The sequence below is a fragment of the Algoriphagus sp. SE2 genome, assembly GCF_039563885.1.
Lineage (GTDB): Bacteria > Bacteroidota > Bacteroidia > Cytophagales > Cyclobacteriaceae > Algoriphagus.
Genome location: NZ_JBCLWJ010000011.1, coordinates 1 through 57,671, shown reverse-complemented (window position 1 = coordinate 57,671; position 57,671 = coordinate 1). Strand labels below are relative to the sequence as shown.

At 36.5% G+C, this 57,671-nt stretch carries 46 protein-coding genes; 29 read left to right on the top strand and 17 right to left on the bottom strand.

Translation table 11 applies throughout. The features are described 5' to 3' along the window. The first annotated feature begins 10 nt into the window (after positions 1-10). Positions 11-691 (top strand): helix-hairpin-helix domain-containing protein, encoded by a 681-nt coding sequence (locus AAGF08_RS13600; protein WP_343511774.1) that lies wholly within the window; start codon positions 11-13, stop codon positions 689-691. On the opposite strand, the gene AAGF08_RS13595 is transcribed toward AAGF08_RS13600, so the two are convergent. Then, positions 676-2,358, bottom strand: a complete 1,683-nt coding sequence (locus tag AAGF08_RS13595) for an amidohydrolase (protein ID WP_343511773.1) — start codon at positions 2,356-2,358, stop codon at positions 676-678. The genes AAGF08_RS13600 and AAGF08_RS13595 overlap by 16 nt on opposite strands. Positions 2,359-2,439: 81 nt before the next feature. On the opposite strand from AAGF08_RS13595, the gene AAGF08_RS13590 reads away from it, so the two are divergent. The 18 genes from AAGF08_RS13590 (at position 2,440) to AAGF08_RS13505 (ending at position 23,889) form a co-directional block, all read left to right on the top strand. Next, positions 2,440-2,841, top strand: coding sequence for a type I restriction enzyme HsdR N-terminal domain-containing protein (locus tag AAGF08_RS13590; RefSeq protein WP_343511772.1), 402 nt, complete (start codon positions 2,440-2,442; stop codon positions 2,839-2,841). A 61-nt stretch (positions 2,842-2,902) separates the two neighbouring features. Then, positions 2,903-3,616 carry a Crp/Fnr family transcriptional regulator gene (locus AAGF08_RS13585; protein WP_343511771.1) on the top strand — a complete coding sequence of 238 codons (714 nt, stop codon included), beginning with the start codon at positions 2,903-2,905 and terminating at the stop codon, positions 3,614-3,616. A gap of 36 nt (positions 3,617-3,652) precedes the next feature. Continuing rightward, positions 3,653-4,168 (top strand): rhodanese-like domain-containing protein, encoded by a 516-nt coding sequence (locus tag AAGF08_RS13580; protein WP_343511770.1) that lies wholly within the window; start codon positions 3,653-3,655, stop codon positions 4,166-4,168. 86 nt (positions 4,169-4,254) lie between these two features. Next, positions 4,255-5,055, top strand: a complete 801-nt coding sequence (locus AAGF08_RS13575) for a DUF547 domain-containing protein (protein WP_343511769.1) — start codon at positions 4,255-4,257, stop codon at positions 5,053-5,055. A 24-nt stretch (positions 5,056-5,079) separates the two neighbouring features. Then, the gene (locus AAGF08_RS13570) at positions 5,080-6,435 is read left to right on the top strand and encodes an FAD/NAD(P)-binding oxidoreductase (protein WP_343511768.1); all 1,356 of its coding nucleotides are present in this window, start codon (positions 5,080-5,082) and stop codon (positions 6,433-6,435) included. After that, on the top strand, positions 6,432-7,976 hold the full coding sequence (locus AAGF08_RS13565) for a 4Fe-4S binding protein (RefSeq protein ID WP_343511767.1): 1,545 nt from the start codon (positions 6,432-6,434) through the stop codon (positions 7,974-7,976). Before AAGF08_RS13570 ends, AAGF08_RS13565 begins: the two co-directional genes overlap by 4 nt. After that, a complete protein-coding gene (locus AAGF08_RS13560; RefSeq protein ID WP_343511766.1) occupies positions 7,977-9,446 on the top strand; it encodes a cellulose synthase family protein in 1,470 nt (489 codons plus the stop codon). Then, complete coding sequence (locus AAGF08_RS13555) at positions 9,436-10,146, top strand: glycosyltransferase family 2 protein (RefSeq protein ID WP_343511765.1); 711 nt, start codon at positions 9,436-9,438, stop codon at positions 10,144-10,146. Before AAGF08_RS13560 ends, AAGF08_RS13555 begins: the two co-directional genes overlap by 11 nt. An 11-nt stretch (positions 10,147-10,157) precedes the next feature. Continuing rightward, entirely contained in the window at positions 10,158-11,033 is an 876-nt protein-coding gene (locus tag AAGF08_RS13550) for a hypothetical protein (RefSeq protein WP_343511764.1), read from the top strand. Positions 11,034-11,164: 131 nt separating this feature from the next. Next, positions 11,165-12,385, top strand: a complete 1,221-nt coding sequence (locus AAGF08_RS13545; RefSeq protein WP_343511763.1) for a glycosyltransferase 87 family protein — start codon at positions 11,165-11,167, stop codon at positions 12,383-12,385. After that, the gene (locus AAGF08_RS13540) at positions 12,375-13,118 is read left to right on the top strand and encodes a hypothetical protein (protein ID WP_343511762.1); all 744 of its coding nucleotides are present in this window, start codon (positions 12,375-12,377) and stop codon (positions 13,116-13,118) included. Before AAGF08_RS13545 ends, AAGF08_RS13540 begins: the two co-directional genes overlap by 11 nt. A gap of 25 nt (positions 13,119-13,143) precedes the next feature. Beyond that, positions 13,144-13,893, top strand: coding sequence for a DUF6503 family protein (locus AAGF08_RS13535; protein ID WP_343511761.1), 750 nt, complete (start codon positions 13,144-13,146; stop codon positions 13,891-13,893). A gap of 6 nt (positions 13,894-13,899) precedes the next feature. Further along, entirely contained in the window at positions 13,900-15,123 is a 1,224-nt protein-coding gene (locus AAGF08_RS13530) for an alpha/beta fold hydrolase (RefSeq protein ID WP_343511760.1), read from the top strand. Beyond that, positions 15,120-16,157, top strand: a complete 1,038-nt coding sequence (locus AAGF08_RS13525; RefSeq protein WP_343511759.1) for a hypothetical protein — start codon at positions 15,120-15,122, stop codon at positions 16,155-16,157. The genes AAGF08_RS13530 and AAGF08_RS13525 overlap by 4 nt, the downstream gene beginning before the upstream one ends. 156 nt (positions 16,158-16,313) lie before the next feature. Next, positions 16,314-18,992 carry a hypothetical protein gene (locus AAGF08_RS13520; protein ID WP_343511758.1) on the top strand — a complete coding sequence of 893 codons (2,679 nt, stop codon included), beginning with the start codon at positions 16,314-16,316 and terminating at the stop codon, positions 18,990-18,992. Between the two features lie 433 nt (positions 18,993-19,425). Next, a complete protein-coding gene (locus tag AAGF08_RS13515; RefSeq protein WP_343511757.1) occupies positions 19,426-19,986 on the top strand; it encodes a glycoside hydrolase family 19 protein in 561 nt (186 codons plus the stop codon). A 203-nt stretch (positions 19,987-20,189) separates the two neighbouring features. Continuing rightward, a complete protein-coding gene (locus tag AAGF08_RS13510) occupies positions 20,190-21,875 on the top strand; it encodes a hypothetical protein (RefSeq protein ID WP_343511756.1) in 1,686 nt (561 codons plus the stop codon). Positions 21,876-21,909: 34 nt separating this feature from the next. Continuing rightward, complete coding sequence (locus AAGF08_RS13505) at positions 21,910-23,889, top strand: ATP-binding protein (protein WP_343511755.1); 1,980 nt, start codon at positions 21,910-21,912, stop codon at positions 23,887-23,889. Between the two features lie 3 nt (positions 23,890-23,892). Here AAGF08_RS13505 and AAGF08_RS13500 read toward each other — a convergent pair whose 3' ends face one another. Together AAGF08_RS13500 and AAGF08_RS13495 are read right to left on the bottom strand one after the other, a co-directional pair. Then, positions 23,893-26,418 (bottom strand): hypothetical protein, encoded by a 2,526-nt coding sequence (locus AAGF08_RS13500; protein WP_343511754.1) that lies wholly within the window; start codon positions 26,416-26,418, stop codon positions 23,893-23,895. 195 nt (positions 26,419-26,613) lie between these two features. Continuing rightward, positions 26,614-28,197 (bottom strand): hypothetical protein, encoded by a 1,584-nt coding sequence (locus AAGF08_RS13495; protein ID WP_343511753.1) that lies wholly within the window; start codon positions 28,195-28,197, stop codon positions 26,614-26,616. Between the two features lie 266 nt (positions 28,198-28,463). Here AAGF08_RS13495 and AAGF08_RS13490 point away from each other — a divergent pair, with 266 nt between their 5' ends. Together AAGF08_RS13490 and AAGF08_RS13485 are read left to right on the top strand one after the other, a co-directional pair. After that, a complete protein-coding gene (locus AAGF08_RS13490) occupies positions 28,464-28,667 on the top strand; it encodes a DUF2892 domain-containing protein (protein WP_343511752.1) in 204 nt (67 codons plus the stop codon). Between the two features lie 148 nt (positions 28,668-28,815). Further along, the gene (locus AAGF08_RS13485) at positions 28,816-30,201 is read left to right on the top strand and encodes a Gfo/Idh/MocA family oxidoreductase (RefSeq protein WP_343511751.1); all 1,386 of its coding nucleotides are present in this window, start codon (positions 28,816-28,818) and stop codon (positions 30,199-30,201) included. 50 nt (positions 30,202-30,251) lie between these two features. Here the strand turns inward: AAGF08_RS13485 and AAGF08_RS13480 are convergent, their stop codons facing one another. The 3 genes from AAGF08_RS13480 to AAGF08_RS13470 are packed head-to-tail and all read right to left on the bottom strand — an operon-like array spanning position 30,252 to position 33,183. Continuing rightward, positions 30,252-31,457, bottom strand: a complete 1,206-nt coding sequence (locus tag AAGF08_RS13480) for a DUF2264 domain-containing protein (RefSeq protein ID WP_343511750.1) — start codon at positions 31,455-31,457, stop codon at positions 30,252-30,254. 54 nt (positions 31,458-31,511) lie between these two features. After that, entirely contained in the window at positions 31,512-32,378 is an 867-nt protein-coding gene (locus tag AAGF08_RS13475) for a DUF1080 domain-containing protein (protein WP_343511749.1), read from the bottom strand. A gap of 1 nt (position 32,379) precedes the next feature. Then, the gene (locus AAGF08_RS13470) at positions 32,380-33,183 is read right to left on the bottom strand and encodes an endonuclease/exonuclease/phosphatase family protein (protein ID WP_343511748.1); all 804 of its coding nucleotides are present in this window, start codon (positions 33,181-33,183) and stop codon (positions 32,380-32,382) included. A gap of 188 nt (positions 33,184-33,371) precedes the next feature. Here AAGF08_RS13470 and AAGF08_RS13465 point away from each other — a divergent pair, with 188 nt between their 5' ends. Next, a complete protein-coding gene (locus AAGF08_RS13465) occupies positions 33,372-34,979 on the top strand; it encodes a DUF748 domain-containing protein (protein ID WP_343511747.1) in 1,608 nt (535 codons plus the stop codon). Between the two features lie 194 nt (positions 34,980-35,173). Here the strand turns inward: AAGF08_RS13465 and AAGF08_RS13460 are convergent, their stop codons facing one another. Continuing rightward, positions 35,174-35,785, bottom strand: a complete 612-nt coding sequence (locus AAGF08_RS13460) for an FMN-binding negative transcriptional regulator (RefSeq protein WP_343511746.1) — start codon at positions 35,783-35,785, stop codon at positions 35,174-35,176. A 99-nt stretch (positions 35,786-35,884) separates the two neighbouring features. Here AAGF08_RS13460 and AAGF08_RS13455 point away from each other — a divergent pair, with 99 nt between their 5' ends. After that, entirely contained in the window at positions 35,885-38,146 is a 2,262-nt protein-coding gene (locus tag AAGF08_RS13455) for a helix-turn-helix domain-containing protein (RefSeq protein WP_343511745.1), read from the top strand. A 55-nt stretch (positions 38,147-38,201) separates the two neighbouring features. Here the strand turns inward: AAGF08_RS13455 and AAGF08_RS13450 are convergent, their stop codons facing one another. Beyond that, positions 38,202-39,842: a carboxylesterase family protein gene (locus AAGF08_RS13450; protein ID WP_343511744.1), complete on the bottom strand. Its 1,641-nt coding sequence runs from the start codon at positions 39,840-39,842 to the stop codon at positions 38,202-38,204. 90 nt (positions 39,843-39,932) lie between these two features. Between AAGF08_RS13450 and AAGF08_RS13445 the strand changes: the two genes are divergently transcribed. Then, positions 39,933-40,631: an NUDIX domain-containing protein gene (locus tag AAGF08_RS13445; RefSeq protein WP_343511743.1), complete on the top strand. Its 699-nt coding sequence runs from the start codon at positions 39,933-39,935 to the stop codon at positions 40,629-40,631. 1 nt (position 40,632) lies between these two features. Here the strand turns inward: AAGF08_RS13445 and AAGF08_RS13440 are convergent, their stop codons facing one another. Both AAGF08_RS13440 and AAGF08_RS13435 read right to left on the bottom strand, forming a co-directional pair. Then, positions 40,633-41,802: a DUF4421 family protein gene (locus AAGF08_RS13440; protein WP_343511742.1), complete on the bottom strand. Its 1,170-nt coding sequence runs from the start codon at positions 41,800-41,802 to the stop codon at positions 40,633-40,635. Positions 41,803-41,873: 71 nt separating this feature from the next. Continuing rightward, positions 41,874-43,409 carry a M20/M25/M40 family metallo-hydrolase gene (locus tag AAGF08_RS13435; RefSeq protein WP_343511741.1) on the bottom strand — a complete coding sequence of 512 codons (1,536 nt, stop codon included), beginning with the start codon at positions 43,407-43,409 and terminating at the stop codon, positions 41,874-41,876. A 199-nt stretch (positions 43,410-43,608) separates the two neighbouring features. On the opposite strand from AAGF08_RS13435, the gene AAGF08_RS13430 reads away from it, so the two are divergent. Together AAGF08_RS13430 and AAGF08_RS13425 are read left to right on the top strand one after the other, a co-directional pair. Next, positions 43,609-44,148, top strand: coding sequence for an ECF-type sigma factor (locus tag AAGF08_RS13430; RefSeq protein ID WP_343511740.1), 540 nt, complete (start codon positions 43,609-43,611; stop codon positions 44,146-44,148). A gap of 12 nt (positions 44,149-44,160) precedes the next feature. Further along, on the top strand, positions 44,161-46,752 hold the full coding sequence (locus tag AAGF08_RS13425; RefSeq protein ID WP_343511738.1) for a serine/threonine-protein kinase: 2,592 nt from the start codon (positions 44,161-44,163) through the stop codon (positions 46,750-46,752). Positions 46,753-46,767: 15 nt separating this feature from the next. On the opposite strand, the gene AAGF08_RS13420 is transcribed toward AAGF08_RS13425, so the two are convergent. After that, the gene (locus AAGF08_RS13420; protein ID WP_343511737.1) at positions 46,768-48,303 is read right to left on the bottom strand and encodes a thiol-activated cytolysin family protein; all 1,536 of its coding nucleotides are present in this window, start codon (positions 48,301-48,303) and stop codon (positions 46,768-46,770) included. Between the two features lie 131 nt (positions 48,304-48,434). Then, positions 48,435-49,163, bottom strand: a complete 729-nt coding sequence (locus tag AAGF08_RS13415; RefSeq protein WP_343511736.1) for a class I SAM-dependent methyltransferase — start codon at positions 49,161-49,163, stop codon at positions 48,435-48,437. Between the two features lie 354 nt (positions 49,164-49,517). Between AAGF08_RS13415 and AAGF08_RS13410 the strand changes: the two genes are divergently transcribed. Further along, positions 49,518-50,198 (top strand): twin-arginine translocation signal domain-containing protein, encoded by a 681-nt coding sequence (locus tag AAGF08_RS13410; RefSeq protein ID WP_343511735.1) that lies wholly within the window; start codon positions 49,518-49,520, stop codon positions 50,196-50,198. A gap of 58 nt (positions 50,199-50,256) precedes the next feature. On the opposite strand, the gene AAGF08_RS13405 is transcribed toward AAGF08_RS13410, so the two are convergent. After that, positions 50,257-51,018: a toll/interleukin-1 receptor domain-containing protein gene (locus AAGF08_RS13405; protein ID WP_343511734.1), complete on the bottom strand. Its 762-nt coding sequence runs from the start codon at positions 51,016-51,018 to the stop codon at positions 50,257-50,259. Continuing rightward, entirely contained in the window at positions 51,019-51,804 is a 786-nt protein-coding gene (locus AAGF08_RS13400; RefSeq protein WP_343511733.1) for an NYN domain-containing protein, read from the bottom strand. Between the two features lie 144 nt (positions 51,805-51,948). Between AAGF08_RS13400 and AAGF08_RS13395 the strand changes: the two genes are divergently transcribed. Beyond that, the gene (locus tag AAGF08_RS13395; RefSeq protein WP_343511732.1) at positions 51,949-54,123 is read left to right on the top strand and encodes a radical SAM protein; all 2,175 of its coding nucleotides are present in this window, start codon (positions 51,949-51,951) and stop codon (positions 54,121-54,123) included. Positions 54,124-54,217: 94 nt separating this feature from the next. After that, positions 54,218-54,787 carry a Pycsar system effector family protein gene (locus tag AAGF08_RS13390; RefSeq protein ID WP_343511731.1) on the top strand — a complete coding sequence of 190 codons (570 nt, stop codon included), beginning with the start codon at positions 54,218-54,220 and terminating at the stop codon, positions 54,785-54,787. Between the two features lie 51 nt (positions 54,788-54,838). Here the strand turns inward: AAGF08_RS13390 and AAGF08_RS13385 are convergent, their stop codons facing one another. The 3 genes from AAGF08_RS13385 to AAGF08_RS13375 all read right to left on the bottom strand — a co-directional run. Beyond that, positions 54,839-55,729, bottom strand: a complete 891-nt coding sequence (locus tag AAGF08_RS13385) for a dienelactone hydrolase family protein (protein WP_343511730.1) — start codon at positions 55,727-55,729, stop codon at positions 54,839-54,841. 155 nt (positions 55,730-55,884) lie between these two features. Further along, the gene (locus tag AAGF08_RS13380) at positions 55,885-56,562 is read right to left on the bottom strand and encodes a hypothetical protein (RefSeq protein ID WP_343511729.1); all 678 of its coding nucleotides are present in this window, start codon (positions 56,560-56,562) and stop codon (positions 55,885-55,887) included. 37 nt (positions 56,563-56,599) lie between these two features. After that, positions 56,600-57,671, bottom strand: a 1,072-nt coding sequence (locus AAGF08_RS13375) for a polysaccharide deacetylase family protein (RefSeq protein ID WP_343511728.1), incomplete at its 5' end; no start/stop codon positions are given.

Sequence of the window (57,671 nt, the reverse complement as noted above, 5' to 3'; positions counted from 1 at the left end):
TAAATTTTTTATGAAAAGAAATATATTTTTCTGGCTCAAAACATACCTTGGTTTCTCAAATAAAGAATCAAGAGGATTTTTATTTATAATACCTTTTCTCTCATTAATGATCTTTTTCCCCTCAATTTTCCATTTTATAAAATTAAGACAGGCAGAAGAATACCATCTGACTTATTTGGAGAAATTGGACTCAATCAGAAATTCCGGAGTAGAGCTTATAGCATCTCCAAATTTGACTTACAATCCTGATGATACGGTCAGAATAAAATCTGACATCAAAAAGTTCGAAAACCTGAAAAGAATTTCCTTTTCTGAGGCAGATTCTGTAATTCTTCAAATTGTTCCCGGGATCGGGCCAAGTTTAGCTGGAAGAATTATAAAATATAAAAATCAGTTGGGTGGATTTCATGAATCCGATCAGCTATTGGAAGTATTTGGTCTCAAACCTGAAACTGTAGATGCTATTTGGGAATATTTCGATTTTGAAGCATCGATTTTTAGAACAATTGAAATAAACAATATCGAGATGTCGGAATTGGCAAAGCATCCTTATTTTTCATACGCTGAAGCTAAAGTGATTTTAGCCTACAGAAATCAACATGGAGCTTATAGAAACGTTGAAGATTTAAAAGAGATAATTATTTTTAAACCTGAATGGATTGAAAAGATATCACCTTATTTGTCCTTTTGATATACCGACTTACCTCCTATAATAGTAGCCCAAATCGGTAATTCTCGAAGATTTTCAGCATCTTCAACCATGATGTCCTTTTCCATGATGACTAAATCTGCCAGCTTTCCCGGTTCAATACTTCCTTTTAGATTTTCTTCGAAATTTGAATATGCAGCCCAAATAGTCATTCCTTTTAAAGCTTCCTCTCTGGTCAATTTATTCTCAATTTGAAAGCCCTCATCTGGCCAATTGTTTTTGTCTTTTCTAGCTACTGCGGCATGAAAACCATAGAGTGGGTTAATAAACTCAACAGGAAAATCACTTCCTAAAGCAATCATTCCATTTTGATCTAATAATTCCTTGAATGTGTATGCATGTTTGATTCGTTCTGGCCCAAGCCTTTGTTCTGCCCAATACATATCTGAAGTAGCATGAGTTGGCTGAACGGAAGGAATTATGCTAAAATCAGCGAATTTTTTAATATCAGCTGGGTTTACGACTTGGGCATGTTCAATTCGCCATCTTAAATCGTTTTTACCTTTTAAGACATCTGCATAAATATTCAATAAAGTTCTATTGGCCGAATCTCCAATACAATGCGTGTTCATTTGGAATCCATGTTCGTACATTTTTGAAGCTAGGATTTTAAAATCATCTTCAGTACTTAAAAGAAAACCTGTTTCATCCGGCTTATCGGAATAAGGTTTAAGCAGTGCCGCTCCGCGAGATCCCAAAGCTCCATCTCCATAGATCTTGAAACTTCTAATTGTAAGATTATCGTTTTGGAATGGTCCTCTTTCAAAGTAATAATCCATGTTTTCTTTGGTAGGGGTTACCATTGCATAGATTCTCATCTTTAAAGAAGAGTCTTGATACATTTTCTCAAATAACTCAATAACTTCTCGATCCAGTCCTGCCTCGGCTACTGAAGTCAATCCTACTTCAAAACAATTTTCTTGAGCCGCTAATAGTGATTTTCTGGCTTGCTGTTCTGTGGTTTTAGGGATTTTTGCGCTAACTAAATCGATCGCATTATCGATTAAGATCCCAGTCGTTTTCCCATTTTCAACCAAAACAGATCCACCAAGTAGTTTGGTCGAGGCGTTTACTCCCCCAAGAGATAATGCTTTTTGATTAACCAAGGCTGCATGACCATCTATCCTTGTCAGTAAAACAGGCTTATTTGGAAATAACTCATCTAATTTTTCTCGAGAAGGAAATTCCTGACCTTCCCAAAGGTTTTGATCCCAGCCACCTCCTAAAATCCATGGTTCTTCTGGATTAGCATCAGCATAGTTCTTGACTTTTTTAATCAGTTCTTCAAAACTCTTCGTTCCCACCAAATCAATGACTCTTAATCCTTCACCATATCGGAAAAAATGGGTGTGGGCGTCAATGAAGCCAGGATAAACAGTCTTACCTTCTAGATCGATAACATTATTTGATTCGTAGTTGGATAAGATTTCACTTTCAGATCCTACTGCCACAAATTTCCCTTCATGTATGGCTACAGCATCACTTATTTCGAATTCTTGATTAACCGTGTATATGGTAGCTCCATGGTATATTAAATCAACTTGAGTTTTAGGTTCCTGGCAAGCAACAGAAATGAACAAAACCGATATGATAACTAGTGAGATCAATTTTGTGAAATTCTTAAATTTCAACTGCGTAATAATGTACATATTTGTAGTATGAATGGGAGTTCAGATAGAATTCAGTTGCCAAACCTAAATCTTCCTGCTTTTGAACCGAAGCTTCAGGAAATGGATGGGAAATTAGGTATTTTTGACAGTCTCAGAAAGAAGTATTTGATATTAACTCCAGAAGAGTGGGTAAGACAGCATATGATTAATCTTTTGATTAATCATATGGAATATCCTAAGGGTTTAGTAGCTTTAGAAAAAGGACTCATTTACAATAAACTTCAGAAAAGAACTGATTTGGTTGTATGGAACAATGAAGGGCATCCATATTTATTGGTGGAGTGTAAAGCACCAGGTATTAAACTAACACAAAAAACGATGGAGCAAGCATGTTTATATCACCAAAAGGTTAAATCCAAATATTTAGTTATTTCTAATGGAATGAAACATTTAAGCCTTGAGTGGAGTGAGGATACAAATAAGTTTTTGCAAATTAACTCTTTTCCAGATCCTCCTAAATAGGCATATTTCTTATGATATATGTCAGTCTTTTTTTAAATTTCGTCCAAATAATTATACGATTATGAGTGTTCATTCCGGAAATACACCTTGTGAGCTATGTGCGAGTAGAAAATTTTCACTTTTCGCTGATTTACCTGAACAACACATTTGCACTATTTCTGATAATAAAAATCTGATTTCACATAGAAAAGGTCAGATTTTATTTTATGAGGGAACAAAGCCTCTTGGTATTTTTTGTATTAACTCGGGAGTTGTTAAAGTGTATAAGACTGCTTCAAATGGAAAAGAGCAAATTCTTCATTTATCAAAAAAAGGTGATTTCCTAGGTTATTCAGCTTTATTAGGTGAGGAGAATTACTCAAATTCAGCCATGATTGTGGAGGATGCAAAAATCTGCTTTATCCCAAAAGAAGCATTTTTTTCTACGCTGTTCAATAACACACCATTTTTTAAAAGAATCACAAAAGCTTTGAGTCACGAACTCGGAGTGATGGAAGAAAAGCTGACAGATGCTACACAGAAAAGTATTCGTGAAAGATTAGCTTTTGTCCTTATTCAGCTAGGTAATTCTTATGGAGTAGAAGGTGGAGAAAATCAGAAGATTGATCTTATTCTTAGCAGGGAAGAAATTGCTGGGATGGTAGGTACTGCCACTGAATCAGTAATTAGGTTATTATCAGAGTTTAAAAAAGATAATTTGATTGAGCTGGAAGGTAAGCGAATAATCATCAAAGACAGAAGAGGATTGGCTCGCCTATCAGATTTTTACGCTTAATTTGAACCCTTGTTCGATAAGCTAAGTTTCTTTCGTATGAAAGTTCAAATCCCAAGTTCTCCTAAATTTCTTAAGGTTATATTTTTAACCATATTTACGGCGGGGTCTTTTTTTTCAAATGCTCAATCTCTTGCTTATAAAACGCTTTTAAGCACCCTTTACGAAAAAGATTTCCCTTTTATTAAGCCAGAACAAATTAAAGATCTTTCAGAATACCAAGTTCTTGATACGAGGGAAAAAGAAGAATTTGAAGTTTCACATCTTGAAAATGCCCGTTGGGTGGGATATGATACATTTGATCTCAAATACCTTGACGATTTAGATAAAGAAAAACCGGTCATTGTCTATTGTACAGTGGGGGCCAGATCCCAGGATATTGGTAAAAAACTAAAAGAAGAAGGTTTTACCAATGTATATAATTTATATGGCGGAATTATCCAATGGTCTAATGAGGGAATGCCACTTTTTAAAGAGAATAAACCTACTGATAAAGTACATACCTTTTCGAAAAGTTGGGGTATCTGGTTGAATAGAGGAGAAAAAGTTTATTGATAAATAATATTGTCAGGGACACGACATATTTCCATTTCAATATATCTTTCCAATTTTATATCACGTAAGTGGTGAAAAGAATTATTATGAAGTTCATTAAATATTTTCTGTTAATAAGTATTGCCTTTTTTTCATTATCCAGCCAAAGCTCTACTTCTAGGAGCTTTGGGGACTATATTTTTAAAAAATCAGAAGGGTTAACAATTCAGGTTCCAAACCATCAAGTTTGGGATGAACTCTTAAAAAAACATGTGGATACTAAGGGGATGGTAGATTATGAAGGCTTCATTAAGGATAAAGCTAAGCTTGATTCTTATTTGAGTACGCTTAGCAATAATCCTCCTAATAAAAGTGTCTGGTCTGAAAAGGAGCAATTGGCCTATTGGATTAATGCATACAATGCATTTACGGTAAAGCTCATTGTTGATAATTATCCAACAGAGAGCATCCGTGATTTAGGACCTAATTTCAAAATCCCGCTCGTAAGAGATGTTTGGCATTATAATTTTTTTACGATTGGGGGAGAAGAGTTTAATTTAGATCAGATTGAGCATGGTATCCTAAGAAAGGAATTTAATGAACCTAGGATCCATTTTGCAGTAAATTGTGCATCTTTTTCTTGCCCACCTCTCTTGAATGAGGCATTTGTTGTTTCAAGGCTAGATGAGCAATTTGAAAAACAAGCGGTGAATTTCATTAATGATGGAATTAGAAATAAAGTCAAAAAAGATGCTATCCAGATTTCTTCAATTTTCTCCTGGTTTTCTGGAGATTTCACCAAAAATGGGACTTTGATCGATTTTTTAAATAAGTATAGCAAAGTAAAAATTGATAAGAATGCAAAAATCAGTTATTTGGATTACGATTGGAATCTTAATAAACAATAGAGCATTTTTAAAATCCTGAATTAAATGAAAGATACGCGCCACGTTGTCATAATTGGCAATGGTATTTCCGGAGTTACTTGTGCCCGTCAGCTTAGGAAACTGAATGCAGCAGTAAGTATTACTCTGATATCGGGAGAATCAAAATATTTCTTTTCCAGAACTGCTTTGATGTATGTTTTTATGGGACATATGAAATTTGAGCATACTCAACCATATGAACCTTGGTTTTGGAAAAAAAATCGAATTGAATTGATTCAAGATTGGGTAAGGGATGTTGATTTTGAAGCGAATAAAGTGTTTTTTCAATCAGGAGAAAGTTTGACTTATGATGAACTCGTGATGGCTACAGGGTCAAAACCAAATAAATTTGGATGGCCAGGTCAGGATTTGCAAGGAGTTCAAGGTTTGTATTCCAAACAGGATTTGGAAACTATGGAGGAGCAAACCAAAACTGGTGTAAAAAGAGCTGTTATTGTAGGAGGAGGATTAATAGGGATCGAAATGGCAGAGATGCTGGCTTATAAAAAAATCCCTGTTACTTTTCTGGTAAGAGAAGAGAGTTTTTGGAATAATATTTTACCAAAAGAGGAATCTGAGTTGGTAGGAAGACATATTAAGGAGCACCATATTGAATTAAAGCTGGGCACGGAGCTGAAAGAAATTATTTCTGATCAGAACGGGCATGTTAAAGCGGTGATAACTTCTGATGGCGACGAAATTTTGTGTCAATTTGTAGGACTAACTGCTGGTGTTACTCCAAACATTGATTTTCTCAGAGAAACTGAATTAGAAGTAAATCGAGGTGTTAAAGTTGACTTTTATTTCAAGACTAACATCCCGAATGTTTATGCAATTGGAGATTGTGCGGAATTTCATGAGGCTCCTGCGGAAGATAGACGCACAATTGAACAAGTTTGGTATACAGGAAGGATGCATGGTGAAACATTAGCCTACACATTAAATGGAAATCCAACTTCTTACCAACCTGGGGTTTGGTTCAATTCAGCGAAATTTTTGGATATAGAATATCAGACATATGGGACTGTTCCACCGCAATGGAAAAAGGAATTTATCACTTCATTTTACTGGGAGCATAAATCCGGGAAGGTTTCATTCAGAATGCTTATGAACAAAGCCGGAGAGATTTTAGGAGTAAACAACTTTGGTTTCAGGTTGAAACATGAGTTTTTTGATCAGGTAATAAGGGAAAAGTGGAAGGGAGAAAAAGTGATTTCTAAACTGGAGGAGGCTAATTTTGATCCAGAATTCTTTTCGCCATTTTATATTGAAATCCAAAAGGCATATAATTCTCAATTCGGAACTGAAATCAGGGTTGCGAAAAAATCATTTATCCAAAAACTATTCGGAGCAAGCGCATGAAACTAATCCAAAAAATAGGAGTTCTCTTGTTTCTAATAGGAATAGCAACTTTCACGGTGATTCCTTTTGTTGGGAAATATTCCCTTCAAAAAACACAAGTTTTAGAGAAAACAAAAGAAATTCATCAAGAAAAAATGGTTGAAATTCTTGCTCCCTTGTATGGGAAAGAATACAGTTCAAACTTTTCTTTTTTAGGTGAATTCAACTCTAATTTCAACAACTACAATGATAAGTTAAAGTCTGAATCGTTGTGGGATCAGGTAATTTGGGATGATTATAGTTTTCCTTTGGCGAAAGTAAGCCTATCAAGTCCTGTGAAAGATAACCCCTGGCTGTTTTTTATTCTTTCCATCGGTTTGGCGATGTTAGGAGGCTTACTATATAATCTTCCGAGCTATAAAGATGAGCCGGCTGGAATCAAGAATAATGGTATTTTCCATTCCTCTATGAAAAATAGAGGATGGATGGGAATGATTACTGGCGCCTATCTGATCCTATTTTATATCGTTCTCTACTGGTTCCCAGCCTATATTGTGAATTTGGTTGCTATGGTGGATCCAATCAGTTTGATGCTGAGTGGAAATCCGGCAAGTCAGTGGTTTTTATATGGTTTGATCTATACCATAGCGATCCTCGTGATGGGAATTCGAATGTTTCGAAAATATAGAGGCAATAAGTACCAACAGCTCAGAACTGCTTCTGTCATGTTTTTCCAAACTGCTTTTGCTTTTTTGATTCCTGAGATTCTGGTTTTATTCAATCAGCCTTATTTTGACTTCAAAAATATTTGGCCTTTGGACTACGATTTTTTCTATGATTATCAAATTGATACCTTCCTCAGTGGTGGAGGTGTAGGAATGTTTATGTTGATTTGGGGAATCTTGTTAATCATTATTGGAGTTCCTGTCTTCACATATTTCTTTGGAAAGCGTTGGTATTGTTCCTGGGTTTGTGGTTGTGGAGGTTTAGCTGAAACAGTTGGAGATCCTTACAGACAACTTTCTGATAAGAGTTTAAAAGCCTGGAAATATGAACGGGTGATCATTCATGGAGTTTTGGTTCTTGCTGTAGTCATGACTGCATTGACAATCGTTAATTACTTTTCAGGATTTGGTCTTTTGGGAAATGTGACGAACCAGTTACATTCGTTCTATGGTTTCGCTATAGGGTCAGCTTTTGCTGGAGTAGTCGGTACTGGGTTTTATCCATTTATGGGTAATCGGGTGTGGTGTAGATTTGGTTGTCCTCTTGCAGCCTATTTAGGGATCGTACAACGCTTCAAGTCAAGATTTAGAATTACAACAAATGGCGGACAATGTATTTCATGCGGAAATTGTTCGACTTATTGCGAGATGGGGATTGATGTTAGATGGTATGCCCAGAGAGGTCAAAATATCGTGAGATCGAGTTGTGTTGGCTGTGGGGTTTGTTCTTCCGTTTGTCCAAGAGGTGTTTTGAAATTGGAGAATGATTCAGAAGAAGGCAGAATCAATGACTTGCCCATTATAATTGGAAATGATTCCATAAAGTTAAATGCCTAAATGATCTTTCTTTACCTATTAATAGGAATATATATTCTGGGAATGCTGTTCATTTTTGTATACAGCTTGGCCCAAGGAAATCTCCTTTGGAATTTTTGGAAGGCAAGGAAGGAGCTTTCAAAAATTCCTATTAAAACTATGGACCATTGGCCCAAGGTTACAGTTCAACTTCCAGTGTTCAACGAGCTTTACGTAGTAGAGCGTTTGATTGAAGCCGCCGCCAAAATCAATTATCCCAAAGAATGCTTGCAGATTCAATTGCTGGATGACAGTACTGATGGAACTGTAGAATTGATTCAAAAGAAGCTTAAGGAGTATCCGGAAATCAATTTTCAATATATCCATAGAGTGAATAGAGTCGGTTTTAAAGCTGGAGCTTTAAAATATGGATTAGAAAAAGCAGAGGGGGAATTCATAGCAATTTTTGATGCTGATTTTGTCCCGGATCCAAATTTCTTATTAAAGACTTTACCGTTCTTTTCTTCGGAGAAAATAGGAATGGTTCAAACGCGTTGGACTCATTTGAATAGAAATTATTCTTTGCTTACTCGCTTACAAGCTTTTGCTTTGGACGCACACTTTCTTATCGAGCAGATGGGAAGAAATATTCAGCAAGCGTTTATCAATTTTAATGGTACCGGAGGGATTTGGAGGAAAAGCTGTATTCTCGATGCAGGAAATTGGCATGATGACACCTTGACTGAGGATTTGGATTTGAGTTACAGAGCGCAAAGAAAGGGGTGGGAATTTGTATATAGGCCAGAAATCGAATCTCCGGCAGAATTACCTCCCATTATGTCTGCCGTAAAATCTCAACAATTCCGATGGACAAAAGGAGGTGCAGAGTGTGCGATTAAACACATTAAGGGAGTGCTGACTCAAGATCTTCCATTTAGAGTGAAGTTTCATGCATTGGCCCATTTGTTTAATAGCAGCATTTTTATTGCAATTCTGTTAGTAAGCTTCAGTAGTATCGGAGTTTGGTGGGCAGGTGTCACTGGTTTGATTCCTGAAAACCTCTTTAAATTGGCTGGTGTATTTATGATTGGTTTTGTGATCATAGCAGGAGTTTATTTAGTCTCTTACTTTTATGCCAGAAGGTCGTTTATCAAGAGTTTGGGACAGGTTTTTTGGCAATTACCTTTATTTCTTTCTGTATCAATGGGATTAGCTCTCCATAATGCTCAGGCAGTTTGGGAAGGGTTAACTGGTAAAAAATCACCTTTTATTAGAACTCCTAAATTCAATTTAGAGAGTGGAAAGCAAGGTTTGAAAACCAATAATTACATCAATTTTAAAATCCCAATCACCACCTATTTTGAAGGTCTTTTTGCTTTGATATTTTGGGGAATGGTCTTTCTTCACATCCAATGGGGAACTTTTGAAATGCTTCCTTTTCACCTGATGTTGGCTTTAGGATATAGTCTTGTTTTTATCACCTCATTCAAAGCATATAGCCTTGGCAAATAAAAATAGTTCATTGAGCAATTCCATCATTGATGTCATCATCCCGGCATATAATGAGGAAAAATCAATTCCTTTAGTGATTCGGGAGATCCCTGATTTTGTTAGAAACGTAATTGTTGCCAACAATAATTCTACGGATGGAACCAAAGCTGCAGCGGAAAGGGAAGGAGCAATTGTGGTTTTTGAACCACAAAAAGGGTATGGAAAAGCATGCCTGACTGCCATGGATTGGATTGATAAGCAAAAAATACAACCAGATATTGTAGTGTTTTTGGATGGGGATTACAGCGATTATCCAGAAGAAATGGCTGATTTGGTCCAGCCAATTTTGAATGGGGAGGCTGATATGGTTATAGGCTCTAGGGCTAAAGGACAAAAAGAAGCTGGTTCAATGACATTTCCTCAAATATTCGGAAATTGGCTTGCTACGACCCTCATGAGATATATTCAGAAAGCGGATTATTCGGATTTAGGCCCTTTTCGTGCTATTTTATGGGAAAGACTCAAAGATTTGAATATGGTAGATCAAAATTTCGGATGGACCATTGAAATGCAGATCAAGGCCCATAAGAAAGGACTTCGCTACACAGAAAGACCTGTAAATTATAGAAAGAGAATAGGTGTTTCTAAAGTTAGCGGAACTGTAAAAGGAGTCTTTGGAGCAGGATATAAAATTATTTTGACCATTTTTAAATATTGGTAAACTGGTTTATAATGAGATGTTTAGGAATCGTTTGTGCGAGTTTGATATTATTAGGATGTGGAGGAAACCCAAGAACTGGAGTGGATGAAGATCAATTTTCTAGCTATTGGTATCAGGGAAAAGCGGAGATTAATGTTTTTGACTTGGAGCAATATCGATATGGAGCAAAACGTGAAGGAACGGCAGTAATGATCTTTGTAACAGAGGATTTCTCCAAAAGGAAGCAGGTGAAATTAGATAATCCAGAAGCTGCAGGAGCGGATGCGAGGAAGGTAATTAAAATGAATATGACTCGTGAATTTGTAACCGGAGTCTATCCTTACAATACGATGCTATCTGTTTTCACACCAGTCTATGATGAAGAAAATGCTTTCAAGATTACAGCTTCTGTTACAGAGTGGTGTGGCCAAGCTTTTATTCAAATGAATTGGAAAAATGGTTCTTACCGTGCAAAACTATTTTCATACTTTGAGTCTGAGGGGGATCAAGAAGTAAAACTTGAAGGTCCTAGTGAAGATGAAATTTTTAATACCATTCGCTTAAACCCGTCCATTGTACCTGAAGGAAATGTTCGGTTGATTCCTTCTTTGACCTTTCAGCGGTTTTCTCACATTCCTCTTAAAGTGGAGAGGGCTTCAATAAGTAAAAGAAAAATTAGCGGTAATCAGGAGGAGTTGAGCCTTGAATACAAAACAATCAACCGAAAGCTTGTTGTTCGATATCAGCAGTTTTTCCCATATGAAATATTGAGTTGGGAAGAAATTCAAACTAAGCCTGATGGAAGTTTAGAAAGGACAATCGGAACAAGGAGGAATATGGAAAAATTGGATTATTGGAACAGAAATAGTCTACAGGATAAAGAGCTGAGAAGGGCTCTAGGACTTTGAAATTCAATTTTAAGCTGGTTTTTCAAGTTGCCATTTGGTTTTGTCTGTGTCTAGGTCTTTTTTTATTGAGCTCGGTTCCAAGACAACAATTCCTTTCTTCATTCCTGATATTCTCAAGTTGCTTTGGCTTGATGCTCATTTTCTACAAAGCAGTCTCTATTGCTAATGGGAAGTTTTGGTGGTGGTTTTTAGGTGGTCTTGCATTACGATTGATTTTACTTTTTTCCATGCCGAACTGGTCAGAGGATTATGCCCGGTTTTTATGGGATGGGGAGATGATCCGCCTGGAGCAAAACCCTTATTTAGAGCATCCAAAAGAATGGAATGCGTCCCATCTAGAAATGGAAACTACATATTTGAAGGGATTATTGAATTCGATGAATTCACCTGAATACTATTCTGTCTATCCTCCATCTAATCAGGCGGTTTTTTGGCTAGGATCCTTAGGTGCTAGCCAGAACCTTAAACCAGGAATTATTACGCTTCGAATTCTTTTGCTTTTTGGTGAATTAGCAGTTTTTTGGCTGCTTTTGAGTCTTTTGAAGCAAAATCAAAAGAACATCAAATTGGTGATTTTATACTGGTTTAATCCGTTGGTGATTATGGAAATAACCGGAAATCTCCATTTTGAAGGGTTGGTCTTGATGGCTTTGCTTTTCTCTTTATGGTTTTTTTCACAAGAAAAACTAGGAGTATCGGGAGGGTTTTGGTCTTTGGCAATTGGTTTAAAAATTTTACCTCTGATGTTGTTTCCATCTTTTTTGGCTAATGAAAAAATCAGAAAATCGGTAAATTTTTGGGTTGTAGCCGGCCTTGTGTTTTTCCTGGCTTTTGTTCCTTTGCTTTATCAATCCTCCTGGAGAAATCTTTTTGAAAGTCTCCGTTTATATCAAGGTAAATTTGAGTTTAACGCCTCAATCTATTACTTGTTCAGAGAGGTAGGGTTCTGGATTCAAGGATATAACACGATAGCATCTTTGACAAAGCTTTTGAGCACAATGACCTTTTTTGGTATCCTTTTTATCGTTTGGAAGAAAAAGCCAAAGAGTGCATTTCAAATGGCCGAAGTATGGACAATGAGTTATCTAATCTATTTGATACTTCAGCCAGTAATCCATCCCTGGTATATTATCCCTGCTTTTGGATTAAGTTTATTGACTAAGATTAATTCCCTGACTGTTTGGACATTTACAGCAATATTTTCCTATCAAGCTTATAGTAATCTTGAAAACTATGAAAAACCTTCGTTATTGTTCCTTGAATATGGAGTGATTGCATTTGCGATTTTTTGGGATTATAAAGTGGGAAATTTTAATTTTAAATCAGGTAAAACACAGAGTTATGAGTCATAAAATTGGGGTATTATTGATGTTATTGCTTAGTTTTTCGATGCTCTGTTGCGCACCTAATTCTGAAAAGTTGGCTAAAGAGGTTCTTGAAAAGTCCATTGAAGCCCATGGAGGCCGGGAAGCCTGGGATAATTTAGAAATACTGAAATTCAGAAAGCATACGAAATTACTATTTGAGGATAGTTCTATTGAAAGCGAAACTGACCAATGGATTGAGTTTAGGATGAAACCTTATTTAGAAGGAAGTATTTCCTGGACAAGTGATAGTGTTGAGCATGTTTCTACCTTCGATGGAACTCAGATGAAATATTCTATGGGAGGTAATTCTATCCAAAACCCCGATTTTTTAAAAGCCAAGAAGAATGATTTTGATGCGACCTTTTATGTTATTGCCCAGCCCTGGCAACTATTACAAGATGAAAATGCTACTTTGACCTATGAAGGACAGAAAAAACTGGATTCTGAAAAACTTGCCGAGACAATAAGAGTAAACTATGGGCCAGATGATGACACTTGGTGGTTTTATTTTGATCCCATTTCATTTGAAATGTTAGGAAATGAAGTTCAATTGAAAGATCACAGAAGTTATATTGAGAATAACTCTATGGTGACTGCAGGTCCTTTTTTGTTTTATGGGAACCGAACAAGTTATAGAATTGATGAAAATGGAAAGAAATTATATGTTCGTGCGGTTTATGAATACTCTGACTTCGAAATAATAAATAAGAATAATTAATCAAATTAAAGAATCGGTTTATAGTATGATCAAATATTTTATCCCCTCAATACTCCTTTTGTTAGTTGCGTTTTCTTCCTGTGATTCAAGGACTGAAGCAGAGAAAATTGTAGATAAAGCAATAAAGGCCCATGGAGGAAAAGCTTACGAAAACTCAATAATTGAATTTGATTTCAGGGATATTCATTATACCATCTACAAAACCCCGGAATCTTTTGAATACATCAGGGAGTTTGACCACGAGTCGGGTCAAGTCAGGGATGTATTGAATAATGAAGGCTTTATCAGGACTGTAAATGGGGTTGAATTAGATACTCTGAATGCTGAATGGATTGGAAAATATACTCGTTCTGTAAATTCAGTAGCCTATTTTGCTTTTCTACCTTATGGTTTAAATGACGCAGCAGCGATTAAGACTGATTTGGGCTTAACTGAAATTAAAGGTGAAGAATACCATTTGATTAAAGTGACTTTCAAACAAGATGGAGGAGGAGAAGATTTTGAGGATGAGTTTCTTTACTGGTTTGGTAAAGATGATTACCTGATGGATTATATGGCTTACTATTACCTGACCGATGGTGGAGGTGTGCGAATGAGGTCAGTGACCGATGTGATAGAGGTGGGTGGTATTCGCTTTCAGAATTATTTAAACCTCAAACCAGAGATTGAGAAAACTCCCGTGGGAAAGATGCAGGAATTATATCTTGAAGGAAAGCTAGAAGTCCTTTCCGAGATCAATATGGAAAATATCAAAGTTGAAAAACTTCAAAAGTAAACCTTAATGAATCCAGTAAAGCTGACATTTAAGAATCGAAAAGGTTTGGATCTAGCGGCACATTTATATATGCCTCTTGATCAAAATCCAAGATTCTATGCAGTGTTTGCTCATTGTTTTACATGTTCCCAAAATTTTTCTGCTGTAAAAAGAATCAGCACATCTCTTTCCCAGCAGGGAATAGCTGTTCTAAGTTTTGACTTTACCGGCTTGGGATGGAGTGATGGAGAATTTGTGGATAGTACATTTTCATCTAACATTTCTGATTTGCTTGATGCATCAGATTTTTTGGAAAAGGAATATGAAGTCCCAAAGATGTTAGTTGGACATTCCTTGGGAGGTGCAGCTGTTTTGTATTCAAGTTTTGAATTAGCGTCAGTAGAGGCAGTGGTTACGATTGGAGCACCTGCTTTTCCAGGACATGTGAAGAATCTCTTTAAAGATGGTATCTCAAAAATTAAGGAAAAGGGAAGCGCGGAGGTAAGTATTGGAGGAAGGCCTTTTCGTGTTTCGAAGCAGTTTTTAGAGGATCTTGAACAAAAGCCCTTAGAAAAAATGCTAAAGAATTTGAAAAAGTCTATTCTGATAATGCATTCACCTCAGGATGAAATTGTAGGTATTCAGAATGCTGCTGAGATTTATAATGCTGCAAGACATCCAAAAAGCTTTATTTCTCTTAATGGTGCTGATCACATGGTTTCTAAGAAATCAGATAGTGAGTATGCGGGTGAAGTAATAGCTAGTTGGAGCAAAAGATACGTTTCTTTGGATAAAACTGATGAAAATCTATATGATACGGAAGGCAATCAGGTGAAGGTGAGGCTCTCTGGGCCCGGATTTACTACAGAAATTAAAACACCGCATCATCACATGATAGCAGATGAACCCATTGAGGTTGGTGGAGATAATTTGGGGCCCAACCCCTATGATTTTTTGATGGCTTCTCTAGGGAGTTGTACCGCAATGACGCTAAAGATGTATGCTGAACGGAAACAATGGAAATTAAATGAGGTAACTGTTTTTCTAAATCATGATAAAGTCCATTTGAAAGATAGTAAGAACCCTTCCGAAAAAGAATCCAAAGTGAGTCGATTTACCAGATTAATCAGTTTAGAAGGTGAGCTTGATGAAGAACAGAGACAAAGACTTCTTGAAATTTCGAATCGTTGTCCTGTTCATCGTACATTAGAGGAAGATATTGTAATTCAGACACTTCTTAAAAAAGAATGAAACCTTGGTATACCAGATATTTATTGAGTTCGATAGCAGTATTCATTGCTTTCGCGATGGTTTGGTGGATGATACCAGAAGAAGAGATTTTAGTAGCTGTAGAAAAATGGAAAGGCGTATGTTGGGTTGGAAGCAGGTCACCATTGGATGGTACAGAACTTAGAAATTTAAAGTCTACAGGGGCTAATGCTTTATCACAAACACCTTTCGGTTGGCAGAGTGAAGTCAATAAACCTGAAATCAGATGGGAAGTAAATGCCGAACGACAATGGTGGGGAGAATCTGCAAGAGGGATTCAAGCGACACATGATTCTTCTCAGGTCTTAGGTATTATGAATATGCTAAAACCTCACCTTTGGGTTAGGGGAAGTTGGCCAGGCGATATAGAAATGCTGAATGAGGGAGATTGGGATCTATGGTTTGATAATTATAAGGGCTTTATTCTAGACTATGCAAAGCTTGCCGAAGAGCTTAAAATACCCATGCTGTGTATTGGAACTGAGTTGGAAAAGACTTCTGAGAGAGAGGAAGAATGGAGAAAGATTATTTCTGAGATCAGAAAGGTCTATTCAGGTAAATTGGTCTATGCAGCAAATTTCACCGAATTTGAAAAAATAAAATTCTGGGATAAACTGGACTATATTGGTGTACAAGCTTATTTTCCTCTTACCGATAAACATAATCCTGATTTAGATGAACTTAAATCCGGTTGGGAGAAACAGCTGCCAAAAATTGAAAAGGTAGTCAGGAAATATAAGAAGCCGGTATTGTTTACAGAGATCGGTTATTGCAACACGATTGATGCAGCAATTGAACCTTGGGTTTGGCCTAATGAGAGAAAAGAAATAGAGTTTTCAGAAGAAGCTCAAGCCTTATGTTATGAAGCTTTTTTTGAAACTGCCTGGAAAAAAACTTGGATGGCAGGGGTGTTTTTTTGGAAATGGTATCCAAAAAGACATGAGCGAGAACCTGATTTTACGCCACAAGGAAAAGCTGCTGAGGCAGTTATGGCTAGGTATTTTTTGGATGATTAAATAAAATCAATAGGTTATTATATTCGATTTGCTTGTGGTCAACTACCCAATAAAAATTAAGTAGCAGCTCATTCTATCATTTAAGTTTTTTTCACTTGTCATATTATAACTAATTAGTTTTATTAGTAAGCTTTTAAGAAACAAACCAACTTCCACATGTCAAAGCAACTTTTATTGCTGACTATTTTTTTGATTAGTGCCAATTCGATTTCTCTTTATGGTCAAGAGTCTTTGCCTCAAAATATTCAGAGTTATTTTGATACCTACCAGAAAGAATATCCGGTAGAAAAGGCATATCTGCACTTAGATAAAAATACCTACACCCTTGGTGAAGATCTTTGGTTTAGTGCCTATTTGACAGCGGGAAGTAGTCAAATTCCATCCCCTTTGAGCGCTACCCTATACGTAGATTTATTCGACGGTGATGGATTACTCTTAGAGCAGAAAACTATCCGCTTAGAAAAAGGTAGAGGAAAAGGAGATTTTGTATTACCGGCTTTTGGCAAACCTGGTATATATCAGCTTAAAGCGTATACTTCTTGGATGCGGAATTTTGGAGACGAATACTTTTTTACTTCCCATATTAATGTGGTCGATGGAGCAGGAGGCTCATTTCTTCCAAAAATCGCTTTTACAAGCATAACTGCAACTGCTGGAAAAGTAACTTATAAGACAGATCTGATTGTGATAGATAGCAAGGGTAATCCACTTGCTGGGAAAACGATCGAAATCAAGGCAAAAGCAGCGGACGAAGAATTGTATAAACAGGAACTGCAGGTAAACTCTCAAGGACAGGTAAGTTTTACTTTTGCAATACCAGAGAAAGCTAATCCATCACAGCATTTGGAATTTACTTTCATGGAAAATGAAGATTATTTCGTTACCCAAAAACTTCGTTTGCCCTATAGTTTAACTCTTGCAGATATTCAGTTTTTGCCTGAAGGTGGCTACTCCGTAATTGGGAAGAAGTCCAACTTTGGTTTTCGTGCGATCTATCCTGATGGTATGCCTGCCCAAATTCAAGGGTCAATCGAAGGAAGCGACATTACTTTTGAAAGCAATTTTGCCGGTTTGGGAAAGTTTGAATTCACTCCTACCCGATCAAGCTATCCAGTGAGAGTCACTGATAAAACCACTGCACAGGAAGTCAGTGTAAGTCTTTCTAATATTGATTCAAAAGGATTGGTAATGCAAGTGGTCAATAATCCAGCAGCTAGCTATTTGACAGCATTTGTACAGGGAGAATCTGATGCAAATTCGCTATTGCTGGTTTCTCAAACTCGGGGTATCATCAATTATATGATCCAAGGTACTTTGGCAAATGGTGTTTGGGGAGTACGTATTCCTAAAGAGAATTTGATATCAGGCATCAATCAAATCACGGTGATGAAGGAGGATGGAAAACCACTTTTAGAGCGATTGGTATTTATCCAAAAAGACGATCAATTACAATTAGACATTACAAAAACAGGAAATATTTCCCCTCGAGAAAAAATTAGTCTGAATCTAAAATCAACCTTCGCGGGAACTTCTAATTCAGGAAGTTTCTCAGTAGCCGTGCTAGACGCTGCACAGGTGGATGAAAGTGAACTCGAAGCCGGAGATATTTTTTCTACTCTTCTTTTGACCTCAGATTTATCTGCAGAAATATACCAACCAGGAAGGTATTTTAAAGACAACTCACCACAGACGCTAGAAGCTTTGGATTTGGTGATGATGACACATGGGTGGAGAAGATTTGAGTGGTCTGATGTGCTTGCTGGTAATTTGCCAAAGATAGAGCAGTTTATCGAGCGAGGAATTAATATCGAGGGTCAGGTAACTGATGCCGAGCAAACTAAAAAAGGCCTTGCAGGTGGAAAAGTAACAGCTTTGGTAGGAGAGGGAATTGAAATTATTTCTTCTGAATACGGGCCTAATGGTCGCTTCATTTTAAGAGATTTGGAATATTTGGATTCCGCCTCAGTAACGATAACGGCCGAGGATACTCGACTCAAAAATTTTGTTGAAGTATCTGTTATTCAACCAGAACCTGTTTTTAATTCGATCGAAGGAAATTATTCTCAGGAAGTAATTTGGCCTGAAGGGCTTGTGGCTACTTATCGAGAGCGAACGATGATGCAACGACTCAATGCAGAAAAGGATATTATCGATCTGGAGGGAGTGACGGTTGAAGGGAAGACTATTGAACGTGAGGAAGATGAAATTAAAAAAATCTATGGACCTGGTGATGTTACACTTGATCCGGAAAAAATTCCATCCTCTGTTGGTTTTACCAATGTCTTTCAATTGATCCAAGGAAGAGTATCTGGCGTACAAGTCTTTATATCCGGTATTGATGTCAGTGTTACCATTCGGGGTGTAGGTTCCCTGGGTGGTTCAGGTACTCAACCACTATATCTGTTGGATAATATGCCTGTTCAAGCCTCGACTTTGCTAACTATTAGCCCGAGAATTGTTGCTAATGTAGATGTATTCAAAGACCCTGCAAAGACTGCTATTTTTGGTGCACAAGGTGCAAACGGTGTAATAGCAGTTTATACCAAAAGTGGTGCTGGCATTGGAAAAAGTGTTGGCGGTACACTGGTAACACGGTATGGTGGATATGCTGTTCCTAGGGAATTTTACCTACCAAAATACGATACGAAAACGGTCGAAAATGCGATTAAGGATGCTCGTGCGACCATTTATTGGAATCCGATTGTGGAAACTGGAGAAAATGGCGAATCGAGTCTGGAATTTTACAATAGTGATGTTGCAACAAAGCAATTAATCATTGTCGAAGGAATTGATTCTGAGGGTAGATTGGGCCGTTTGGTTCGAATTTTAAACTAAGTATTTAAATTTTGCCAAAATTTCCTGAGTTTATATCAAATTAAATAGGAAGAAATGAATAAGGCTTTGGTTGAATAGTTTTAGAGCAGATATAAGTATCAATATTTCTTTGTAGATCAATTGCTATTATGCAAAGCTATATCAGTAACATTTACAAATGTAGGCACATCTAGAAATTTCAAATCTGAACTTGAGTTTGGAAACGAATCTGAAACTATTCTAACTTTCATAGGGCAGTATTTGTATAGGTATTTTTATGAGCCTTGAAAAGGCTTAAGATATGGGGATATATGTGATCTAAGCTTAAGTAATAAAATTATTTCGGTATATTATTTTTCTAAAATCAAATGATGCTACTATGATATTACTTGAACAAATAAAGCCCATTATACCCGATATGAACTGATCCAAGGCGGATTCTTATCTGCCTTATTTGAATACGGTTTTACCGGATTTTGAGATTAATACACCACTTCGGAAATCTCATTTTTTGGCACAGCTAGCGCATGAAAGTGGGGGGCTTAAGTATGTAGAAGAAAACTTAAATTATTCAGCTCAAGGATTAAGAAGCGTTTTTGGTAAATATTTCAAGACCATGGAGATAGCGGAAGAATATGCGCGAAAGCCGGAAAAAATAGCAAATCGAGTGTATGCCAACCGAATGGGGAATGGTGATGAGCAAAGTGGAGATGGGTGGCGATATCGAGGGAGAGGATTAATTCAACTAACAGGTAAGTCTAATTATCAGCGATTTTCAGAGGACTATTCAATTGATTGTGTTAATAATCCAGACTTGCTTCTAGATCCAAAAATAGCTCTTATTTCAGCATGTTGGTTTTGGAAAAAGAACAAAATAAATACTTACGCAGATGCAGATGATATTCATTTGGTCACTAAGCGTATTAACGGAGGAAATAATGGAATTCTCCACAGACAACATTACCTTGAATCCTTTAAGAGGGTATATGATCTACTAGGTAAAACCTCTGCTTGATCCAATTTTGAGTTAAAGTGTTTTGGACCAATTTTAATTTTATTCACTTAAAGAATATTTATCAATAAGTATTCTTTTTTTACTTTAGATATCTTTAGTCGATGCTATTTTGATACTGTAGCAAATATCATTTGAAGTACTACTTGGCTTATCAAAAAAGTTTAAATTGAAAATTACATAATTGTTTGACAGGAGATTAAACTATGAAAACGATCAGGATTTTTATTGCTTCTTCCTCGGAATTGAAAGAGGATCGAGATCAATTTAGACTTTTTATCAGTAGGGAAAATGATCGATTGCACAAAAAGGGGCTTTACCTGGAACTTATACAATGGGAGTATTTTCTTGATGCGATCTCAGATTCCCGACTTCAAAGTGAGTACAATAAAGCGATTGAAAGTTGTGATATCGTTGTTTGTCTTTTTTTTACAAAAGTCGGGAAGTACACTGCAGAAGAGTTTGACACTGCCTATCAAGTTTTTAAGAATAAGGGAAAACCTAAAATATGGACCTATTTTAAGAATGCTCAAATAAATACAGGTTCCATAACAGATGAAATAAATACCCTTTTGGCCTTCAAAAAGAAAATTGGAGACTTGGGGCACTTTTATACAGAATACACCAACATTGATAACCTGATAAATCAATATAGGAGTCAATTGGATAAGTTTTTAGCTGATTTTGAGGAAGAAACTAAATTACCTTCTGATCCAAAATCTAAAGAGCCAAAGGAAATAAAAAACACGTTCAATGATTTACTAACTCCTAATTTATTAAAGGCAATAGCAAAATATAATAGGAAAGCGGGGGATTTTTTGTCAGCTAATAGTGATTGGGAAGAAAATAAACATTTGGTTCAAACAGCGAAAAGGATCATCATCAATGGATATGTAGGGGTAATTGGAGTCCAAATTCGGAAATTGATGTCCATTGGAGAAGAAGAATATTCAGAGAGCAAGATGAAGCGTTATCTGGAAAATTGTCATATGACTGCAAAGAGAGGATTGCAGTTAATCTGTTATGCCTTAATTTCTTCTCTTTGGGATCATAAAGTAAAGAATGAAGTAAATTTTTCAGGACCACAGCAAGACGCCTTGGTTAAATTCTTCAGGAATGCCGCAGAAGAAGATATGCTTGCTTTTTCAGAATTATTAAAAAATTTACTTGAGATTTATTCAGCTAACAAATTGGAGTTTCTTATTTCAGAAGCAATGGATTTACTTCCCTTACTTAACGAAGGAAGCAAATTCCAATCAGCCTGTGAATATCTAAATCAATTGCCGAAATTAATTCAGAATTCTTCTTTCAAATTGAGTGATTGCTTAGAATCAGAAAAGAATCTTTCTGTTGTTTTGGAACATTTGGGGTTCTTAGCTGAATACAGAATGATTTCTATCAATGAAATTGACTTTAATCAGCAAAGAAATGATGAAGAGGGATTATACCTTCATAATTATACTTTTCTCGACGGTGAGATCCAGGCCAATAATGACCAAAACAAGGTGCGAAGGGAGTCTTCACCTGTTATTTCCCATGCAGTAATTTTATTCAAAGATAATTATAGAAAGAATATCAATTTGGATCCATTTATTATCGACTACAACGGTTTGGCCTTGACGGGTGGATCTAAGATTTGTTTTTATTCATTTTGTAATACCTACGACGACCTTAATTTAAACTTTAATTTTATTGAAGATAATAGTAGAGTGGTCATCAAAAAATCAAATAATCCAAAGCCAAGTGATTCTGATTTAAACGCGCTTAATAGGTGGCTTTCAAGTAAAGAGAATCGAAAGGATATGAATTTTGATAAGGTGTACAGCTTGTTTTATCACGCCAAAAAATCCCTGACCGGAATTGAGGAAGAAACTACTGAAGACTTATTTTAATTTTTTCTCCATTCTTTATTAATCGTTGAATACCATGAAAAAATATCCCTTTAAGTTTCTAGATTCTTATGATAAGGAAGACAGAAATGTTTTTTTTGGAAGAGATGAGGAAATCGATGCGTTGTATGAAATGGTATTCCAATCATCGATTGTTCTTATATATGGGGCCTCCGGAACAGGAAAAACAAGTTTGATCAATTGCGGACTTGCAGGAAAGTTTCAGCCACATGATTGGCTTGCATTGATGATTAGAAGAGGGAGCGATATCAATAAATCCTTAGAGGAAGCTTTAAATAATTCGGGGGGAAAAATTGATCTAGACTCAAAAGAAACCAAATGGTTTGATGAGTGGGGTGATGAATCAGGAAAATCAAACGAGGAATTATCCGCTATTGGCAAATCTATCAGAGCAGTCTATCAGAATTCTTTCAGACCTATTTATCTGATATTTGACCAGTTTGAAGAACTTTTTATTCTTGGAACAGTAGCAGAGCAACAGCTCTTTATTGAAAATGTGAAGGGAATTCTTCAATCAAGTCAGCCAGTTAAATTGATTTTTTCGATTCGGGAAGAGTATTTGGGTTACTTATTTGAATTTGAAAGGGCTATCCCTCAATTAATGCAAAAGAAGCTGAGGGTAGAACCTATGACACTCGAAAAAGTGAAACAGGTAATTGTCGGAGCGGCATCTTTTGAAGGTTCGAATATTACAATAAAAGCGGGAGAAGAAGATTCAGTCGCCGAGGCAATTTTTCAAAAAGTTAAAGGAGGCAAGAAGTCACTTACTATTCAATTACCATTTTTACAGGTTTTCCTTGATAAGCTTTACCTGAATATTACTGGGGATGAAAGCAGACAAACTCCTGCAGAATTCACTTTTGCCAGGGTAAATGAAATGGGAGAGATAGGAGATGTTTTAATCGATTTTCTTGAAGATCAAGTTTTGAATATTTCCAAAACACTAAAATCAAAATATAAGGATTTAAACATTGAATTAACCTGGAAGATTTTATCTCCTTTTGCCACCTTGGAGGGAACAAAAGAACCGATCAATAAAAAAGAGCTAATTGATCGTCTCCCTGAATTATCAAAATCTATGGTTGATGATGTTGTGGCGGCTTTTATCAATGGTAGAATACTTCGACACGATGAAAACTCGGATACGTATGAAATTGCCCACGATGCTCTAGCTAAACCTATTGCCGAAAAGAGGAGTGTGGAGGAAACTGCCCTACTTGAGATTAAAAGGTTAATTAAAAGCCAGGTAGGAGTTAAAGAGGAGGCTAGAGAATATTTCACAGAAAAGCAATTAGCGTTTATTGAACCCTATTTATCAAAATTCCAACCGAGTAAGGAGGAGCGGGAATGGGTCGATAAGAGTCAAAAGTTTATCCAAGAACAAAAGGAATTAGCGACGAAGAAAAAGCTTCAGGAAATTACAAAGAAGAAGAGGGAGAGAAGGAAATGGTTTGCTATTGTTTTTGCAATAGTTGTGATAAGTCTTGGCTTTATTGTAGTAAGAGAGATTCAGGATAGAAAATCTCAAATAGAGGAATTACAAAAGGATCTTGAAAGGCAAATGAGACTTGATCGGACACAGGAATTGTTAAGTCTTGTAATGAAAGGCAGAGGGGAAAAATATGAAAATTTAAGTGACTCAGTGCTCGACCAGATTCTTTTAAAAGAAAGAACCTATCCTCTTGATAGTTTAATCGAGATAAAGGCATCCGTTAGCCCATCTAATGCCGGTGGGGAAAATAAGAATTATACCATGTGGCTAGATGTTCCATCCTTTAGAAAAGATGAAATCAAAGAAGTCCAATATAATTTCTGTAGAGGATTTACAGATCGACTAAGGGTTTCAAAAGATCCGACTTCTTCATTTGCCATTGGATATCTCGGCTGGGGTTATTGCCCAACGATGAGAATTGATGTTATTCTGGAGTCTGGAGATACGATTCAGCGAAATTTTTCTTTTGAAAGGTACTTTGAGGAAAACCCTCCAATAGATTAGAGGTCACTGAATAATTTTGCTTATGCCTGCATTCTTAAGGTGGTCTTGAACCGACCATTTGCCAGATAAGTCCAATTCGACGGTACCTCCAATGTCATTCTGGTGAAAATGGTAGACGAAAATAGAAAGGGCTTTTTGCGGAAGAGTTTTGTCTTTTAAATCTGGCGGAAGTTTATTATAACTGTTTTCGATAAGCTCTTCAGCAAAACTTGGCGTCATTCCATTTTTACTCATGGATTGAGCTCTTGAAGCTACAGTAAAAGCGAAAAATCGAAATTCAGATTCAATTTCAAAGAAAATGGATTTGAATATTTCGTAATAAGATAGCTTGCCATTTTCTCCAAAAGAGTTGATGAATCTTTTTTCCTTGGGTACGGCAGTTCCGTCCAAGTTGAATTTTTCAATGCTGGTCGTTATTGCAAAACCGTCCAATGTGTAATAGTAATGCAGTTCATTTTCATATCCTGCAGAAATAAATTCTCTTCGTAAAAAGTCGTCGACCTTTCCCAACGTCTTTAATTCTGGTTTGAAGTTAGCTTTAGTGAAACGTGCAGAAGCTAAAGGAGCTAGTTCAGGAAAGAAAAACGGCGGTTCTCTTTCCAAAAAGTCTACAATCCCGTCGCCATCGGAATCTTTTGAGGCTGCTTTCCCACTTTCCATCTTGGTGGTAGTTATTTCAAATTCGAATGGGAATTTACTTTGAAGTTCCTGGAATAGATGGTCAATCACTTGTTCATTCAGTTCCCTTTGAATAAAGGAATCTTCTTCTGTTTCCAAGTCATTAATGAAATCATTGTAGGAATTGTAAAGCTGTTCTATACTGAATTCGTCAGATTGATTGGTGAACTGATCAGAGGCAAGGTATTTGAATTGCAGGAATCTTGAAATAAGATCGAGTTTTAATAAAATTTCATATTCCTGGCTGATCTCATAGGAAGATCCAAATTGGATTATCTCCTCTTTATTTTCCAAGACAGAAAAGTCTAGCTTAATATTGAATATTCCTGCAATAGCTTTTAGACTTTCAAAATCATAAACTTGTTGGTTTTTTGCCTGATAAAAAAGCTTTTGAAAATCCGGGTAGATATCCTCATTGAAATAAGGTGTGTACTGGTTTTTAAGATAATTAATATTTGAATCCAATGATTCAATATCTTCAGAAGTGAACTTTAGAAGATCGTAAAAATTAAAATCAGTTTCAGATATCTCCTCTTCTTGGGAAAGATTGAAATAGATAATAGATTTTTCTAAGGTTTTTTTCCAATCCAAGAGGGTTTTGCGGAGGATGTCCCTCCTGGATTCGTATAATAAGCGAGAGGTATTTTCGAATAAAAGAGAATAGGTGAAATAATAGATTTCAGCATTTTGTTTTATAAAAGTGCTGTCTTCGATTTCTCTTAATTCTATTTCCTGTTGATTGAGCGTGGAGGTCAAAAAGTCATAATTTAACTTTTCGAAATTATTTTGAACTAGACTTAGATTAATATAAGCTTGGCCCACGACATACGTTGGGTAGGAGTGGTTTTTTCTTAAATCAAGGAAAAGAGCATCCAGTTCTTTTTGATCAATCTCTTTTCTTAAAAAAGTATTCTCTTTTTCCGTGATTTTGGAAAAGAAATTTTGATTTAAAATATCAGTTTTAAAAGTAAAATAGGAATTGAAAATCAGATAGTTATGAAGGGGATTTCTGGAGCTATTGGTTGAATCATTTGCCAAATATTTTAGCTGAACATATCGATTGATGAGTTCAAGTTTTGGGTCTAACAAATAGGTGTTACTAATCGGAAAAGAGTCGGGGAAATATCCATAATCTCTTTCAATGTGGTTGTATTCAGATTTAAGAGGTAAGGTGTTTGGACCGTAATCAAAGTTTTCTTTTTCGTAGGTGTTTTCAAGGATCGAAGTGTCGTATTCTAGTTGGTAAATTCCCGTAAAATAGGAAAGAGAGTCTATGTCAAAAGATTCCGAGTTCTTTGCTTTTATTAGAATACGTTTGAAATCTGGATAGATGTCCTCATTGAAATAAGGAGTCAATAAGCTTTTTAAATCATAGAGTTCCTTATGTAATTGGGAATAGGATTCTTCACTATAGTTGATCAGTTCAAAAAAAGGATTGTCTTGGATCCAAGCTGAATTCTCTTTGGATAAATTGAAATAGTCTATGGACTTCGTTAATGATTCTTTCCATCCGACCAAAGTTTGGCGGTATCTGTCTTTTTGAGTTCTAAAAAGAAATTTAGTCTTGATGTAATTGTGCAAAGAATGGGTAAAGAAATATAAAGCGGCATTTGTCTGAATAAAAGTGCTATCTGAAATTGATTTAAGTTCAGCTTCTTCAAATGGAAGTATTTTAGAGATTCGCTCTACACTGATCCCGTCAAAATATTCTTTGGTTAATGTCAAATTAATATAAGCCTGAGCTAGGGTAATAGAATCATTCTTACTAGGAGTAGAGCTTTGTTGGGCAATGGCCTTCCCCATTGAAAAAAATAAGGTAAGAAGTAGTAAAATCCTAAATAGGGATTTCATTTAGTAGAAAGTAATTGGCGTTAAATATTTAAAATCAAGATGAAATCTACGTTTAATATCTGATTTAAAACCAAATTTACCAACCATAAAATCTTTTTTAAAGGACTGGAAATTCAATCGAATAAAAAGTAGAAATTCATTTTAGATCTTTTATTTCAAAAAGTTCAAGAGGTTAATACCAATAAGCTCTTTTATTTATTGGACAAATTCAGTGATCCCAGCATTTTTTAGATGGTCCTTTACACTCAAGCTACCACCTAAATCTAATTCTGGGACTTGCCCAATGTCATTTTGATGGAAGTGGTAGACAAATATTGATAAGGTTTTATTGTTCAGAACTCGATCTTTTAGAACCTTAGGAAGCGAATCATAGCTGTTTTTTATGAGATCCTCTGCAAAATTCACGGTCATTACTTGATTATTCATACTCGCAGCCTTCGATGCAACGATAAAAGCAAACATTCTATATTCGGACTCAACGTCAAAAAAGATGGATTTGAAAATCTCAAAATATGAAAATTTGCCCTCGCCTCCGATATTCTTAGTAAACCGCTTGTCAGATGGCAATGAAGCCCCATTTATATTAAATTTTTCCAGACTTGTGGTTAATGCAAATCCATCTAAATCATAATAGTAATGGAGTTGATTTTTAAAACCCGCGTTCTCCAGATCTGATTTAAGGAGTAAATCCACTTGATTTAGTGTCCTTAATTCAGGTTTGAAATCTTCCCGAATTAGGCTAGCGGAGGCCAAGGGAGCAGGATTTGGAAAAAAATAAATAGGTTCTTTTTCTGTTGAAGGGGAGCCTATAAAGGCTATTGGTTCATCTAAACCTTTTTCTTCCCCTTCTCTAGGGTATTTGCTTTCTAATTGACTAAGAAGCAAAGCACATACTTTTGGATTGAGTTCCTTTTTGATAAACTCATCTTCTTCAAATTGAAGTCGATCCATAAAATCATCATAGCCCTGATAAAGAATAGCAGTATTAAAGTTTCTTGGACTCCTGGTTTTTTTGATTGCCAAGGATTTAAGCTGCATGTATCTTGAGATTAGTTCCAATCTGTTATCTGCTACATATTGAGGAGAAATATGATTTGAATTAAAAGAGATAAACTTGAAGTTAGATTCATTTTCTAGAATTGCCATACTCAAAGGCATACCATAGAGTTTTGTAAAATAGGTTAGAGAATCAAAATCAAATTGATTATTCCGTTTTGATCTATTAAATATTCTCTTAAAATCCGGGTAAATATCCTCATTGAATTTAGAATTCAACTCATTTTTCAGCTTCCATATTTCTTGTTTTAATTCATTGTTAGCCCCTTCATCAAAACTTATCATTTCATACAGGGCACTTTTTTGTTTTGTAAAAGTCTCAAAATCCTCTATCTCCGCATTATTATATGCTTCAATAGATTGTTCAAAAATACTTTTAATCCTTCTTAATAGATTTCTTTCAAATTCCTTTCTTTCTTGGGTTATGCGTTTGGTTTGGAGATAATAAAATATTGATTGGGTGAAATTGTATAAGGTATTGTTACTGGAGATAAATGATCTGTTTTTTATCTTTCCGAGTTCATCTTTTTCGAAAGCAAGAATTTTAGAAATTCTATCCCGATCAAGGGTATCGTAAAAAGTTTCAGTCAAATAAAGATTCATATAAGCCTGAGCTAAAATGATTGTGTCATTGGTGATGGGCTGAGGTTTGACTTGCGCATTTATCGAATCAACCAAACATGTTCCTAATGAAAACAGGAGTATAAATTTGAATAACTTCATTTCAACAGAATTGATATATCGTTAGCATTCAATAGTTTAAAGAAAGATCATCATAGATTTTTGAAGATTAGTTTAATATACAGTTAAAAAATGATTTAAGCTTGTGGTATAAACCTGATTTTCAATATTATAAAATCAATTGTCTGATTTAAAATCAACTACTTAAGTGACCAAAATCATGAAATAATTTATGAAAAATATTTAAGTTTGCTCAATTGAAAAAAGCATTTCAACTTCAACCAATTATAAAGAAAACCTTAAGAATCATGAAAAAGAATATGGGAAATTCGGATCGCGTATTTAGAATTATTGTAGCTGCGATTTTGGTTGGGCTTTACTTTTCGGAAGTACTAACCGGGACAATTGGAATTATCGCTCTAGTGGTAGCGGGAATATTTGCTTTAACTAGCCTTGTCAGCTTTTGTCCTTTATACACCTTATTTGGAATCAAAACTAAAGCAAAAACTTAATTTCATAAATTATTAGTTTATAAGAATTCAAAGCCAGAATAATTAGTTCTGGTTTTTTTTGATGGAAATTTTACCGTCTAACCCAATATTGATATTGAATTTTTTAAAATTCAAGTAGTTTTAAGCCGCGAATCCAAATAATACCAAAATGAAGAATAACAAAAGAAGGGAGTTTTTAAAAGCGTCAGGTTTAGCAGGGCTTGGTCTCATGGGGGCTGGGTCAGTTTTTGCAAATGAAGTAAACCAGCTTCCCGATCAGTTAAAAAAATATGCAGAAAGAGCCCAAACGTTTAATATGTCGGGTTATGCTGCTCCGAAAATTGAAACTGTTAGGATTGGCATTGTAGGGTTAGGAATGAGAGGCCCAGGTGCGGTAGATCGATTGAGTAAAATTGATGGAGTCGAAATCAAAGCTCTTTGCGATCTAATGCCTGATCGAGTTGAAAAAGCTAAAGAACAATTAAAAGGAACCTCTCATAATCCTGAGGGATATTCTGGCAAGGTGTATTCCTGGAAAGAAATGTTCGATAGACCAGACCTTGACTTGATTTATATTGCAACCCCTTGGGAATGGCACACACCGATGGCAGTTTATGCCATGGAGGCCGGTAAGCATGCTGCCTGCGAAGTGCCAATTGCAAGAACTCTTGATGAATGCTGGCAATTAGTAGAGACTTCCGAGCGCACCAAGAAACATTGTATGCAACTCGAAAACTGCTGCTATGATTTCTTTGAGTTGATGACTTTGAAAATGGCTAGAGAAGGCTATTTCGGGGAAGTAGTTCATGTGGAGGGAGCTTATATACATGATTTGCTAGCACTTAATTTTGATAAAAATGGATATCAGGGAATGTGGCGTTTAAAGGAGAACTACCGAGATGGCAACCTCTATCCAACTCATGGCTTAGGTCCTATCTGTCAAATTCTGAATATCAACAGAGGAGATCAAATGGATTATCTGACATCTGTCTCTTCTAACGATTTCATGATGAAAGCAAAGGCTCAAGAACTTGCTGAAAATGATATGTTCTTCTCTGATTTTGCAGCTAAAAATTATAGAGGAAACATGAACACGACAGTTGTGAAAACAAAACATGGTAAGACGATCATGATTCAGCACGATGTGACAAGTCCACGGCCTTATTCCAGACTCCATGTAGTTAGTGGAACAGAAGGTTATGCACAAAAATACCCAACTCCTAAAGTCGCCAAAGGTCATGGCTGGTTGAAGGAGGAAGAGTTTAAGGACCTAGAGACAAAATATACTCCGGAGATTGTTCAAAAAGTTGGTGAGTTGGCTAAGCAAGTTGGGGGTCATGGAGGAATGGACTTCATGATGGACTGGAGATTAATTGATTGCCTGAGAAATGGTCTTCCTTTGGATCAGGATGTTTATGATGGTGCACTTTGGAGCTGTATTTCTCCATTGAGTGAGTGGTCTGTTGCCAATAGATCCAATTCGATTGACGTTCCTGATTTTACTGGCGGAAGCTGGAAAACAAATAAGCCTGTTCCAATTACTTTGAGAGGGTAATCAAGAAAGGTAAAAAGAAGCCCGCTGAATATTAATCCAGCGGGCTTTTCTTATTTCAAAGCTTCATCTCTTTTCATGCTTTCACCAGACCAGATTTTTTTACTCGTCCAGTCTTCCGCAGGATCAGTCCAAAAAGGGTGGCTAGCCGGAAGTCCTAATGGTAAGAAGCCCGATGAGCATAAATAAAGGCTTCCAGTACTGATATAAGGTTCTGCTAATCCGGGTTGATGACCTGCCAATCCTAATTGTAACCAACCATTTTGGTCAAAGGTATCTTTAGCAGAGAAAATTCGGGTGTAAACTGTCGTTAAGGCAGCTCTTACTTGACCATTACTGATTTCCTCAGGAAGCATTTCCTTCCAAGCCACTTCTGCCAAAGGCTGGAAAGCTCCCGAACGATAGCAAATAGATCTTCCTAAAACAGTGTAGGTACCCTCCGGTGAAATCATCAACTCCAATTGTCGGGAATAGCGTACCATTCTCTTTTTTGCAAGCTCAAGATCTGCCTTATAAACATTTTGTTTTTGCGCAGCTATTTCCAAAACCTGAATTAACATAGGCTGGATCACATAAGAATTATAGTAATCCAAGTGGAATTCTGGGCCATCTCCGTACCATCCATCTCCTAGATACCATTCCATATGTTTTTTAATAGCAAAATCCATTCGCATCAAATCTCCCTGCTCACCAATGGAAAAAAGGAAAGCATCGATCATGGCACCAAATAAAATCCAGTTGTTATAATAAGGTTTGATTGCAAGCTTTTGAGCATGTAGTTCCTTAATTAATCTTGCTTTAGTTTCCTCTTCTAGCGGCTCCCAAAGTTGTTTGGGTGCTCGCATAATCCCATGCACTAAAAATGCGCCATACACTAAAGGCTGAGCTCCCTCGGTCCAATTGATATAATCCGGAGAATTAGGATCTACCGCATGTTTAATACTTAATAGAGCTTTTTCCCGTAATTCTTTTTGGATATCTTTTTCTTCTACACTGACCTCCTCTAATTCCAACCAAGGGGCCAGTCCTGCTAATAATCTACCAATTGCCTCCAAATAGGTCACTGTGTCTCGGTCACCGTAAGCCCCCACTGGGACTTCTACTGGCATAAGAGTAGTCAGTTTGCCTTGAGGCATAGCATCTAATACAGGATGTGAGATTTTATAAAGAAGTTCTAACCAAGTTTTTCGATCATCAGTGAAAACTTTGTCTGCTTCAACACTAAATGCAGGCTTGGTTAAACCTATAGTCGCACCCAAAGCAGGAACTGCTTTAATAAAGTCCTTCGGTTTAAAGTCATGCTTGACTATTTATTATTTACTAGCTTCAGATTTTAAAAGAGATAAAACTGCCTCATTTAATTTTTCGTCCTGCCCGATTAAGTCATCTAATTCCACGATCGCGACTTTTCGGAAATCTATTGGATGACTTTCACTTTGTAAAGAGATATAGCCACCTTTCAAGAGCTGCCCATCGATTTTAACTGCAGGATCAAATGGAGATACACTACCACCACCTATTTGGGGTTTATTATAGCTAAAGACTGTGTCCAAACCTACCATGTGATGAATAACAGAATCACCTAAAACGATGAAATTTGCTGTTACCCATTGATCGCCTGCATAGGTTTCAGAGGAAGAATTGATACAATGAGGCGTAAAAAGCGTATCTGCTAGAACCACATTGGTTCCGGGAGTACAAAGATTGCAGGTGCTTCTTTTGTCTGTTCCGTTTCCACCTAAAAACTGAGCTTCCACAGAAATAGGGAAGTTTTGATCCACTAACATTGTTTTAGGATCCTGCCCATGAAGCATTGCCCCACTGTTTCTCCAAGCCCATCCTTCACCACCATTCGCTTGCTCTCCAACGAACCTATATTGAACTTGAAGTACATAATTAGAGAAGTATTCATTAAAAAATATATGTCCGTATTGCTGATCAAATTGATCATAACCCTCATACCTAACTTGCATCATTCCGTCTTCCACCCGAAAGGTATTGGCGAAATTATCATTTAATTCATGTTTGCTGATTTTAATAGACCAATCATTCAGGTCTTTTCCATTAAATAAATCTCTCCATTCCAATTGGGTTTTTTCTTCCTCTTTTGAGGTTTCGCTGTTGGGGCTACAGGCAAAAAGTGCCAAACAACTGAGGGCAATGCTGATAGACTTTTTCATATTATTTTAATTGTAAAGTGACAAAAACAGGATAGTGATCTGAATAGGTGACATTCAATACTTGGTAATCGATCAGTTTGAATTTATTCGAATCATACCAAACATAGTCAATTCGAGCTCCATCTTCCATTGATCCATATGTCGGAGAATAGGGGGTAGGTAATGTCCCAGCATCTTTCCATGATCCTTTGATACTTTTATACACCTCTGATTCAGGTCTGAAATTTAAATCTCCAACCCAGATGGTTGGTAATTTTTCTTTTTTGGCACGTAAACTTACAGCTTCCACTTGTGCAATTCTATTCTCTTCAAATTGGTGACATAAGTGAGTTCCGGCAAAAGCAATATTTTTTCCAGAGGGAAGTTCATAAGTTACCCAAGCTGCAGCCCTAGGTTCGCCTCCGGCAGGTAATGGTAGATTTTGGGTTTCCGTTATTCCATTTCCTTTGATTAAAACTCCCTCCCCATATCCACCTTCAGCATAATCCATCGCTTTGGCAAAGTAGCCAGAATACCCGGTCAATTTGGCCAATTTCTGAATCAAATCAACTTTAGCACCATAGACCCTTGCAGTTCGTGTGGTCATACTATCTACCTCTTGCAAGGCGACTAAATCAGGTTTAAGCTCACTAATTAAAGCCGCAATTTGATCAATGTTTCCTTCTCCAGCATGAAATGGGTTTTCTCCGTGATAAATATTGTAGCTCAAAACTTTGATTATTTCTCCAGATTTTTGAGCAATAAGTGGCTGCGCTACAATTAGAAAAAATAGGAGGGAAGAGACGATCTTAATCAGGGATTTCATGATTCAAAAATGAGCTAAATTTTAATATTGAATTTAAATAAGAATCCGAAAAGATTCAGTCTTTCCATGTTGAATGGTGGATAAAGAAGGATGAAAGTTAAAAAGGCCATAGATTGTACAAAATAGTTTTGATGGATGGAATATTTCATCTTTGATAAAAAGCTATCTTTCAAAGTAAAGTCATAACTATGAAGAAAATCGGGATTGTCCTGATCATTTTTACCCTAATTGGATTCGCAGGTACATTTTATCTTGAGGGATGGCTTTCTAAAAAGATTCCTGAAATTATCAATACAAATCCTGATCGGAATTATGATGTATTGTTTGAGGATTTGGAGATAAGCTTTTTTCAGCAAGCTGTTGAATTGCAAACCATCGTTCTAGTACCTCTGAATGATTCTCTAGCTTCCAAAATGAATGGCTCGCTGAGAAGCATTCTCATGAGAAACGTAAATTTCGTGGCTTTAATTTTTGATAACAAGTTGGAGATTGGAGAGATAAAATTGATCGAGCCAGCTTTTCGTCTGATTCAAAGGGATCGAACCACCAGTCCCAACGAAAGTTCTCTAGCATTTCAGGAATTATTTCAGGATCTTATTTCCAGAGGAGAAATCAGGAACTTCATATTGGAAAAAGGTACCGCAGAAATGTTTATTGAAAATGATAGCCTTTACCGATTTGGTCAATTTACGGACCTGAGTATCATTGCGCACGGAATTGAAACAGACTCAATTATAGCTAATTATGCGATTCCTTTTAAGCTCAAAAGCATTGTCACCAGTCTAAAAAACCTGAAGATCATCACCGATTATAATCAAGAATTCCGAATAGCTGATGCAAGTTTTAATTCAAGTGCCCAAACAGCTTCTTTAAAAGGTATTTCTCTAAAATATAACAATCAGATCTTAGGAGCACTGGCTGAGACAGAATTTCAAAAAGACTTGCTACAATTGGAAATCAAAGAATTTGGACTGAGTCAAATTGATACGAAAAGTACTATTTATGGAAATTGGTCCATTTTTGCCGGAATAGCAGAAATTGATAGCCTATCTTTGGAAGATTTGAGGGATAAAAACAAACCCCGGCCAGATGAGCCTATAAAACCGCTTTTCGAAGGAATGGTTGAGAATATACCATTTCCGATCAAATTGGATTCTGTGAAAATTTCTAATTCTACCTTAACCTATAAAGAAATCCCCTCGGGTAAAACCAGTCCGATTGTCCTGAATTTCCAAGATATCAATGGGTCTTTAACCAATCTTATTTCAACAGATTCTCTACAAAAGGATGCTCAAATGAAAGTTAATGTTAGTTCCAATTTAAATGGATATGCACCGGTTTCAATGCGAATTGATGTGCCTTATGGAAAAAATACTTTTGAGCTGGAAGCAAGTATGGCAGGTTTTGATATGGTAGCTCTGAACGAGGTTTTTGAACCCTTAGGAAAATTTAGAGTGGAGTCCGGAACGCTAAAGAGGTTGAAATTGAATATGGATGCAAATGAAAATGGGTCTTCCAATCAGGTGATTTTCGATTATCAAAATCTGAAGTTGGAGATTCTTAATTCGGATGGATCAAAAAATATTAAAAATGGGATCTTGTCTAAAATAACAAATATCATGACATCAAGAGAAAATCTCCCTGAGAATAATGGTTATAAAATCTCAAAGCATTGGACCAAAAGAAACCCATATCGAGCCCCATTTAATTTGATTTGGATTTCAACCAAAGAAGGCTTAATGGCAATTGTCCCATCTGGATTGGGCAATATTTTTATTTCGGACAATAAAAAGTGAAAACCCATTCATTGATGGGCTTCTGAAAAAATGAAAATTCAGCTTGCCTAAATATTGGTTTTTCTTCTCCTTCCAATCTTAGAATAATCAGGAAGATCATACTTGGAATCTTATTGTCATTTGTCAATTAATAGTAGTAAGAGTGTTTTCAAATTGTTTTTTGATCCACTTTGAAAAAAGTAGGCTAATGAACTTTATTCCATGCGCTTTTTCATTTCTTTAGCAATTTCTTGCTCCGTGTCATATAGACTTGCTTCAAGCTGTTTGACGATATTTTTATAATTGACAGCATCTCTGTTTTGAGAAAGTTTTGAACTGGCATGAACTTCCTTGATTTTCAGCTCAATTCCCACCAACCCATTTATTTGACTTTCTAGAAATTTTTCACTCATCGTTTCCACTGCGACTCTATAGGGTCTGCCTTCTTCAAATCTATCAACCAGAGATTTGAGATGATCCATTAATTCTTCTCCTTCAATCAGTTTTATTGAGCAATAGAGATGAACAGCAAGGTAATTCCAAGTGGGAACATTTTCATGATTATACCAGGAAGAGGAAATATAAGCATGTGGACCTTGAAAAATAACCAAAACCTCATCTTGTAATTCTTTCCACTGGGGGTTGGCTTTGGCTATGTGTCCAGATAAAATTGAATCCCCATTTTTATCCTTGGCAAGCAGTAAAGGAATATGGGTAGCCCAAGGCCTTTTTGAAATATTGGACACGAGTGTTGCAAAAGGATTATTTTGGATGAATTCTACGATTTCGGGCTCATCTTCCCAGCGGTTTAGCGGATGGACATACATTGGTTTCTTGAATTATAACCGAAATTAAAAAAATGAAATTTTGAAGAGAGAGAAATAGACCTTTATTTCACGAGAGATTATTTTTATTATTTTAGTTATATGGAAGAACAATCCTTGGATAAACTTGAATTTGCTGCCAAATTTGTCAATAATACCAATGCTCCTATTTTTCTCACTGGAAAAGCTGGTACAGGTAAGACCACTTTTTTGAGAGATCTGGCAAAACGAACACATAAGAGACATGTTATTCTAGCTCCGACTGGGATAGCAGCTCTCCATGCCAAAGGTGTGACCATCCATTCTCAGTTTCTTTTGCCTTTAGGAAGTTTTTTACCTGTTAGAGAGCCCGAGGGTAATTTTACAGATCAATATGGGTTTTATACGCAACATACGCTGGGTAGAAAGCATCCGTTGAATAAGCTACGAAAAAGTGTGCTGAAGGCTGTGGATCTGTTGGTAATTGATGAAGTGAGCATGCTAAGAGCTGATGTCTTAGATGCCATCGATTATCGAATGAAAAGTGTCAAAAGAAATTTTAGGGAGCCTTTTGGTGGCGTGCAGGTATTGATGATAGGGGATTTGTTTCAGCTTCCGCCGATTGTAAAAGACCATGAATGGAATGTTCTAAATCGCTTTTACAATAGTATGCATTTTTTTGAAGCAAAAGCACTTCAGAATTCTGGGATGGTTTACTTGGAATTGGATAAGATTTTCCGCCAGCAGGATGATCAGTTTATTACCGTTCTCAATCATTTACGGGACAACCGGGTGACAGCTGAAGACATCCAGCTATTGAATGGGTATTATAGAAAGGATGAAGAAATTGTCCAACTGGAAGACTACATCACCATCACTACCCATAATTATAAAGCAGATCAGATCAACCAAAAAGAGATGGAAGGTCTGGAGGGTAAGTCCATGTTTTTTGAGGCAGATGTTGAGGGGGATTTTCCTGAATCGTTGTACCCGCTTCCAGAGAAACTTGAACTCCGTGAAGGAGCACAAATCATGTTTGTGAAGAATGACAGTTCAGGTAATTCTTCTTATTTCAATGGAAAAATCGCTAAAGTAATTCATTTGGAAAAAGATGAAATACTAGTGGAGATGCAAGATGATCAGGAAGAATATCAGCTAAGAAAAGAGACTTGGGAAAACAAGAAATACATCGTTAATCCAGATACGAAGGAATTGGATGAAGGAGTGGTCGGCACATTCGAACAATATCCGATTAAACTAGCATGGGCTGTGACAGTTCATAAAAGCCAAGGGCTCACGTTTGATAAAGCGATCATAGATGTAGGAAGAGCATTTGCTCCGGGTCAGGTTTACGTTGCTCTTTCTAGATTAAGAAGTTTGGATGGGTTGGTTTTGAGAAGTAAAATCCAGTCAAACTTGGTTTATTCTGATTATCAGGTTGTTGAATTCTCTCAAAGTGCTGGCAATCAGCAAGATTTGAAAGAATTGCTGACCAGCCAGCAAAACACTTATTTAGGAAAGTTGGTGGATCAGACTTTTGATTTTATGCCGATCTTGAGAGAGCTCGAAAGTTTTCAAAAGGAAGAAAATAGTACGATGCAGTTTGAGGACCATGAAATGCAGCTGACGATACCACAGGTGCATGAGCTTTTAGCCAGAGAAGTTGGTAATACGGAAAAGTTTAGAAGGCAATTGCTCTACTTGATTCAGGAAAAAGAGTCAGAGAAAATTCAGGAGAGAGTAAAAAAAGGAGGTCAATACTACCGGGAACTTTTAGCTAATTCCTTAAAGAAAATTCTGGGTCAAATGGGTATGGTAGAGCAGTTTTCAAGAACTAAGAAATATGTGGAGGGACTGGAGGCTATAGAGGAAAGTTTTCTTCGAAAATACCTTGAAATCAGTAAGTTGGGTCGATTAATTGAGGCGATTTCCAATGGGGAAGTTCCATCGAAAATGCAGGAATTGGAAGAAGAACTTCTTGCTTTGAGAAGGCAATTTATTTCTATTGCCAAAGAAAATGCACAGGTTAAAATCAAAGATATCAAATCAAAAACTGGAAGGAAAAAGAAAGATTCTTTGAAGCCAAAGAGACAGAAAGGGGATTCCTTTGAAGTTACGTATCAATTATTTCAATCCGGAAAAACTGCTGAGGAAATTGCCAAAGAAAGAAGTTTGACTAAATCTACAATCAAATCTCATTTGGCCTATGGCATAGAAACTGGAAGGCTTGAATTGTCTGATTGCCTTTCAGAAGGTGTTATTTCCGAAATCAGGGATCAACTTGAAAAGCAGAAAAGCATGAGTGATTTAAGAGCGTTTTTTAATGGAAAATATGATTACGGTACAATCAAAATGGTAATTGCCGGAAATAAAGTAGGCTTATAAAATAAAAAATGGGGAGTCTTTAAAACTCCCCGGTCGGAAATGAGAATAGATTTATTTAATTATTTCCGTAGTATTTATCATGAAATTGATACCTCGCCTGATCCGTAGCCTGGATCAATTTACTTTCCACATCAATAACCATAGTAGCTGGAGTTGAGTCTGATCCGTCCACCTTTTCCCAAATAGGTAAATCATCTCCATTTGGATTTCCAGTTTTGATGAAATTTGCGAAATAGTTCATAAAGGTCTTTGAGACCAAATAGTCTTCAGCTTTCCAATCGTAAGCATCTACTATTGGTAAATTCCCCATAGCATATTCAATTTCACAAGCATGAGGTGCTCCTATAGGTTCTGGCATTTTTGGACCTCCTTCAATTGTACCTCCTGCTAAACCAGATGAAAGATTAGAGTCTTTCAAGGGGGGACGAAGTTTACTATATAGGTATCTGTAAACAGGCTGATCTGAGTTTTTGGCATGCAAATCAATCCATTTCCAGGTGCTATAAGCGATAAATCGATCGGCTGCCAAATGGGTGGCCGACCATTCTACTTCTTCTGCGTTTGCATGTGGGTGGAGATCTAAAACCTCTTCGAAATCCGTTGGATAGGTGCTTTTTACAATCTCGATAAAAGCTTCAGTAGTATATGGCTTTCCCTGCATAAATGCCATACCCGGAATTTCTGCAGAATTCCATCCTGCTAATAGGGGGACCATGGCTTGTTCCTTTGCTTCGAAAATTTCAGGAAGTGTTTTTGGAAGGAAAAATCCATCCAATACTACAGGAAAGCCAAAGCGTTGTGATTCATTGTAAATGTCATAAATGTCTTTTGTAGACAGATCTCTTAATTCATCTATATTTTTAAGGCCGGCTTTAGTCACAAAATCAACCCCAGTCTGCTCTGCCTCAGCAAGAGATATCGGAGCTATAGTTGGATTGATACCTGCTCCACTTTCACCGATTGCTCCAGCGATCAATCCTTTTGAGAGGGGAGAAGCCATTTGATAACTAACGGAAATCGAACCGGCAGATTCTCCGGCAATAGTTACTTTATTGGGATCTCCACCAAAGGCTGCAATGTTTTCTTTTACCCATTGTAATGAGGCCATTTGATCCATCAAACCATAGTTTCCTGAGGCCTTATAAGGAGCTTCAGAGCTTAAGTCTGGATGTGCTAAGAAGCCGAAGATATTCAGTCTATAGTTAACAGTGACAACTACAATCCCTTTTTGGGCCATCGACTCCCCGTTGTATCTTGGTTCGGACCCATCACCTGCTACAAAACCCCCTCCGTAGAAATAAACCAAAACAGGTAAATCTTTGGTGTTTCTATCTGCCGGACTCCAAACATTGAGATAAAGACAATCTTCACTAATACCGTCAGATTTGAAATCCATATCTCCAAAAACAGGAGCCTGAACTGCTCTAGGACCAAATTTCACGGTCTTTTTTATACCTGACCAATCATCCAAAGGTTGAGGGGCTTTCCATCGTAAATCTTCAACAGGAGGCTTGGCATAAGGGATTCCAAAAAACTTCTGGATACCTGTTTTAGTATCAAAAGAACCTTCAATGATCCCATTTTTTATTTTTACCTGCACATCAAAAGAATTTAGGTTCTGGGCTAATACGGAGTTACCGAAAATACCAAAAAGAAGTAGAATAGATATTCCGCAATTTTTTAATTTTGCGTTCATTTATTTAGATTTATTGTTTCTTAGTGAAACAATAGTAGCCGCTAATTTTTAAAAAAGCAATTTCTTTCAATAGTTTTCATATTTTCGTCAATGGCTTTTCAACCAGAACAATTTATACCCAATCTTTCTTATGATTCCGTCATTTTTGGTTTTTCAGGTGAAAAACTAAAAATTCTTATTTTGGAATATCATAATACAGGAACATTCGCTTTGCCTGGTGGATTTATCGGTAAAGATGAACCTCTTGAGGAGGCAGTAAAAAGGGGGCTTTCTGAAAGGACTGGGTTAGATGAAATCTATCTGGAACAGTTTCATACTTTTGGTTCCATGGATCGATCTCAGCCAGAAATCATGCGAAATATTCTGGCGGAGCAAGGCCATATTTATAAGGATCATTGGATGTTGGGCAGGTTTATTACTATTGCTTATTATGCTTTGATCAATTATGAGAATGTGACACCAAAACCAGATGAACTTTCTGATTCCATTGGCTGGTATGATTTTGATCATTTACCTGAATTAATGATGGATCATAATAAAATCGTAAAGAAAGCTTTGGAACATCTTCGAATCCATTTGGATCATAAGCTACTCAGTTTCAATTTACTTCCTGAGATGTTTACCATGAAGGATTTGCAGCAGGTTTATGAAGCGATTTTAGGTGAACCTCAAAACCGAGCTAATTTCCAACGCAAAATGCTGGGCCTGGGTATTTTGCAAAGACATGATAAATTATATACAGGAGGGTCTCATAAGGCGCCTTTCCTTTATAGTTTTAAAAAGCCTTGATTTAATTTAGAAAAGGAACTGCATCCAAATTCTCTTTTAATTTTTCAAGAGCTGTGATTCTATAACCTACATGGAATTGAAGATAAACTCTCCAATTGGTATTGATAGCATTGGTGTTTTGTTGCCTGAACTTTCTGTTTTCTGCTGTAATTAACATTCCGGAAAAGATTCTTTCAGCATTATATCCTAGGGCTCCTCTTGCATCCCACTTGAAGACTCCGTTGTTTTGTTTGGTTTCTAAGCGATCATCAGGATAATTTGTGATGATTTTGGAGGATCCTAATCCGTATCCCAGAGAGGCTCCTGCGGAGGCATAGAATGATTGATTAATTACATGGGTATAGTAATATCCCGCATTGGCAAGAATTTCAAAATTCTTTGATTTTTGGGTAGGTGAGTCATTGGTTGGTTCCACTCTATTATCGATGATGTAATATCGATATTGCAAAGTAGGTAAAAATGTACCTGCACTTTTTAACTGGCGCTCAGTACCGAAAAGCAATGCTTTGGTTGAAAAGTGTTGATTGAAATTATATCCTGTGATACCTTGAAAACTTCTGTAATGTAGTTTTGGGAATTGGATATAAGGATCACCCTCACTCCAATCACTTTGATAATCTGAGGTGTTTTCAAGATAATATCCTGTCGTTTTTGTATACCTAAATTCTTGAACCCAGTGAGAAAAATTTAACCCAGTGGAAAATCCAATTCCTGTGGTTTTTCCCTTGATGAAATCATCGTCATTATTCGATAAGAACTGCGGGATAAAATTAAATCCTAAGGATAGGAATCTATAGTTTAGGTTTAGTCTAAAAACAGAGCTCCCATTTGGATAGATTTTTAAAACTGTTGGCTCAGCATCTAATGAAAACCTTTCATTTTCGTTTACCATACTTAATCGAAAAGCAAGATAATTATCCATCTCTTCTATATATCCATCCTCAACCACTATTCCTTCCGAAGTTGGGACAGTATCATTTTCTTGGGTGATTTTTTTGCTGAAAGCAGGAAATTTAAACTCAGAAGTATTACACGATAGAATAGCTTTGCCAAAACGTGAATTATCAGGATTTTTAGATTCAAATTGAGAATCTTGGAGATCTGTTTGTGAATATACAGCAATACTAAAAGATGCAAATATTGCCGTCAGTAAAAATGATTTTAGATTCATGATTAAATCCATTAATGGGAATAATCTACATTTTTAGAGAAATGCTAAATCTGATTAAAATTAAAATTTCTTTACTTTTTCTCTAAGGATTCTTTAGTTTTCTCACTTAAAATGGAAATAACTGTACTAATTCCTTCCCTATAATTTCCTAATCTAATATTCTCATTTGGACTATGTTGGTTATTATCAGCATTGACCGTTGGGATAGTGACCGCAGGTATTCCTAAAGCATCCACAAAAGGGGAAATAGGAATAGAACCTCCAGAGATTCGGATTTGAACCGGTTCTTTTCCAAAAGCTCGTTGCATAGAAGATCTTAGCCATTTTCCTGCTTCCGAATCCATAGGAGTTCTAAAGGCTTGATATGAGATCGAATAGACTACTTTTACAATTTTTGGATATTTCATCCGCTCATCATCTGTAGGATCTTTTGAAACAATGTGGAAACCTTGATCCTGAATATGGTTTTTAATCAGCATAAACAATCTTTCAGGATCAGACTCTGGAACAAGTCTAACGTCAATTTCTGCAATTGCGGTTGCTGGCACAATAGTTCTAGCTTCACTGCCTACCCAGGCAGATTCCAGTCCTCTAATATTTAAAGAAGGGTACTGAATACTCTCCTGATAGCTACTTCCAACATTATCTGTTCTTCCAATTCCCAATTTTTTTTGAATTGCCTCTTCATCATCTGGTACTTTGGCAAGAATTGCTTTTTCGGTTTCTGTCAATGTGATTCCATCATAGTAGCCAGGGATTGCTACTCTACCGTTTGAATCTTTCATAGATGCCAATAGCTGTGAAAGTAATAAAGCTGGATTTGGAGCATAATTACCATAATGACCACTGTGCTGAGGGAATTTTGGACCATAAGTAGTTAAGGTCAAATCAGCTATTCCTCTAGCGCCGTAACTCAAAGTAGGTTCATTACTTGTATGCCTTGGACCATCCATGATCAACATCATGTCAGCGGCCAATTTTTCTTTGTATTTCAAAACTGCTCCTGGAAGTCTTGGTGATCCTTGTTCTTCTTCAAAATCAAGTATTATTTTAACATTATAATCTGGGGCGATTGCTTCCTTTTCCAGAGCATCCCATCCTGTAAGAAACATGGCTATAGGCCCCTTATCATCAGATGCAGATCTGGCGAAAATTCTCCAGTTAGGATCGTATTCATTTTCCAGTTTTTGAGTAGGGATGATTTCCCATTCTCCATTCGATTTTTGACTTTTTAAAACAGGCGAGTATGGGTCTTCTTGGTTCCACTTACTTCTGTCAACAGCTTGACCATCCACGTGAAAATAGAAAAGTACTGTCTTGGTTGCCCCAGGAGACTTTTTTTCCACCAACAGTAAAGGTATTCCATCCGTTTCTAATCGTTCTGAAGTCCAATCTCTACTCATAAATTGATTCTCACACCATTTTATATTGACTTCAATCTGTTCAGGATAAAAAGCATCATTTGGTATGCTAACGATCTCTTGTAAAAGAGAAAGACCAGGTTGCCAGTTTTTATCTGTCAGTTGCTCGATTTGTTTTTTCGATAATTCTTGGGCAAATCCATGAGCACAATAAAGGGTGATAGCGAGAAGCAAAAGTTTTTTCATAAGATCGAAGATTGGTTTTCAAAGTAAGCAAATGGCCTTCTAAATGAAAATATTAAATAAGTTTTAGAAAGGTTTTCCTAGTTGGTTTTGCTCGTGTTGATTGCTATATAATTGAATTTTACTTGTTTATGATTAGGTGTTTTAAGGCAATAGACTTATTTTAGGCTAATATTTTTCATAGTCAAGTTGATCTTTTAGTATGTATTCTCAAACTATTCCCAAAGAGTCAAGTCAGTATACTTTAATCAAAAACCAATTTCTGGCTTGTTATTCAGAACTCAGTAAGATCGCTCATTATAAATTAAAGAATGAGCACAATGCATTTACTTTAGATACTTCCTCTTTGGTGCATGAAGCTTATCTGAAAATGGAAAAGCAAGACCAAATCGCCCAAGATAAAAACCATTTTCTTGCTATTGCTGCTATTGTTATGCGTAGGTTTTTGGTTGATTATGCAAGGCAAAAACAACGTATTAAAAGAGGTGGAAATCAAATATTATTGACCTATGGAGCTATTTCTAGTCCAGTAATCACCACCCCAGAAGAAGTTTTGAATCTAAATGAGGCATTGAATCGCTTAAAATCAATCAATCATAGACATTGTAGGGTAGTAGAATTTCATTTTTTCGGAGGATACAAACACGAAGAGATTGCCGAAATGCTGGGGGTTTCTGTTGATACCATTCGTAGAGATTGGAGGTTGGCAAAAGCTTGGCTAAGTAAGGAGTTGAAGCATTAAATTTTTTATAAAATGATCAAAGGGAATTGGGAAAAGGTTGAAATGCTTTTTCATCAAATAGTCGAGGCGAATCCAGAGGAAAAACAGACGATTTTAGATACAGTTGCACGAGAGGATTTGGATCTTTATAACCTTTTGAAAGATCTTGTTGAATCTGACCAATATAGTCACCGTATTTTTGAAGCTTCACCACATCAGCTTTTGGAAAAAATAGAAGATGAGTCGGATTTGCTAGGAATACAAGTTGGTGCTTTTCAGCTGGAGTCCATTATTGGTACGGGCGCAATGGGTACAGTCTTTCAAGCAAAGCGCATCGACGGACAATTTGATCAAACGGTAGCAATTAAGATTTTGAGATCCTTGGTCTTTGATTCCACTATGAAGGATTTTTTCAAAAGGGAAAGACAGATTCTTGCAAGATTGAATCATGCCAATATTGCCCGACTCTATGACGGGGGGTTTACCGATTCTGGAAGACTTTTTTTTACCATGGAGTATGTGTCAGGTAATAATCTACTGGATTACTGCAAGGATACCAATTTAGATCTCGAAGGTCGTCTGAAATTGTTTTTGCAGGTATGTGCTGCCGTACAATATGCGCATCAGAATTTAATAGTGCATTTGGATTTAAAACCCCAAAATATCATTGTCAATAAAGATGGACAGGTAAAGCTTCTGGATTTTGGTGTTTCCAAAATTCTAGAAGATTCAGAAGATGGGGCGGGTAGTTTTACACTTGCCTATGCATCTCCCGAACAGATTGAAAAAAAGGATGCTGGGACTCAATCAGATATTTACTCTTTGGGATTGATCCTCTTTGAACTCTCAGTTGGTAGGCACCCATTCCAACAATATTTTGAGGATCTTTCCGCTTTGAGAAAAGCGAAATTAACTGGTGATTTCTCTTTTAGTTCACGTGATCTAAAAAGTAAAATTCCATTTATTATTGACTTAAAATACATCTGTTCAAAAGCTTTGGAGCTAAATCCAGAAAATAGGTATGGTTCGATTGATGAGCTTCAAAGAGATTTAAGATTTTTCCTTAATGGATATCCAGTTTCAAGTCATCCGAAAAGTTGGACTTATTCTTTTTCAAAATATTTGAGAAGAAATGCCAGTTTAGCTGCAACCATTTTAATCACTTTTTTATTGATGACTTTTAGCGGGATTTATTATACTCAAAGGCTAAGTGAAGAACGGAATATCGCTCAATTGGAAGCAAAAAAAGCGAATCAGATAACCGATTTATTGTCTGACGTTTTTATGGCGGCTGATCCTAATATTGGAGGAGCTGATACCATAACTGCCGTCCAGCTTTTAAATGAGGGTAAAGACAATTTGGAAAGGAATCTTGGAGATCAACCTGAGTTATTCGCTTCAATTGCCTCCAGACTTGCTGTGATTTATTTTAATCTGGGAGTTTATGATAAAGGAAGGGGTTTGATTTTCAAAGCTTATCAACTAAATCAAGGTCTAGAAGGTGTTTCAGAGGAAGTTTTGTCTGACAATGAAACTCAAATTTCGGCAATGTATTATTTGCTGAGCAAATACGATTCCTCCTTGATTTTTTCCAATAAAGCTATCGCAAGATTAAAAAATGCAGGAATTCATGGAGGAGAATTTATGGCTTCCGCATTGACAGGATTGGGGAATGTTTTATATGATTTAGGTGAATTTGAGCGTGCTGATTCTGCCTATCTGGCATCATATGGAATTTATAAGGAATTAAATGAGGGGGATAATATAGACGAGGCTTTTGTGCTTCATATGATTGGAGCAAATGCACGTGAAAGTGGGGATTATGGTAAGGCAGAAAAATATTTAATGGAGTCATTAGCGTTGAAAAAAGAGCTTTTTGATGAGCCACATTTAGAAATTGCCTATACCTATAATCATTTGGGAAGTTTATATCAATCTATGCAGATGGACTCTGTCGCTTTGGGATATATTGAAGAATCTTTAGAGCAAAGAAGAGCTATTCTTGGAGAATTTCATGTAGAGACTATGGCTAGCATGGCGAATTACGCAAGGACTCTTGTGAGAATGGGAATGCCAGATCAAGCAATCCCTATATACAATAGAACTTTATTGATTACTGATTCATTGGTGGGTAAAGAACATTATTATTTCTGGGCTTTGACAGGAAGTCTTGGAACAGCCTATTTGGGAATCGGTGAACGGGATAAAGCAAAAACGAATTTTAAATTATCCCTGGAAAATTATCAAAAGATTTTGCCAGAAGATGATCCAAGAATTGCAGCTCCAATGAATAGACTAGGTGAAATAGCGATGGAGGAAAATGATTACCAATTAGCAAACTCATATTTTCAAAACGCATTGGAAATTAGGGAAAGTGCTTACCCCGAGGGCTACCACCAAATAACCCAAAGCCAACAAGCACTTGGTGAATGCTTATTGGCAATTGGGGATTATTCTACCGCCATAGAATTTTTGAAGTTGGCTTTTGAATCATATCAAGCTCAATCAGATGTGAATGAGGTGGCGATTTCCTCAGTATGTAAATCGTTAATTTCAGCATACAAGGGGATTAACGATTTGGAAAAAGCCAACTTTTATCAAGAGTTATTAGCTTCAAGAGAATAGCTGGATTCGATTGTTCTAACAACCAATTTTTTTGACAGTAATCTTTGCAAAAGATTGTTCCGATTGGAAACAAGCTGCTGTCGGTCTAGAGTAGGTATAATCTGCTAAAAACTTCCATTTAAATCCATCTTGGAACTCAATTGTGATTCTTATATCATAGGCTCCGGCAGGAATAGATTTAATCTTTTTTGTATTGGTCTTTATGTCCCCACTTGATATTGTATGATTGTAAACAATCCCGCTAGAGATCTTCTTATAAGTGATTATAAATCTCATATCTACCCCTAAGAATCCGTTTTTGTTATTCAAGCTGACGTCTCTTGCCGGGTAAACTCCATCTACACAAGTTTTGACATTGTAGTCTGTTGTATAGCCAAGTTTGGCACTGGTGTTATCTTTTAAATATTTTAAACTATATGCAATTGGAACACCAGGATTATTTCTACTATAAACAGCATTTTCTCCCTGTAAAATAGGTTCTAGATCAGCAAAGCTTCGAGCGGTTACGGCTGAGGAAGCAGCTTCTGCATTACCACCCATTGTCACCACTGTAATAGAAGATTTCTCCAGAATTTTTTTGTACTTTATCTCGGTCGTGCCGCTTACATTTGTTACACCTGCTGCATAATTAAGTGCTCCCGATAGTTCTCCGTCAGTTGCTGATTCAGTTGTGACCATTCTGAACATGATTATTCTTCCATAGGAAACAGAATGAACGTATGCAGGAGGGCCATTTGATCCAAATCTGGATTCGACATCACCAATGGTAGCATTCGGACCAAAAACATCACCTGGGGAGCCAGGAGCATCCATAGAGATGGTGTAAAAACGCTGCTTAAATACCATCATAGCAACTCTTTGACTTTCATTTGAAGTATAGTTAAACTGGGCCCTAGCATCACCTTTAGCCCATTCCACATTGAGGCCCACATCTATACTCAATTGCTTTGCGGTATAGGAAGTGGCTGCAGAATAGGAAGAGTTTGATGCGATAGTGTACCCATCAGGTTTTGCATTTGCATTCCACCATTCTAAGGCTTCGTCCACATTGGATTGCACGCTAGTGTTGCTTGCATTTTCTACTTCGATATTTCCGTTTTCTCCTATTCCAGGAAGATCTAATCTCAGATTCAATGGAGCCCTATCGATCGTCACAGGAGTTGGTATTCCTCCTAAAGTTGCTTCGTCAGCCACTACCAAAGCTCCTGGGTAAATTACCCCATTCGTAGGCTGGAGAATCGCAATCTCCTCAAAGTTGCTTCTAAGATTTACCTTTTGAGTTTTACATTCTGTGTAGGTACCATTACCGGGAGTCGTATTGGATGTTGGACTTCCGATATTTTCCCGAAAAATAGATCCGGAAATCGGCTGAACATTTAGAAGTTCATCTGAATTGAAATTTAATCCCTTGAGGTAGGTCGAGATGCTTTCGGCGTCAGGTGAGATTTTGATAGGTTCTTCTTTTCCTCCCAAGTCACAGGAGAATAGAATAATAGATAAAAAAGAGATAAAGAAAAATGCTCTTAATTTTTGTTGAAATAATGATTTCATGGCGTATAGAATTTTGGTTACAATTCTATAGGCGACATTTTGAGCTGAAAGTGGTAATGAGTATTGAAAAAAAAATTAATTATTTTTCATCAGTTTGATTTTTGAATCTCATTTATGGCATAGAATTGAGATTAGTCTCTCTTTTCAAAAATCAAATAATGTTGAATAGGAAGGAAATTGCCATTTTCTACTAATTCAAATCCATTGGCTTTTAACTCTTTTTTGGCCTGCCTTTCGGTCATTTTATGAAGTGGTTTGATATTGATAGTAGGATCCTCACCCTTATACTCAAGTAGCAATATTTTACCGTCAGGTTTTAGAGATTCATATATAGCGCTAAGCATTTCTTGAGGGTAAGACAGTTCATGGTAGACATCAACCATAATTACTAAGTCAATCACTCCTTTTGGTAGATTAGGAGTTGTCTCTGTCCCTTTAATAGGAATAACATTTTCAACTCCCAGCTTCTCACTCTGCTGTTTTATATAGGTTACAGCATCATCTTGAATATCTACAGCGTAAACTTTCCCTTCAGGAACCAATGGTGAAATCCTAAAGGTGTAATAGCCAGATCCAGCACCAATGTCAGCAACAACACTTTTAGAATCAATAGGAAGGTTTTCTAAAGCTAATGCTATTCCTTCTTCTCGCTCTCTTTCTGCTCTTTCGAGCCATTCTTTCCCTGCAAAACCCATAACATGAGAAATTTCTCTCCCCAGATAAACTTTACCTGTCCCATCCCAACTTGGATCCTTGTACTTGTAAATATCATCGGAATTTGATTTGCTGGATTGTGCTTGGCAAGATAAGCCTAGGAAAGAAGTTAAAACCAATAAGATTATAGAAGCAATATTTTTCATGTATGCACTTTAGACTTTAAACTGTTTAAGTGAGGTCTTGTTTTAATTCGAGTATTTATCCTTTGATTTCATTTGTGAATGCTGCTTAATAAAGGTTTGAAAACTAATAAAATGGTATTTTAGTAAGAAAGTTAAACGTTTCTAATTGGATTTTTTAAATAGGATCTTTTAACTAAAAAATCTCTTTGATAAAAGTGATCTTTCCTTAATAGTTAGAGAAGACCTTATTGTTTAATTTATTCATTTTCAGTATTTTAATTGGATTTTATAAATAAAAAAGCTAAATTGATAAGGTTATTTTTTAACTACCTCGAATAAGTGATAATATAATCTTATAACTCAATTTATTTTTCTATGAAAGATCAAAATAGTAATTCTCGAAGAAATTTTCTTGAAAAAATCGCACTTGGTTCCGCCGTTGGAGGATTATCAAGTTTAGTGAGTCCAGCATTAGGGAATTCATTAGACGAAAATGAAATTTCTATGCATGAGGCTGATGAATGGTTTAAAAAGATCAAAGGATCTCACCGGGTTGTTTATGATGGATCCACGCCACATGATGGCTTTGCCATTATATGGAATTGGGTATTTTATTTAACAAATAATCAAACGGATAGCCCTGACTCGGATATTACTGCTATGACTGTTCTTCGTCATAGTGGGATTGGATTTGCTTTGGAGGATAGGCTTTGGGCTAAGTATAAGTTAGGTGAGGCCTTAGGTGTTATGGACCCCATATCTGGAGAGCCGTCATTAAGAAATCCCTATTATGATCCTAAACCTGGAGATTTCCCGATGCCTCAAATCCAAGGTATAAAAGGCCTTCAGGAAAGAGGAGCAATGTTTTGTGTTTGTGGTTTGGCGATCCAAGTCAATAGCGGTGCAATCGCTTCTAAAATGAATTTGAATGCTGAAGAGGTTACCAAAGATATGATGAGCGGTGTTCTTCCAGGGATCCAAGTTGTGCCCTCTGGGGTTTGGGCTTTGGGAAGAGCTCAGGAACATGGATGCGCATACATTTTTGCAGGCGGATAATCTAAAGCCAAAAAATATTCTTTTAAACTAAAAATAAAAAAGGCCAAATCGGCCTTTTTTATTTACCTATAATCTCCTCAAATTCTGCCCAAGAGATCAATTGATCTATATCTGAGTTTTTGTCTATTTCAGAATCAGGGTAATTGAGGAAGAATACTTGATGATGATTATCAAAAAACCTGTGGAAAATTTCTTGGCTGACTTTATTGCCTGATGTTATCTTATCGAGGTTTAAATCAAGTTTGCTGTCTAAAAATCCAAAAATTAACTTTTTATTATTTAGCGCAAATTCAATCTCTTTGGCGGACCAAATTGAAGAAATCAAATTTTCAGAAATGTACACCCCAAAAAAAGGTAATTTTTCTATTGCTTGCTTTACCTTCTGGTTGATATGCTGGTATTTTAAAATTTCCGTTTCTGCGATCCATGCATTTAAATTGAACTTACTTAATTTTTTTGCCAGATTAATAACATGGTCGGCATCTTTGAAGCTATGTGATAGAAATAGATTTTTCTGGGCTAGTCGATCTAATTCATCGATGAGGATCTGTTCATTCCGTTTGTATATATCTAAAACATCTCGCTGTTTAACCCGATCTGTATGTCCCCAAAGAACGTCAAGGCTCTTCTTAGACGGGAGAGTTGAAAATCTGAATTTACTTTTTTCTGAACTTTTGTATTCTCCAACCAAAAGTTCATCTAATTCAATTGGGGAAAACTGGGTTAAGTTCATCTTTTTGATCATAGCAGAAGATGTATTCCATTTATGTTCGGATTTCATCAAAAACTGCTCGATTTTATTTCTAAACTCAACTTCCATTTACCTCAATTTAACCAAAGGATAATTTAGTCCATTGACTTCATTTTTAATGACTTGATATTTTTTTAGACTTTTAAAAAGTTCTGTAAGATTCCTAAATCCATAAGAACGAGGATCAAAAGAGGGGTCAATTTTACGGAGTGATGCCCCGATTTTCGCAATATGTATTTCTTCCTCTTCATCAGAAGATATTTCAAAAGCTCTATCAATTAAATCCAAGTCTAATGTGGGAGACTCTTTTAGAATATCTTCACTTTTAGCTTCCTCAGGTTTTACAGCATCCTTCCGGTTTGACTTAGGTTGATATTTTTCGGTTTTGGTCGATTCTTGCTTTTCAGTTTCTTCCTTATGACCAAGGTTTTCAGAAAAAGTAAAAATTTCGCAAGATTGAACAAAAGCTTTTGGGGTGATTCTTCTTCCTATACCCATAACGAAAAGCCCCTCTTCCCGGATTCGTTTAGCAAGTCCAGTATAGTCAGAATCGCTGGAAACGATACAAAAGCCATCAACACTGTCGCTATGCAGAATGTCCATCGCGTCAATGATCATTGAACTGTCCGTTGAGTTTTTACCTGTGGTATAGGAAAATTTTTGAATGGGGTTAAAAGAATGCTGATTGATTAATTCCTTCCAACTATTCATTTGTGGAGTGGTCCAATCTCCATAGATTCTTCGAATAGTGGCTTTTCCGTATTTGGAGACTTCTTCTAGAATTTCTTTTAAAAGTTTGGCTTGTGCGTTATCACCATCAATCAAAACAGCAATATTAAATTTATTATCTCTCATATTTATAATTTCTTAATAGGTAAATCTACCAAATTTTGGATGGTTATTCACGGTGACTATTTGCCTTGATTCCTTTTAATTTAAAAGACATAAACAGAATCAAGGATTCTTTACGAACTTTGATTGACAATAAATCAAATTCTTGTGACTTCAAAAGTTCTTTTTATCACCCCACCTTTTACCCAACTGAATACACCCTACCCAGCTACTGCGTATCTCAAGGGATACTTAAATACCTTGGACATTTCTTCCTATCAAATGGATCTTGGGATTGAAGTGATCCTTAAGTTGTTTTCTAAAGATGGTTTGACCCGAGTTTTTGAATTAGTAAGTGATTTGGATACAGAACTATCTGAAAATTCTGCGAGAATCTTTCGGCTGAAATCAAATTACCTTCAAACAATAGATCCGGTAATTTCATTTTTGCAGGATAAAAACCCAACATTAGCTTATCATATTTCAGAGGGGGGTTACCTCCCAGAGGCAAGTAGGTTTGAGCAGCTGGACGATCTTGAATGGGCATTTGGAACTTTGGGAGTTCGAGATAAAGCCAGGTATTTTGCAACGCTCTATTTGGAAGACATAGGAGATTTAATTACCGAAGCAGTTGATCCGAATTTCGGTTTCAGTCGGTATGCGGAGCGATTGGGAATGTCAGCAAATAAGTTTGATGAGATGAATCACGCTTTGAGTGGAGAAACCGGTTTGATAGATCAACTCATGCTCGATTTGCTTGAAAATAAGCTAAATGAAACTCAACCAGATTCTGTTGCTTTTTCGGTTCCTTTCCCTGGAAATCTTTATGGGGCATTGAAATGTGGGCAATTTGTCAAAGAAAATTACCCAGAGATCAAAGTTTGGATGGGAGGTGGGTACGCAAATACAGAATTAAGATCATTAAAAGATCCAAGAGTCTTTGATTTTGTAGATTTTATTGTTTTGGATGATGGAGAGGCTCCTGTTCGTTTGCTTTTGGAATATTTAGCTGGTAATAGACCATTAAATGAGTTAAAAAGGACATTTATTCGAGAAAATGGGAAGGTTAAATTTTTAAATAATTCATCTATCAAAGATGTTTCCCAAAGGGATGTTGGAACTCCTGACTATAGTGACTTGAATTTAAAAGATTATTTATCTGTAATTGAAGTAGCAAACCCTATGCATCGGTTATGGAGCGATGGAAGATGGAATAAGTTGACTTTAGCACATGGCTGCTATTGGGGAAAATGCACTTTTTGCGATATTTCTTTAGATTATATAGGTAGATATGAGCCTATCACTGCTTCAATTCTTTGTGATCGCATCCAAGAAATCATGGACCAAACAGGTGAAAATGGATTTCACTTTGTTGATGAAGCTGCACCGCCTGCCCTTATGAGGGATTTAGCAATTGAAATTTTAAGAAGAGAGCTTACAGTGGTCTGGTGGACGAATATCCGATTCGAAAGTAGTTTTTCAGCGGACTTATGTAGACTCCTACGGGCCTCAGGTTGTATTGCAGTGTCTGGTGGTTTGGAGGTTGCTTCTGATCGGTTGCTTGCCTTGATCAAAAAAGGAGTTACAGTTTCTCAAGTAGCACAAGTTTGTAATCATTTTACTCAATCTGGAATTATGGTACATGCCTATTTGATGTATGGATTTCCAACTCAGACAGTGCAAGAGACTGTCGACTCCATGGAGATGGTGAGGCAATTATTTCAAACTGGGGTCTTACAGTCTGCCTTTTGGCATCGATTTGCGATGACTGCTCATAGTCCTGTAGGAATTGATCCAAAGGCTTTCAATGTACAAAGAGTAGGGGTAGAGGAGGGGGATTTCGCAAACAATGAATTAGATTTTGAAGATCCGGTTGGTGCAGATCATTCAAAATTTAGTCAGGGATTAAGAAAATCTTTATTTAACTACATGCATGGAGTTGGATTTGAGATACCCCTACAAGATTGGTTCGATGAGAAAATGCCAAAAACTACAGTTTCTAAGAATTTTATTTCTAAGGCAATTCATAATGAAGCAGTCTCTGACTATAAAAATCAACATCGAATATTATGGCTTAGATCTCTACCAGAATTAGTGCCTTTTAAAGAAGATGGATATTGTGAATTGATTTTCTCCGGGAAAAAGGAAGATTTTGCCATGGATCTTCCATTTGAACTAGGCACTTGGATTGCTCATTTTCTAGAAAAAGTATCCTATACGAGGGAACTTCAGACTTTGAAACCTATCAGGGAAAATTATGAGGATGAAATCGGTGATTTCGAAGAATTACTTGAATCTGAAGTTTGGGAGATTTTGAGAGAGCAAGGGCTTTTAATTTTTTAAATGATCTAAATTTCTAATAGTTGCATCAAAAAAAGTTAGGGCTGAATATCTTGAAAAATTATTGTGTAAATTCCATTCTCACTTTAATAGAACTATGGAAGAACAAATACGATTAAAAAAAGAAAAACCAGATAGAGAACATCAGACTTTTTTTAGAGTGACGTTTAAAAATAATTGCAACTTATTACAAATTGCAGATAACAAAGCCAACATTATTATCAGTATCAATGCTTTGGTGATTTCTTCCTTGGTGGCGATTATGGGCTATGGAACAATCTCTCATCAAGTTGAGATACAAAATCCAATCACATTGGCTCCGGTTTTATTGCTAATTACCGCTTGTTTTATCTCCACTATTTTGGCAGTTCAATCAGCGAAACCCAAAATTATGGGGAATAAAAGAGGGGATGATACTCCCTCAAAATCAAGCATCATGTTTTTTGGGTCCAGTGAGAAGCTGTCAATGGATGAATATCTTTTTGAGGTTAATCGAATTTTGCCTTCAAAAAAAGAAATTCAGGAACAAATGTCAATCGCTTTATTTTATCAGGCGAAAGTTTTAAACAAAAAATATAGTCTTCTCAGGCATGCCTATAATGTTTTTATTATTGGTCTAGGCTTGGGTATCATTACTTTCTTAATCTTCTTAAGCATGGCTTTTTAAACTAAAAAAAGGAAACCAATCATGGTCTCCTTTTTTTATGCTTTTAAAAAATTAGCCTTTCAAATGTTTATTGAAAAAGTCTATAGTTCTTTCCCAGGCCAGCGTGGCGGCAGCCTCATCATATCGAGGTGTGGTATTATTATGAAAACCATGATTGACATCCGGATAAACAAAGGCCTGATATTCAACATTGTTGGCTTTTAATACCTCTTCATAAGCTGGCCAACCTGCATTGACACGTTCGTCCAAACCTGCGTATTGTAGCATTAACGGAGCTTTGATTTTAGCTGCTTCTTCGGCCGAGGGTTGTCCACCATAAAATGGAACGGCCGCCCCTAAATCAGGAATTCTTACTGCCATCATATTTGAGATCCAACCTCCAAAACAGAACCCTACAACTCCCACTTCACCCGTGCAGTTTGGGTGTTTTTTTAAAGTCTCGTAAGCAGCAATAAAATCTTCCAGCATTTCATTTCGATCTCTTTTAGACTGCATGGTTCGACCTTCGTCATCATTTCCAGGATATCCTCCCAATGGGGTTAGCGCATCTGGTGCTAAAGAAATAAATCCTGCAACAGCACATCTTCTACCCACATCTTCTATATAAGGATTTAATCCTCTGTTTTCATGAACTACCACAATGCCAGGAACTTTCCCGCTCATTCCAGCCGGAGTGGATAATAAACCTTTTATTTTACCTCCTCCTTTTGGGGAATCGTACATGATGTAATCAGACTCCAATCGATCATCATCGGGAAGAATAGTTTTTGTGTCCACATAATTTGGCATCATGGCACTCATAAGAGATGCTACTGTTATGCCGCCTACTGCATAAGCGGATAGTTTCTCTACAAAAGTTCTTCTGTCCAACTTATTATGAGCATAGGCATCATACAGATCGAATACCTCTTGTTTAATATCTTCTTTCTTTAATTCTTTCATGTTTTATGTAGTTATTATTTGTGTTCTCGTATTAAGTCTAATTTATTTAAAATAAGTCTTTGTTTTTAGAATTCTTTTGCGAAATGTAATTTACTGAGAATGAATGGTTTTTAATTCATCAAACTCAAGTGATCGATACAGATCCTTTTTGTCATTCAGATTTTTATGAGTTGATCTCCTCCTTTCAGGAAAATTATTTTTTTATTCGCTTTTTCTATTTCAAATTCCCACACTTTCCCAAGAGTTTGTTTTCCAATAGTATCCGCTAATCCAATGGTTATAGTTTTTGAGGAATCATTTTCCAGTTCTAATTCAAAAGATTCATAGCCCAACAGGGAAATCGTATAAGTTTGAATTTCTTTCCCTTTTGGAAGAAAGATGTTACATACTCCATTAACATTAGATTGGAAATACTTATTTTTTGATTTGTCTTCGAAGAATTTAAAAATTGTTGCAGGAAGATCCATTTCATTCTCTAAATCATAGAACTTAAACTTGAATTCGACTGAATCATTTATTAATGCGCTCTCCTCTTTTTTTATTAAAATAGAACTCTTTATGGAGTCTTGACTAGAAGAAAAATTCAGAATCAAACTATCTTTTGAGAGTGTATATTTCCCATGTCCGTAAAACTCAGGCCCTAAATCTCCACCGGTTTCTAAAGTAAATGTCCCATCTTTTGAAAATTCGTACTGGGAGTAAACATCAATAATTTTAGAACTTTTAAGCCAGTATTTTCCCTCTAATTTTTTTTGAGCAAATGACTCTGAAACGGAAGAAATATCAAAAAGAAAAATAATTGAGAATCTAAGGGTTATCCAAAAAAATGTCATTCTACTACTTTCTTTGTTCTAAACAATTGAGATTAATTTACTCAGAAATAATTGTGATGGGATCACCTAATGACATCGGGAACAAAACATATTTACCCGATTCATCTTCCATAATGTCAAGGTTTTCCTTGGCCTCAATTTTTGCTTTTTCCCAACCATCGGGAATGTAAGTTTTAATGGTTAGAGGTACAGAATAAACGGATGGATCTAAGTCTGAAGCCAAAGAAACTTGAATCTTATTGTTTTCTAGCTTACTCGAAACTTGGGTATTTTGGCGAGCTCTGATGTATTTCGTGACATCTCGGAAAGTTTCAATCCAGAGTTCGTTTTCGGTAGATTTCATAAAGGAGAAATATTTCTCTAACTCCTCTTTTGTCTTAGGTTCCCAACCCAGATTTTCCACTCCATGAATTACTAAAACCAACCAAATGTTGTTATGATTCATTGTGGTGTCGATCCACGCTTTCATATCTTCGAAAGAATGACGTGTTAGAATACCCCGCTGCCATTGCACATATTCTTTTTGAGATTGTCCTGGTTCACCATTACTCCCACGATTTATTTCTTCCAACCAAGTTTCGGGCATTCGATTTCGTAGGGCTGGATAGATTTCGTAAGCATATTCCATCACCCGTTCGTTTTCTGTGCCATAAGGGCCCTCTGCTGAGAAAATGGATTCTTCGCCAATAAACTTTAAAAGATCAGCTTTGCTTTGTTCTAATTCATACAACATGTTCACTTCATCCAAAACAGCAAGTCGCGGATGGGTGACGGAATGGGAAGCAATTTCATGACCTTGGGAAGAATAGGATTTATATTGTTCCCAAGTGGTAGTGTCCTCCTTATTATTATGAAAAACAACTTCCCCTGTATTAACCATTTTACCCGTTCTGACTTTTTGGAAACCCTCATCCAATAATTTATATGCTTCTTCAACCTTTCCGGATTCAAACAGCGATCCTACTCTAGCATGATAATCTTCCACTTCTGTGGTGCCAGTAAAAGCAATGAGAGAGGCTCTTTCGAAAAAATTACTTGAGTCAGTTTTACTTATGCCAGTCTCTCGGATGATCTCACTCGGATCCCGCCCTATAAACTTCCCTTTTCCG

Coding starts and splice junctions, on each gene's coding strand:
- AAGF08_RS13535 (WP_343511761.1), top strand. CDS start 13,144: ATGATCAAATATTTTATCCCCTCAATACTCCTTTTGTTAGTTGCGTTT.
- AAGF08_RS13460 (WP_343511746.1), bottom strand. CDS start 35,785: ATGTATGTCCATCCGCTAAACCGCTGGGAAGATGAGCCCGAAATCGTA.
- AAGF08_RS13465 (WP_343511747.1), top strand. CDS start 33,372: ATGAAGAAAATCGGGATTGTCCTGATCATTTTTACCCTAATTGGATTC.
- AAGF08_RS13510 (WP_343511756.1), top strand. CDS start 20,190: ATGAAAACGATCAGGATTTTTATTGCTTCTTCCTCGGAATTGAAAGAG.
- AAGF08_RS13590 (WP_343511772.1), top strand. CDS start 2,440: ATGGATGGGAAATTAGGTATTTTTGACAGTCTCAGAAAGAAGTATTTG.
- AAGF08_RS13585 (WP_343511771.1), top strand. CDS start 2,903: ATGAGTGTTCATTCCGGAAATACACCTTGTGAGCTATGTGCGAGTAGA.
- AAGF08_RS13450 (WP_343511744.1), bottom strand. CDS start 39,842: ATGAACGCAAAATTAAAAAATTGCGGAATATCTATTCTACTTCTTTTT.
- AAGF08_RS13560 (WP_343511766.1), top strand. CDS start 7,977: ATGATCTTTCTTTACCTATTAATAGGAATATATATTCTGGGAATGCTG.
- AAGF08_RS13415 (WP_343511736.1), bottom strand. CDS start 49,163: ATGAAAAATATTGCTTCTATAATCTTATTGGTTTTAACTTCTTTCCTA.
- AAGF08_RS13390 (WP_343511731.1), top strand. CDS start 54,218: ATGGAAGAACAAATACGATTAAAAAAAGAAAAACCAGATAGAGAACAT.
- AAGF08_RS13435 (WP_343511741.1), bottom strand. CDS start 43,409: ATGAAAAAACTTTTGCTTCTCGCTATCACCCTTTATTGTGCTCATGGA.
- AAGF08_RS13470 (WP_343511748.1), bottom strand. CDS start 33,183: ATGAAATCCCTGATTAAGATCGTCTCTTCCCTCCTATTTTTTCTAATT.
- AAGF08_RS13540 (WP_343511762.1), top strand. CDS start 12,375: ATGAGTCATAAAATTGGGGTATTATTGATGTTATTGCTTAGTTTTTCG.
- AAGF08_RS13380 (WP_343511729.1), bottom strand. CDS start 56,562: ATGACATTTTTTTGGATAACCCTTAGATTCTCAATTATTTTTCTTTTT.
- AAGF08_RS13525 (WP_343511759.1), top strand. CDS start 15,120: ATGAAACCTTGGTATACCAGATATTTATTGAGTTCGATAGCAGTATTC.
- AAGF08_RS13505 (WP_343511755.1), top strand. CDS start 21,910: ATGAAAAAATATCCCTTTAAGTTTCTAGATTCTTATGATAAGGAAGAC.
- AAGF08_RS13405 (WP_343511734.1), bottom strand. CDS start 51,018: ATGGAAGTTGAGTTTAGAAATAAAATCGAGCAGTTTTTGATGAAATCC.
- AAGF08_RS13455 (WP_343511745.1), top strand. CDS start 35,885: ATGGAAGAACAATCCTTGGATAAACTTGAATTTGCTGCCAAATTTGTC.
- AAGF08_RS13550 (WP_343511764.1), top strand. CDS start 10,158: ATGAGATGTTTAGGAATCGTTTGTGCGAGTTTGATATTATTAGGATGT.
- AAGF08_RS13385 (WP_343511730.1), bottom strand. CDS start 55,729: ATGAAAGAATTAAAGAAAGAAGATATTAAACAAGAGGTATTCGATCTG.
- AAGF08_RS13500 (WP_343511754.1), bottom strand. CDS start 26,418: ATGAAATCCCTATTTAGGATTTTACTACTTCTTACCTTATTTTTTTCA.
- AAGF08_RS13565 (WP_343511767.1), top strand. CDS start 6,432: ATGAAACTAATCCAAAAAATAGGAGTTCTCTTGTTTCTAATAGGAATA.
- AAGF08_RS13445 (WP_343511743.1), top strand. CDS start 39,933: ATGGCTTTTCAACCAGAACAATTTATACCCAATCTTTCTTATGATTCC.
- AAGF08_RS13490 (WP_343511752.1), top strand. CDS start 28,464: ATGAAAAAGAATATGGGAAATTCGGATCGCGTATTTAGAATTATTGTA.
- AAGF08_RS13600 (WP_343511774.1), top strand. CDS start 11: ATGAAAAGAAATATATTTTTCTGGCTCAAAACATACCTTGGTTTCTCA.
- AAGF08_RS13440 (WP_343511742.1), bottom strand. CDS start 41,802: ATGAATCTAAAATCATTTTTACTGACGGCAATATTTGCATCTTTTAGT.
- AAGF08_RS13530 (WP_343511760.1), top strand. CDS start 13,900: ATGAATCCAGTAAAGCTGACATTTAAGAATCGAAAAGGTTTGGATCTA.
- AAGF08_RS13420 (WP_343511737.1), bottom strand. CDS start 48,303: ATGAAATCATTATTTCAACAAAAATTAAGAGCATTTTTCTTTATCTCT.
- AAGF08_RS13410 (WP_343511735.1), top strand. CDS start 49,518: ATGAAAGATCAAAATAGTAATTCTCGAAGAAATTTTCTTGAAAAAATC.
- AAGF08_RS13545 (WP_343511763.1), top strand. CDS start 11,165: ATGCTCATTTTCTACAAAGCAGTCTCTATTGCTAATGGGAAGTTTTGG.
- AAGF08_RS13495 (WP_343511753.1), bottom strand. CDS start 28,197: ATGAAGTTATTCAAATTTATACTCCTGTTTTCATTAGGAACATGTTTG.
- AAGF08_RS13595 (WP_343511773.1), bottom strand. CDS start 2,358: ATGTACATTATTACGCAGTTGAAATTTAAGAATTTCACAAAATTGATC.
- AAGF08_RS13520 (WP_343511758.1), top strand. CDS start 16,314: ATGTCAAAGCAACTTTTATTGCTGACTATTTTTTTGATTAGTGCCAAT.
- AAGF08_RS13485 (WP_343511751.1), top strand. CDS start 28,816: ATGAAGAATAACAAAAGAAGGGAGTTTTTAAAAGCGTCAGGTTTAGCA.
- AAGF08_RS13400 (WP_343511733.1), bottom strand. CDS start 51,804: ATGAGAGATAATAAATTTAATATTGCTGTTTTGATTGATGGTGATAAC.
- AAGF08_RS13580 (WP_343511770.1), top strand. CDS start 3,653: ATGAAAGTTCAAATCCCAAGTTCTCCTAAATTTCTTAAGGTTATATTT.
- AAGF08_RS13570 (WP_343511768.1), top strand. CDS start 5,080: ATGAAAGATACGCGCCACGTTGTCATAATTGGCAATGGTATTTCCGGA.
- AAGF08_RS13425 (WP_343511738.1), top strand. CDS start 44,161: ATGATCAAAGGGAATTGGGAAAAGGTTGAAATGCTTTTTCATCAAATA.
- AAGF08_RS13475 (WP_343511749.1), bottom strand. CDS start 32,378: ATGAAAAAGTCTATCAGCATTGCCCTCAGTTGTTTGGCACTTTTTGCC.
- AAGF08_RS13575 (WP_343511769.1), top strand. CDS start 4,255: ATGAAGTTCATTAAATATTTTCTGTTAATAAGTATTGCCTTTTTTTCA.
- AAGF08_RS13430 (WP_343511740.1), top strand. CDS start 43,609: ATGTATTCTCAAACTATTCCCAAAGAGTCAAGTCAGTATACTTTAATC.